Source organism: Halomonas sp. HP20-15, from assembly GCF_033446685.1.
GTDB lineage: Bacteria > Pseudomonadota > Gammaproteobacteria > Pseudomonadales > Halomonadaceae > Modicisalibacter.
This window is the reverse complement of record NZ_JAWQLY010000004.1, coordinates 230,536-285,126: the sequence shown is the minus strand read 5'-3', so window position 1 is coordinate 285,126 and position 54,591 is coordinate 230,536. Positions and strand designations below refer to the sequence as shown.

Genomic DNA, 54,591 nt, shown 5'->3' with positions numbered 1-54,591 from the left:
GCAGCAGATTGCGGATCGTCTTCATGCCGGCACCGCCTTGCCCAGCCCCAGGCGCTGGAGCTGACAAAGCGCAGCCTCGTCAAGGTGGCCCTGGCGGGTCCGCTCGGCACGCTGCTGCGCCAGCAAGGCCTCGGCCGGCGGCATGCCTGAGCCGCCGGTCGCCGACTTGGCGATCAACTCGGCCATCGCCAGGTGGTACCGCTCACGCAATTCCAGCGCCCTGCACGTTTTGCCGGCGTTCTCGGCCGCCTCGGTGTCCAGCGCCAGCCGCGTCGTCTTCTGTATCAGCTCGGCACGCGACATGGCGGCGTAGTTGGGATGTTGTGTCATCGTCGTGGCTCCCCTTCCCCTTCGTTACAGACGCATGCCCAGCCGACGGATCTCTGCCGCCGTCAAGGCCCCGGTCTTTTGCATACGTGCCAGTTGATCGCTGTAGCGGGTGCGCCCATTGAGTTCTGAGAGCGGGAGGTGCCCCTGCTTGATCATCTTGTGAACGTTCTGCGGGGTGCAGCCCAGGCCTTTGGCGACGATGCGGGTACCGCCACAGTCATTGATGAGCTCTTTCAACGTCACGGACTATCCACCATAGAGTCAACTGTAGGTTGATAGTCTGCGATATAGAGTAAAGTCTGTAAAGAATTGGTTGTTTTTGACCAATTGTTCCTTAGACGGCACCGCATATAATCAACCGATCGATTGATACAGCGGAGACTCAAGGGATGCCGAGACCAACGTCGGACGCGGAAGAACGGCGCATCATCTGGGAGCGCATCCTTGAATCAGCGCTGAAGCACCATGAGCGCGATAAGGTCTACGGAATGCAGAAGGTAATCGCCACCGATTCAGGCGCTGGCGAGGCAGCTGTGTCGAAGTGGGCAAAGCTAAAATCGAAGCCCGAGGAAGGCACAATCCGGAAGCTGGCGGAGTTGTATGGTGTTTCGTCCGCCTACCTTTCGGGGTTCGATGAAGCGGACAGCGAGGTGCGATCGCCCGCGGCCGCCGGCTACACTGTCGACCAGGTGCGTGACATTCGTCTGACCGCCATGGAGATCGTCGAGCGTGTGCTGCGGCGCCTGAACCCGCATGCTGAGCTGACTGAAGTTCTCCGGTACGCCGGTCGCGCCATGGAGTTGCTCGAGCAAGGCAAGGACCGCGACGCGGTTTATGGCGTGGTCTTCCAGGAGGCAGAGGAAGCCTTGGAGAATAGCCCTTCTTCTGGCCAGTAAACCTGTAAATACAGGATTGCACTTTCCTGTAAAGCTGTACCCACCCCCTCAAAGCCCGCCTTTTCCGGCGGGCTTTTTGCGTCCCAATGCCCTCAACAGGAGCGGTTACTAACCGCTTCTCGTCAGTCGAAACCGTGAGCCATCAGTTAAATTAGGATGACCCTCAGGGAGGGTGGCCAGCTCATATCTTTCATTATACTGTATGCACATACAGCGATGGTCTGTTGAGAGGGTCACATGAAACAACCGCCGAGTAAGAGCCAAGAAATGCCGCGCGAGATGCGCCGCCGCCTAGCCATCGCACATGATTGGCTCAGAAACGGCCGCCCGCAGCACAATTTTTCAACCAAGGAATCAACCACCAAAAAGCACTACGCTATTCCCTCCAAATAAAATCAACCTTATCGGTTGACTCTCTCTGCCTTGCCGCCTAATATCAACTTAACGGTTGATTGTTGAGGCAGAGAGAATGCAACTCACGAAGCGCCAAACGCAGATTGTCGAGCTACTTGCACAAGGCTTAACCGCCGAAGAAGCAGCTGCGAAGCTCAGCAGGGCGCTGCCCACCGTGAGGCGTCATCTCCAAATGGCCTACCAGCGTGTAGGCGCACGCAACACACCCCATCTGGTCGCAAAAGCCGTCGCCGGCGGCTGGATCAAGGTTGTCTGCCTCTCTCTCGCCATAACCATTGCCGCCAACTGCAGCGATCAAGCGCTACGCAGACCGACGGCTCGCGTCCGCATCATGCGGCCCACCTCAACACGCATGTACGCCTAAGGCAGGGAGACAGCTATGGCTATCCAGTCCATCGAGTAAGCGCTGGTCGACATGGGTCAGCAGATGCAAAAGCCGCACATCGCCAAGCTGGCGCGCCGGGCAATCGATGCCGGCGCAACGTTCGAGCTGGTGGTGATCGTCAAGCGGACGAAGAAAAGCGGGAGCGTGGTGCGGATGGAGAGTCGCGACGTCCTGCCCCCGCGCTCACACGGCAGCCTCATCCGCCTGAACGGAGACGACCACGAATGAGAATCCCCAGCTACCAGCGCTTCCAGATCGCCGCGATCGTCGATCAGTGCATCGACGTGACGAATGCCGGCACCTACAGCGCCAGCTTCCGCTACGGCGCCAGCAACCACATCGACGTGATCACGCGGCGCATGAACCCGACCGGCGACAGCGATGACGTGCAGCACCACTGGGCGCGGGTGGGTAGCCCAGACCTGAGCGCGAAGCTGACCGAGATCACCAAGCACCTTGACCGCCTGCTCGCGGCCAGCCAGGAGCGCCTGCAATGAACCAGCACGACGCCGACATCTTTACCTATGCGGTCCGCGAAGTCGCCGAGGCTTGGCGCGAACACGCCCAGCGCAGTGGCACCACCGACCCCGAGACCGAGCTGCTGGCGCGGGAGGCCGTCGCCGGATCGCCGCGCGCCGGTTACCGCCCGGCCTTCTACGTGCCGAGCACCGGCGAGCTGGTCGTGATCGTCGCCTGCGAGCCGCACCGCACCCAGGCCGAGGCCATCGACTTGCTGCGCTGGATGCTCGAGCAGCTCCACAACAACGGCAACATCAGCCTGTTCAGGGAGGACGCGGCATGAACTGGATGACCGAATCCGACCGCGGCGCCGCCGGCATCGTGATGGGCATGGCCGTCCTGCTACTCGCCATGCTCGCCCTGCTCGTCTGGGCCGTGATCGTCGGCCCGACCGATCACCAGGTGCGTCAGGCAGCGCAGACCGACTACTGCCAAGCCGTCGGCCAGTGGAACGACATGGCCGCCCGGGGCGTGCCGGCCGCCCAGCGCTTCGGCCACCCGGACTACGACGACCGCGCCAGCGATTGCACCGACTACACCAGCGCCAGCGGCGAGCAGCTCGCCAGCTGGTAACCAGACCGCCGGCGGCTTACGCCGGCCTGTAACCGCAAGCGCCCGCCTCGGACGCTCCCGGATGCAGCAGCTCTTTAACAATTCGGACCCCGATTTACAGGCGACACCGGCCCGCCTTTTGACGTGCGCCGGTATTCAGAACGGAGGTTCCCATGTGACCACGTAACGGCCATAGGCCGCCCACTCCTTCACCACACGTGCCCAACTCAGCCAGGGCATTAAGCCGGACTGCACTGGTGGTGTCGTAAGAGCCCGACGACGGCACGGCAATGCGATTGAGCCGAGCCAACAGGGAAGTCCGCAGCCCAAATGCGAAGACGACACCGGATCGACTGCAATCGCGAGCGGTTGAGAAGGCGCCGCGCCAGCAGGGCGACATCTGCTGGCCATCGGAAAGCGTCCGCGGACTTGGAGACAAGGGTTAGTCCCTCTCGCCAAGACGGTCAGGGCGCTTCCCGATGCGTGATGGCGCATCACTTCAGTAACCCTGCGTACCTCGCCCGGCTCCGGCCGGGCGCTTTTTACCCACCCCAGTGCAGCGGTGAGTCACCGGCAACCTGTAAGCAATTCTTACAAGTTGCGGTGGCTGACCGGTGCGCTGGCCGACAACGGAGACCCGATATGCAACGCGACGCACAGACCATCGAGGCCGACATCGACGCCCACCGGCGAATGGTCACCCAGGCCCAGCAGACCATCGGCCAGCTCGAGGACGAGCTGAGCCGGGCGAGGGCCATGAGCGCAGCCGATCAGCGCCAGCGTCAGCTCATCGCCCGCGTCCTGACCCGCATGGAGTTCGGCGAGAACATCGTCGCCACCCCGCGCCCCTGGTGGTGCCGAGGCGGCCAGTTGATCGAGCGCGCCAGCGCCGACGAGATGAACGCCCTGTTCGCTCTGCAGCGGCAGGGGCTGATCGAAGGGAGGCGCGCGTGACTACCTGGCACATCCACATGCCCATCTCCGCGCTACTGCGCAAGAGCGACAAGCGCTTGATGGAGACGCTCACCCACCCGGGCGGCGCAGCAGGTGCCCGGGCCGAGCTACGCCAGATGCTGGACGCCGGCAGGACAAACCTGGTCGCCGGCCCCTGCGACAACCAAAACCCGGACGGCTCATGCGCCGGCCACCCCGATCAGGAGCGATGAGCATGCAATGCAACTGCCGACAAGACCTCGAGGCCCGTCTGGCCGAGCGCATGAAAAAGGATCTACCCGAAGGCTTCCACGATTACAACGCCTCGCTCCAAGGCTACGCCCTCATCCTCAGCGATCCCGTCGAAGAACGCGTAGCGGTCACTTACGAAGGAGACGTGCAAGTGCCGAAGAAAGGCGGCAACGGAACGAAGCGCCAGAAGATCAAGGCCAATATCACTGCGAACTACTGCCCATTTTGCGGGAAGTCGGCGGAAGTAGATAAGGAGCAATAACCATGTGGTTCAAATCCCTCCACCTCTACCGCGTCCACGATGCGCCAGCCCTCGCCCTCGATGACCTGGCCACCGCCCTGGGCGAACAAGCCCTCCGCCCGCTTGGCGGCAGCGAGGCCCGGCGGATGGGCTGGTCAGCGCCAGCCGGACGCGGCAGCGAGCAGCTCGTCCACGAGATCAACGGCCACCGGCTGCTGTCCGCCCTCCACCAGGAACGCCTGCTCCCCGCTTCCGTGGTGCGCGAGGAAGTCGAGGCCCGCGCCAGCGATCAGGAAGGCCGCGAAGGCCGGCCCCTGCGTCGTCAGGAAAAGCAGGCCCTCAAGGAACAGGTCTACGAGGAGTTCCTGCCGCGCGCCTTCGTGCGCACCAAGCGCATCGACCTCTGGTGGGACACCCAGCACCAGCTGATCGGCGTCAACGCCTCGAGCCGGACCGCTGCCGAGAGCGTGCTCGACCTGCTGCGCCAGACGCTGGGCTCACTCAAGGTCACGCCGCTGGCCACCAAGACCACGCCGACCCGGGCCATGACCGAGTGGCTCGGCAACCCGGAGTCGCGCCCCGCCTGGCTGGAAGTCGGCGACCAGGTCGAGCTCAAGGCCACCAGCGGCGACGAGAGTGTCGTGCGCGGCCGCCAGGTGGATCTCGGTGGCGACGACATCGCCGGCTGCATGAGCGCCGGCCGGCAAGCCACCCGCCTGGCGATGACCATCGACGAGGCGGTAAGCCTGGTCCTGCACGACGACCTGGCGCTCAAGTCACTGCGCTTTGCCGATGGGGCGCTCGACGAGGCCGCACAGACCGAGGACGACGGCGATCCGGTGGTGCGCTTGGAAGCGGACTTCGCGCTGATGACACAGGTACTGGGCGAGGCAATCGATCAGCTGGTGTCTGGGTTGGGTGGTGAAGCGAATCCGGCCGCGCCGGCGCCATAACGAACAATGACGGAGGGGAACATGAAGGAACGTCCGATTCTGATGAACGGCGAGATGGTCCGCGCCCTACTCGACGGCAGGAAGACGCAGACGCGGCGGGTAGTGAAGCCGACCAAAGACCGCAACGGCTCAGGCTGCGAACTTGCACCCTGCGAGATAGCTGGCGAGATCAACAATGGCGACTACCACTTGTGTCCTTACGGCCAGCCCGGTGACCGGCTGTGGGTGCGAGAGGCATGGACAGCCGGCTATTACCACAATGCCGATGCGGACGATGGCCCGCAAGTATCCGTCATATATCGCGCCGACAGCGCAGACATGACACACGCTGCCCCCAGCTACGAGCTCGCCGAGGAATGGGAGCGCTCCTATTCAGAGGACGGCCCGGACGACCCTCGTTGGCGCCCCTCCATCCACATGCCCCGCTGGGCCAGCCGCATCATGCTGGAGATCGTCAGCGCGCGCGTCGAGCGGCTGCAGGAAATCAGCAAGGCGGATGCTCTCGCCGAGGGGATCACTCATCGCACCATGAATTGCCCGCGCCATGAATACTTCCAGCTCTGGAATGACATCAACGGTGATATGGCTCACGAGGCCAACCCCTGGGTGTGGGTCGTCGAGTTCAAGCGGGTCGAGTCTGGGAGTGCTGCCGCATGACCAACCTCAACCTGTTCGGCCACGAGCTGGTCGTCGACAACTTCGCCGGGGGTGGCGGCGCCAGCGAGGGCATCGAGCAGGCCCTCGGCCGCCCCGTCGATCTCGCCATCAACCACGACGCTGCGGCTATCGCCGTGCACACCGCCAACCACCCGGGCAGCGAGCACTCGGTTGCCGACGTGTGGGACATCGACCCCGAGCAGGCGACGCGGGGCATGCCGGTGGGGCTGGCGTGGTTCTCGCCGGACTGCCGGCATCACAGCAAGGCCAAGGGTGGCCGGCCGGTGAGCAAGAGCGTACGCGGGCTGGCCTGGGTCGCCGCGCGCTGGGCCGCCCGGGTCAAACCGCGGGTGATCATTCTGGAGAACGTCGAGGAATTCCAGGACTGGGGCCCGCTGGTGAAGAACGCCAAGGGCCAGCTGGTACCCGACCCAGCACGCAAGGGGCAGACCTTTCGCGGCTTCGTGCGAGCGCTGAACCGGCACGGCTACCAGGCGGACTGGCGATTGCTCCGCGCCTGCGACTACGGCGCGCCGACAATCCGCCGCCGGCTGTTCCTCATCGCCCGCCGCGACGGCCTGCCGATCGTCTGGCCCAAGCCGACCCATGCCGCGCCCGAGGCGCCAGCCGTGAAGCGCGGCAAGATGCAGGCCTGGCGCACCGCCGCCGAGTGCATCGACTGGTCAATCCCCTGCGCCAGCATCTTCGATCGCGACCGGCCGCTGGCCGAGAACACGCTCAAGCGAATCGCCAAAGGCGTCATGCGGTACGTGGTGGATGCGGCCGATCCGTTCCTGGTGACCTACTACGGCGACAAGAATGGAGAGTTCCGCGGCCAAGCATTGGGAAGGCCACTGGCCACGCAGACGTGTGAAAACCGACATGCGCTGGTCGTGCCGCATATCACCAAGTTCCGCAATGGTGCCATCGGCCATCGCGTAGACGAGCCGATGCACACCATCACGGCTAACGCCAACGTCACCCGGCCGGGCGTCAACCCGGGTGGCTGTGCGCCGCTCGGCATCGTGTCGGCAACCATGGTCCAGACCGGCAATGGCAAGCGGCCCGATCGCTGGCGATGCGTACCCTGCGGCTTCACTTATGATCGCGGCGACCTGCCGACCTGCGGATGTGTGAAGTGCGGCGCTGTAGAGGACCCGGTTCTGATTCCCGGCCAGGAGCCGCGAGCGCTTGACCTGCAACGCCCGCTCGGCACCGTGGTTGCCGGTGGCCAGAAGCATGCCCTGGTCTCCGCATTCCTCGCCAAGCACTTCACCGGCGTCGTCGGCGACGATCTGCGACGGCCGGTACCGACGATCACCGCCACGGATCACAACGCCCTGGTGGCGGCCAACCTGGTCAACCTCAAGGGCAGCGAGCGCGGGGGCCGGGATCTGCGCGAGCCGATGCCCACCGTCTGCGCTGGCGGCACGCACGCTGCAGCGGTGGCCGCCTTCCTGGCGCCCTACTACGGCACCGGGTCCGGCGAGACCGGGCGCGACCTCCGCGAGCCGTGCCCGACGATCACCACCAAGGATCGCTTCCAGCTGGTCACCGTGACCATCGAGGGCGAGCAGTACGTCATTACCGACATCGGCATGCGGATGCTCCAGCCCCACGAACTGGCCATGGCGCAAGGCTTCCCCGCCGACTATCGGCTCGACGAAGCCGACGGCAAGCGCGTGCCGAAGTACACCCAGGTCCGCCTGGTCGGCAATAGCGTCTGCCCGCCGCTGGCTCGCGCCATCGTCGATGCCAACTTCACCCACGAACGCAAGTTCATGCCTGCGCCAGCCGACACCGCCGCCGCTTAGGAGAAGCCCATGCCAGCAACCAGCCACTTGCGCGGCCACGCCATCGAATGGGATGCGCTGCGCCAGCACTGGGTCTACTGCGACACCCGAGAGCCCACCGACGAGACGTGGCGAGATCGGACGTGCGGTCACTGTGATCGCCACAGCACGCCCGAAGGGCACGATGCCTGCCTCGGCACCCTGCCCGGCGTTATGAACGCCTGCTGTGGTCATGGCCACGTGGCCGAGGCCTATGTGCAGTTCGAGCCAGGGCGCGAAGCCCGGGGGCACCAGGCGCTGGAAGAGATCGAGCGGCTGAGGAGCGAGGCCGCCCCGCTGATCAGCAGCCAGCGCCATCTCGATCGCAACAAGGTGCTGCACAAGGCCCGGACGTTCCGTGTCTTCACCGTGAAGATCCACGAATGCGAGCTGCGTGGGCGGCGGTACCGGATGGTGGTCGACGGCCACCACAACCTCGCGGCGGCGCAGATGGCCGGCGTGCCGCCCCGCTTCAAGCCGGTCAGCGAGAAGTTTCTGCGGAGTCTCAGCCGGCTGACACCTGCCCAGCGCGAGGCATTCCTGATCAACAACCTCAGCGACAGTGACCACTACTACGTCGAGACCGGCGAGGTGGTCGCTGAGCTGCTGCCAGTCGCTGAGGCATAGGAGCCCATCCACATGAACGCAGAACCCATCGTCGACCCGCGAACCGGGCGGCTCACCACCGTCTACGAGCTGGCCCGCGAGACCGGCGTCGGGTCGCACATCATCTGGTACCGGTACGACACCCAAGGCGTGCGCTCGATGCGCCTGCTCGCTCCGAAAGGAGCGCCGATCGACATCGAGGCAGAGCGCCGGTACGCCCACGAGCTGTTCATGCGCTCGACCGTCGGCATCGTATCAACCCACCGCCTCGGCGACGTTGCCCGGGCAAAGCGCCAGATGGCGGCATAGGAGAAAACCATGGCGCGATACGCCGAAAACACCTCGGTCTCGAGCGAGCGTAGCCGCGCCGAGATCGAGCAGACCCTGGCTCGCTACGGGGCCGATGGCTTCATGTACGGCTGGGACGCCGGTACCGCGGTGCTGGCCTTCCGCATGCGCGGCCGCCGCATCCGCTTCGACCTGGCCATGCCCGACCGCAACGACGAGGCCTTCACCCTCACCGACACCGGGCGGGAGCGAGCGCCAGCCCAAGCCGCCAAGGCATGGGAGCAAGCCTGCCGGCAACGCTGGCGGGCCCTCGCCCTGGTCATCAAGGACAAACTCGAGGCGGTCGAGTCCGGCATCACGATGTTCGAGGAAGAGTTCCTCGCCCACATCGTCCTGCCCGGCGGCGACACCGTCGGCCGCTGGATGCTCCCGCAGGTCGAACGCTCCTACCAATCCGGGCAAATGCCACCGCTGCTGCCCGGGCCAGACGATAAGAGGTGACCATGAGCGACAAGCCTATCGAGCCGCGCGACTACACGCTTGGGCTCAAGGTCGTGGATATAGGCGACATTCGTGTGGCCCGGGGCGAGACGCGCAGGCCTCGCACCACTTGCCGTCACCGGCACATGGTTTACGACCAAAAGGAGCGCCGGGTCTGGTGCGAGGACTGCGAGTCAGAGGTCGAGGCGTTTGATGCCCTCATGCTGATAGCAGAGCAGATGGACGGGCACATCAAGCGCTTGCAACGCCGGGAGCGCGAGGTGAGCGAGTCCGAGCAGTTTGCCGCCCGGATGAGAGCAACCAAGGAACTCGACCGAGTGTGGCGTACACGCAACATGACGCCGACCTGCCCGCATTGCGTCACTCCTTTACTTCCCGAGGACTTCGCGAACGGTTGCACGTCGACCAGCAGGGAGTTTGCCCGGGCAGCCAGACAGAAACGGAAGGAGAAGGGGCATTGAAACCCACCCACACCCACGCCCAGGGCGGCCGGTTCGCCCTGGTCTGCGAGACGCCGGGTACCGGGCCGCTCGAGGGGCAGACGCTGGTGGTCTACCACGACCTCGGCCGTGACGTGCAGAGCGCGACGACGCTCGACGATTGGCGGCAGCACTGGCGACCGATCGCCACCGACGACTGCCCGGTCTGCCTGGGCACCGGTACCGACCAGATCAAGGGCAATAAGAGCTATCCGTGCGGAGGCTGCTACGGACTGGGCAAGGTCTGCTCCGACGGCGAGACGCCGGACGATCGCTGGGAGTTGGCCGAGGTGGCTGCCGGCATCATCAAGCGCCAGCAGCAGGAGCTCGAGCAGCGGCGCCAGGCGATGGCCCTGCCCGAGGTGCGCGCTGCACTACAGGCGGCACGGGAACGGCAGGCGGCGGATGCAACGGCAGCGAACGAACAGCAATGGCGGGACGGCCGCGGGCATGGCCCCGGCGGCCGGCGATATACGGGAGATTGAGATGGCACAGCTACTAGCTATGAAGGATGTGGCCGAGCGAGTCGGCTACAGCGAGAGCAAGGTTTACCAGTTGATCAGGGGCCGGCAGTTTCCCGCCGGCCGCAAGATGCCGACTGGCGGGGTCCGATGGCTTGAAGAGGAAGTCGATAACTGGATCATGCAGACATACGCCCAGGCACAGGAGGCGCGGCTCGCTCCTGTATGAGCGCGTCTATGTAATCGCTCCACCATTGCAGCATCAGCCGGCGTTCATCGAGATAGTCGGCGTGGTTATAGGAGGCGCGCACCTTGTCGCCCGGGGTGTGCGCCAGCTGACGTTCGATCACGTCGCCGCGCCAGCCATGCTGGTTGAGCAACGTCGAGGCCGTCGCCCGAAAGCCATGCCCCGTGAATATCCCGACCCAGCCCATCCGGCGCAGCCGGTCGTTGATCGTCGTCTTGGCCATCGGCGTACGCGGGTCCCGCAAGCCGGGAAACATCACCTCGCCGCCGCCTGAGATCTTGTGCAGCTCCTGCAGCAGCGCCACCACCTGGGTGGTCAGCGGCACGACGTGCGGCCGGCGGCGCTTCATCTTATCCGCGGGCACGTGCCACTCGGCCCGCATCCAGTGGATCTCATCCCAGCGCCCTTGGCGCATCTCCCCGGTGCGCAACATGGTGCGCATCAGCACCTCCATGGCGATCTGCGTCAGGCGATAGCCGCCCTTCGTGGGGATGCTTTGCGCCAGCGTGCGCAGTTGGTCGGGTGTGAGTGCCTGAGCATGGCGAATAGGCGGGCGCTTCACCGCGCGCCGTAGCGGGGCCGAGGGGTCATGCTCGGCTCGCAGCGTGCTGGCCGCATATTGATAGATGGAGCCTACCCACTGGCGAATCAGGATGGCCACTGTCGGCGCGCCGCGCTCTTCGACACTCCGCATCAGCTTGAGCACGTCCGCCGCGGTCACGTTGTCGATGTGCTTGGCGCCGAACGCAGGGATCATCTCCTCCTCGACGCCCTTCCGGACCTGCCCCGCATAGTACGGCGTCCAGTGCAGCTCCTGCCGGGCGAGCCATTCGAGCGCGATCGTGGCGAACGAATCTTCCCTAGCCGAGCGCTCGGCCTCCTGCTGCAACCGGTAGGCCTCGACAGGATCCAGACCGCGAGCGGCCGTCGCCTTCACCCAGTCGCGCTCTGCACGGGCCTCCTTTAACCCGACCGTGGGATATTGCCCGGCGGTGAACGTTTTCTCCTTGCCCTGCAGGAAATAGCGCACGCGCCAGATCTTCTTGCCCGATGGGCGCACATCGAGATAGAGCCCCTCGCCATCGGGTATGCGGTATGGCTTTTCGCCTGCCTGCGCCTTGCGCGCCTTGGTATCTGAGATAGCCACCTGGGTAACGCTCCCCTTTGTCCCCGTCCAGAACAGCCGTTACCCAGGATCTTACCCAGGTCATGTCCCAATAGCGATGGGTAACAATGGACCGATATGCAGAAATCCCCGCATAGAGCGGGGCTTTCAATACTGGCTATTCATACATGCACAGCGCTATATAGTGCCGCCGTAGTTATCGATCATCAGCACGGACATGGCATTGGGCTCTTGAGTCATTTCGAAGCGTGTTCCGATTGCGTAGTTACCCGAGGGTCATTGATCGTGACCAGGTGCTCATGCCAGCCATGCAGGGTTCAGACACAACGATGCCGCCCTGACGGCGGCATCTGAGGTACCCAGACAAAGCGTGCCGCCTCGCGCTAGAGGCGCCACCACTGCTTGCTAGAGTCGATGTGATCGAGTGCATTCATGCGCCCAATACTGCGGTCGGGGGCCGAACCTGTCAAGACGCCGACTGCGCCCTGTCGTACGCGCGACCGGCAAGGCCAGGGTCGGCCGGCGCACTACAGATTGTCGAGACCGCGCTCGGCCATCGCCACGGCACGGAACAGCGCCCGGCCCTTGTTGAGGGTTTCCTGCCATTCGAGCTCGGGCACCGAGTCGGCGACGATGCCGGCGCCCGCCTGAACATGCAGTTCGCCATCCTTGATCACCGCGGTGCGGATGGCGATCGCGGTGTCCATGTTGCCGTGCCAGGACAGATAGCCCACGGCGCCCGAGTAGACGCCCCGCTTGACCGGCTCGAGCTCGTCGATGATCTCGAGCGCCCTGATCTTCGGCGCGCCGGACAGCGTGCCCGCCGGGAAGGTCGCGCGCAGCACGTCCATGGCGCTCATCCCCGGCTTCAGCCGCCCGGTGACCTGGGAAACGATGTGCATGACGTGGGAATAGCGCTCCACCGCCATGTTGTCGGTCACCGTCACCGAGCCGGTCTCGCTGATGCGGCCGATGTCGTTGCGCCCCAGATCGATCAGCATGACGTGCTCGGCGATCTCCTTGGGGTCGGCCAGCAGGTCGACTTCGAGCGCGCGGTCTTCCTCTTCGGTACGCCCACGCTTGCGCGTGCCGGCGATCGGCCGCACCGTGACTTCGCCCTCCTCCAGCCGGGTGAGAATCTCCGGCGACGAACCGACCACATGGTGATCGTCGAGGTTGAAGAAGAACATGTAGGGCGACGGATTCAGGCTGCGCAAGGCGCGATACAGATCCAGCGGCGGCGCCTGATAGGGAATCGACATGCGCTGCGAGGGCACGCACTGCATGACATCGCCGGCCAGCACGTACTCCTTGATCTTCTCCACCGCGGCCTTGAAGCCCTCTTCGGTGAAGCCCGAGGTGAAGTCGCCCTCCTCCACCGCCGGTCGCCCGCTTCCCGGACTGACGCTGTTCAGCGTCGCGCTGCGCAGTTGCACCTCCAGCGCCTCCAGTCGCTGCACGGCCCGCCGGTAGGCATCGCCCTCGCCCGGATCGGCATGCGTCCACAGCGTCAAACGCCCCGACAGGTTATCGAACACCACCAGTTCGTCGCAGACCATCAGCAGGATATCGGGCACGCCGATCGGGTCGGGCTTGGCCTCCACATGCGGGCCGCGCAGCCGCGGCTCGATATAGCGGATGGTATCGTAACCGAAATAGCCCACCAGGCCACCGTCGAAACGCGGCTGGTCGTCGAGCCGCGGCACCTTGAAGCGGGCCTGGAACTCCTCGATCCAGCTCAGCGGATCGTCCACCTCGCTGATGCCCCGTTGCTCGCCGTTGGCGATGTGCCGGACCTGATGGCCACGCACTTCGATGCGCTCGCGGCACGGCAGGCCGATGATCGAATAGCGACCCCACTTCTCGCCGCCCTGCACCGACTCGAGCAGGAAGGTCCAGGGCGCGTCGGCGAGCTTGAGGTAGGTGGAAAGCGGTGTATCGAGGTCGGCCAGCACCTCGCGGGTCACCGGAATGCGGTTATAACCGGCCTGAGCCAGTTCGTCGAAACGTGCGGCGGTCATCATACCCAGCATGTCCTTCAAGGCGTTGATCGGAATGGCGTTACGGTGTCGGCGGTGAGTCACCGCGGGGCGTCACCATCGCCAGCGGCGCTGGCCCTTGGCCGGTATGCGCCAACGCGCCTCGATCCGCTTGGAAACATGGTGGGTATTCAGCATGGTGAGGGTCCGTTGATTGCCGAATCTTATTGATTTGGCACCGCTTATAGCGAGCCGATTTCACCCTAAACGAGTTCGATAAGCGATTCAACCAGGCCGTCCGGCCCGGCGTCGGCTACCGCTTCACCATGATTGTAGCCGTAAGGGACCGCCAGGGTGCGAAACCCGGCGCGCCGTCCGGCTTCGATGTCGTGGCGCGAGTCGCCGACCATCAGCGACGCCTGCGGCGTCACGCCCAGGATCTCGGCCGCATGCAGCAGTGGCGCCGGATCGGGTTTCTTGACGGGCAGCGAGTCGCCGCCCAGCGTCACGTCGAACAGCCCCTCGAGGCCTAGCGCGCCGAGAATCGGGGCAATGAAGGCGTGGGGCTTGTTGGTGATCAACGCCAGTTGCATCCCGCGCGCCTTGAGCCGTTCGAGCGCCTCGCGCGCGCCGGGGTAGAGCGTGGTGTCGACGCACGGCGCCTGGGCGTAAGCCGCCAGAAAGTCGCGCTGGGCGCCGTCCAGCCGACGTGCCGCCTCGGCGGCGCCCAGCGCATCCGCCAGCGCGCGCTCGACCAGCTTGCGCGCGCCGTTGCCCACCCAGTCGCGCACCTTGGCCTCGCCGGCGGGCGGCAACTGCTGCGCGGCCAGCACGCAATCCACGGCCCGCGCCAGGTCGGGAACCGAATCGATCAACGTCCCGTCGAGATCGAATGCCACCAGGCGTATGCCTTCGAGATGCCCCGTCATGTCGGCTCCTTGGCGTGTCGTGGGTTCGGCAGGCGTCGTGTGACTCAGCGCCTGCGATGAATGCTCGAGCCAGGCGCGCTTTTTCGCCACCGGTTGCTTCTTCAGCCACGCCTCGAGCCTGAGCGCCTCGCTGCGAATGCCGACCGCCCGGCAATGGCGCAGCGTCAGTGGGCCCTTGCCGCGCAAGGCCCGCGCCCCGCGCTTGCCGTGGCAATGCTCGCGAAAGCGTCGCTCGACATCGGTGGTAATGCCGGTGTACAGCGCTCCGCCGGCGGTCTCGATGACGTAGAGATACCAGACTGGCGTATCGTCGCACCTCGCCTCGCTCACGCCCGGGTCAGTTCATCGCGTAGGGCCTGGATCACGCTGTCGTAGCGATGCGCATCGTCCTCGCGGCGGGCGCCGAATATCGCCGAGCCGGCGACGAACGTATCCGCGCCGGCGCGAGCGATCTCGGCGATGTTGTCGACCTTGACCCCACCGTCTATCTCCAGGCGGATCGGCCGGCCGCTGGCCGCGATGCGCGAACGCGCTTCGCGCAACTTGTCGAGGGTGCCGGGGATGAACGACTGCCCACCGAAACCGGGATTGACGCTCATCAGCAGGATCATGTCGAGTTTGTCCATCACGTAGTCGAGATAGGAGAGCGGCGTCGCCGGGTTGAACACCAGGCCGGCCTTGGCGCCGCCGTCGCGGATCAGTTGCAGCGAGCGGTCGATGTGCTCGGAGGCCTCGGGGTGGAAGGTGATGTAGCTCGCGCCGGCGTCGATGAAGTCGCCGATCAGCCGATCCACCGGCTTGACCATCAGGTGGGCGTCGATCGGCGCGGTCACGCCATGCTTGCGCAACGCCTCGCAAACCATCGGGCCGATGGTCAGGTTGGGCACGTAATGGTTGTCCATGACGTCGAAGTGGACGATATCGGCGCCGGCGGCCAGCACGTCGTCGACCTCCTGGCCGAGACAGGCGAAGTTGGCGGAGAGAATCGAGGGGGCGATCTTGAAGTCGGGTTTCACGTCGGGCATGGCTCGTCGATCCGGTTCACGAAATTCTGATTCACGAAATAGGGGAAGCAGCCTGGCGAAAGCAGCGCGCCGAAAGCCCGTCATTCTAGCGCATATCGGGCCCTAACAGGGGCGGCGGTTTGCGCCGCGAGCGATCACAGTCAATAGTAATTGAGCAATTACAAAAACCACTCGCAAGGAGATCCGACGATGGCGAGGATATTGCCAAGCCTGCAAGCCCGCAGACGCGCCCTTCAACGAGGTATCGTGTTGCTGGCCACCAGCGTCCTGTTCAGCCTGCCGCTGACGGCCAGCGCCCAGTCCGAGGCGATTCTCGAAGGTGAACGCTTCAATCCGGAAGTCGGCACACGCGGGATGGTCGCCACCAGTCACTTTTTGGCCTCGCAAGTCTCCCGGGACGTGCTCGCGCAAGGCGGCAACGCCGTCGACGCCGCGGTGACGGCGGGCTTCGCGCTGGCCGTTACCCAGCCGCGTTCGGGCAATATCGGCGGTGGCGGCTTCATGCTGATCTCCGACGAGAAGAGCGGCGAGGTAATCGCCATCGATTACCGCGAGAAGGCGCCCTCGGCGGCGTTTGAAACGATGTTCCAGAACGAGGCGGGCGAGGCGGTTTCCGAGCTGTCGCGCTATACCCATAACGCGTCCGGCGTGCCGGGCACCGTCGCCGGCCTGGCGTTGGCGCTCGACAAGTACGGCACGCTGAGCCTGGCCGAAGCACTGGCACCGGCGATCGAGCTCGCCGAGCAGGGCTTTCCGGTACCGCAACGCTTCGTCGATGGCGTGCGCGATGCCGGCGAGCGGCTGACCAAATGGGACGCCACTCGCGCCAAGTTCTTCAAGCAGGACGGCAGCGCCTACCAGGTCGGCGAGATCTTCCGTCAACCGGACCTGGCCGCCACGCTCAAGCGCATCGCCGAGCAGGGTCCACGCGAGTTCTACGAAGGCGAGACCGCCAAGCTGATCGCCGCCGAGATGCAGCGCCACGATGGCCTGATGACGCTCGAGGACCTGGCCAACTACCAGCCGACGATTCGTGAACCCAGCCACGGCAACTACCGCGGCTACGACGTCTATGCCATGAGCCCGCCCTCCTCCGGCGGCGTGCATATCGTGCAGATGCTCAACATCCTCGAGGGCTATGACATCGGCGCGATGGGCTTCAACTCGGCGCGCACCATCCATGTGATGGCCGAGGCGATGAAGCGCGCCTACGCCGACCGTTCCAAGTACCTGGGCGATACCGACTTCGTCGACGTGCCGCTCGAAGGCCTGACCTCCGAGGGCTACGCCAACGAACTGCGCGAGCAGATCTCGATGGATAGCGCCACGCCGAGCGACACCCTGGGGCCGGGTAACCCGCTGCCCTACGAATCCAACGAGACCACTCACTTCTCGATCGCCGACGGCGATGGGCTGGCGGTCTCGAACACCTACACCATCAACTTCAGCTACGGCTCGGGCATCGTCGTCGACGGCGCCGGTTTCCTACTCAACAACGAGATGGACGACTTCTCGGCCAAGCCTGGGGTGCCCAACGCCTACGGCCTGATCGGCGGCGAGGCCAACAAGGTCGAGCCCAACAAGCGGATGCTCTCGTCGATGACGCCGACCATCGTCAAGAAGGATGACAAGAACTTCCTGATTACCGGCAGCCCCGGCGGCTCGCGAATCATCACCACCACATTGCAGGTGCTGATGAACGTCATCGATCATCACATGAACATCCAGACCGCGGTCAGCGTGCCGCGCATTCACCATCAATGGCTGCCCGACGAAATCCGCATCGAGCAGGGCGTCAGCCCCGACACCATCGCCCTGCTCGAAGCGCTCGGCCATACCGTCAGTCAGCAGGACGCGATGGGTGCCGCTCAGTCGATCATGATCGACGACGGCGTGTTCTATGGCGGCGCCGATCCGCGGCGCTCGACCTCGTCGGCGATGGGCCTCTAGCAAAACAGGCGACGTTCCAACAGCGCCCCGGTCACTGCCGGGGCGTTTTCGTAACCGTGCGCCGCGCGACCTTGGTGCCATCGACGCGCTAGCCGCTAAATGCGCTAATGGCGATTCATGCCTGACGCCGCGTCCCCAATGCCTATCGTCGTCATCGCCATCGCCGAGCTGTTCGGCACCGCGCTCTGGTTTACCCCCAACGCCGTCATCGGCTACCTGCAACAGGCCTGGTCGCTGGCCGCGACCGACCTCGGCTGGCTGACCGGCGCGGTCCAGGTGGGCTTCCTGCTCGGCACCCTGGCGATCGGGCTGAGCGGCCTGGCCGATCGTCGCGATGCCAGCCGGCTGTTCGTCGCCGCCTGCCTGCTCGGCGCCGCAGCCAATGCCCTGCTGCCACTGGCCGGCGGGCTGTGGCCGGCGGTGGGGCTGCGCCTGCTGACCGGCATGGCCCTGGCCGGCATCTACCCCATCGGCATGAAGTTGATGGTCGGCTGGGCCCCCGGTCGCACCGGGCTGGGGCTGGCCTGGCTGGTCGGCATGCTGGTCATCGGCACCGCACTGCCGCACGCCCTGCATGGCCTGAGCCTGCTCGACGCCTTTCGCCTGCCCTGGACCAGCGGGGTCTGGGGCGCCTCAGGCCTGGCGCTGCTCGCCGCGTTGATGATCTGGCGCTTGGGCGAAGCGCCCGAGATGGGCGCCGCCAAGGCTGCCGCAAAGGCCACGGCGCCTGGCAAACGCCCGGTGCTGGATCTCAGCGTGTTCACGATCGCCGGTTACCGGCGCGCCGCCGGTGGTTATTTCGGCCACATGTGGGAGCTCTACACACTCTGGGCGCTGATCCCGCTGCTGCTCGCCGAGGCCTGGCCGGGGGCCTCCCGGGTCGGCCTGGCGCTGGGCAGCTTCGCGCTGATCGCCATCGGCGGTCCGGGCTGTTGGCTCGGCGGCTGGCTGAGCCAGACGCTGGGCAGCCGGCGAGTCGCCATGCTAGGGCTGGCCGGTTCGGGCGGCTGTTGCCTGCTTTACCCCTGGCTCACCGCCGCGCCGACCTTCGTGCTGGTGGCATTCCTGGGCCTATGGAGCGCGCTGGCGGTGGTCGACTCGGCGCACTTCTCGGCGCTGTCGGCGCGCGCCTGCCCGAGCCACCTGCTGGGCACCGGGCTGACGCTGCAGAACGCCATCGGCTTCGGCATCTCGGTAATATCGCTGATCGTGCTGGTGCCCTTGTGGCCGCTACTGGACGAGTGGCTGGCCTGGCTGTTGCTACCCGGCCCCGTCATCGGCCTGTGGCTGATCGGCCGCGACCTGCCCAATCCCGCCAAAAGCGCCTGAAATGCGCGGGCAGACGGTCACGTATCAGCGATATATATCGCCAAATAGAATAAACAACAGGATTGTCATTCCACAAAAGCTGGATTAGCCTTCAGCGATTCCCGCCATATTCTGGAGCCGTCATGACATTTCTGAGCGCATTGCGCCGCGTCGCCATCGCTTCGTCGGCGACCGCCGCCCTGGCCGGCAGTATCGTTTCCCCCGCCATGGCCGCCGATCGCGAGCTACTCAACTCCTCCTACGATATCGCCCGCGAGCTGTTCGCCACGCTCAACCCCGAATTCGTCGACTGGTGGCAGCAGAACCACGGCGAGAGCGTCGAGATCAAGCAGTCCCACGGCGGCTCTTCGAAGCAGGCTCGGGCGATCATGCAGGGCCTCAAGGCCGACGTGGTGACCTATAACCAGGTCACCGACGTCGACGTGCTGGCCGAGGCCGGGCTGGTGGCCGAGGATTGGCAGCAGCAGTACCCCAACAACGCCTCGCCCTACTATTCGACTACTGCGTTCCTGGTCCGCGAGGGCAACCCCAAGGGTATCGACAGCTGGGACGATCTGGTCGCCGATGATGTCGAGATCGTGTTCCCCAACCCCAAGACCTCGGGCAACGGCCGCTACACCTATCTGGCCGCCTGGGGCTATGCCGATCGCGCCTTCGACGGCGACGAGGACAAGATTCGCGACTTCATGAAGCAGTTCCTGGGCAACGTCAAGGTGTTCGATACCGGCGGCCGTGGCGCCACCACGACCTTCGTCGAGCGCGGCATCGGCGACGTACTGATCACGTTCGAGTCCGAGGTCAACAACATCCGCAACGAGTACGGCAAGGACGATTACGAGGTCGTGGTGCCGCCGGTGAGCATCCTCGCCGAGTTCCCCGTGGCGGTGGTCGAGGAGTACGCCGAGCGCAACGGCACCAGCGAGCTGGCCCACGGCTACCTGGACTACCTGTACACCGAAGAGGCCCAGCGCCTGCTGGCCGGTTTCAACTACCGCGTCAACGACGAGAACGTTCAGGCCGAATTCGCCGAGCAGTTCCCCGCGACCGAACTTCTACGCGTCGAGGACGTGTTCGGTGGCTGGGACGAGGTCATGGACACCCACTTCTCCAGCGGCGGCGTGCTGGACCAACTGCAGCGTCGATGAGCACGCTCGCGCTGCTCGGCCGGTCGGCACCCAAGCGGGTGCTGCCCGGCTTCGGCCTTTCGCTGGGAATTACCCTGCTGTTCGTCTCGCTGGTGCTGTTGCTGCCCTTGACCAGCCTGGTCGGGCAGCTCGCCAGCGTCAGCCTGTCCGAGTACTGGGCGATCATCAGCGAACCGCGGGTCGTCGCCAGCTACCTGGTAACCATCGGCGCTGCGGCCGGGGCTTCGCTGGTCAACGCGCTGTTCGGGCTGCTGATGGCCTGGGTGCTGGTGCGCTACGAATTCCCCGGCAAGCGCTTGCTGGACGCGCTGATGGACCTGCCCTTCGCGCTGCCTACCGCGGTTGCCGGCATCACCCTGGCGACGCTTTATTCGTCGAGCGGCTGGATGGGCCGGCTGCTCGATCCGCTGGGCGTCGAGGTGGCCTACACCTGGGTGGGCATCGCCCTGGCCATGGCCTTCACCAGCATTCCATTCGTGGTGCGCACCGTGCAGCCGGTCCTCGAGGACCTGCCGCGCGAGATCGACGAGGCCGCGCTGACGCTGGGCGCCAGCGATGCCACCGCGTTTCGCCGGGTGATCCTGCCCAATTTATGGCCGGCGCTGGTGACCGGCACCGGACTGGCCTTCGTGCGCTCGCTGGGTGAGTTCGGTGCAGTGATCTTCATCGCCGGCAACATGCCCTACGAAACCGAGATCACCTCGCTGATGATCTTCGTCAAGCTTCAGGAATACGACTATGTGGGCGCCTCGGCGATCGCCTCGGTGGTGCTGGCGGTGTCGCTCGCGTTGCTGCTGGCGCTCAATCTGTGGCAGGGCCGCTTCATTCGTCGACTGCACGGGGGCAAGGGCTGATGCAACGTATCGGTGACGCGCCGCGTATCCGCCGGCTGCTGATCGGCCTGGCGCTGGCCCTGGCGGCGCTGTTCTTACTGCTGCCGCTGGTGGCGATCTTCGCCCAGGCCTTCGCCGAAGGCCTGGCCATGTTCTGGGCCAACCTCAGCGATGAATACACCCTGGCGGCCATCGGCCTGACGCTGTTCGTAACGCTGCTGACGATCCCCGTCAACCTGGTGTTCGGAGTGTTCCTGGCCTGGCTGGTGACGCGTTTCAGCTTCCCCGGCCGGCGCCTGCTGCAGACGCTGATCGACATTCCCTTCGCCGTCTCGCCGGTGGTCGCCGGCCTGGTCTACCTGCTGCTGTACGGGCGCAACGGCTGGATCGGCGGCTGGCTCGACGGCCACGACATCCAATTGATGTTCGCCTGGCCGGGCATCGTGCTGGTGACCATCTTCGTCACCTGCCCGTTCGTCGCCCGCGAGCTGATTCCGCTGATGCAGGCGCAGGGCTCGCGCGAGGAGGAGGCCGCGGTGACGCTGGGCGCCTCGGGCTGGACGCTGTTTCGCCGCGTGACGCTGCCCAACATCAAGTGGGCACTGCTCTACGGGGTGATCCTGACCAACGCCCGGGCGGTGGGTGAATTCGGCGCCGTGTCGGTGGTGTCAGGCTCGATCCGCGGCGAAACCAATACCCTGCCGCTGCACGTCGAGCTGCTCTATCAGGACTACAACACCGTCGGCGCCTTCACCGCCGCCGCGCTGCTGGCCCTGATCGCCCTGTTGACCCTGGTCGCCAAGGCCGGGCTGGAATGGCGCGCCGCGCGCCGGGAGACTGCCGCATGAGCATCCGCCTGAAGAACATCGCCAAGACCTTCGGTCGCAACACCGCCCTGGCGCCGCTCGACCTGGCCATCGGCGACGGCGAACTGGTCGGCCTGCTGGGCCCCTCGGGGTCGGGCAAGACCACTCTGCTGCGGATCATCGCCGGGCTCGAGCAGCCCAACCGCAAGCCCGCTGGGTCGATCCACTTCGGCGATCGCGACGTCACCCATGTCCACGTTCGCGACCGCCGCATCGGTTTCGTCTTCCAGCACTACGCGCTGTTCCGCCACATGAGCGTGTTCGACAACATCGCCTTCGGGCTGACCGCCATGCCGCGCCGCACGCGCCCCTCGAGCGGCGAGATCCGCGCCCGCGTTCATCGCCTGCTGGAGATGGTCCAGCTCGAGGAGTTCGCCCAGCGCTACCCGGCGCAACTCTCCGGCGGCCAGCAGCAGCGCGTCTCGCTGGCCCGCGCCCTGGCCCTGCAACCCGACGTGCTGCTGCTCGACGAGCCGTTCGGTGCGCTCGACGCCAAGGTGCGCCAGGATCTGCGCCGCTGGCTGCGCCATCTGCACGACGAGCTGAATTTCACCAGTGTGTTCGTCACCCACGATCAGGAAGAGGCCCTGGAGCTCTCGGATCGCGTGGTGGTGATGAGCAACGGCCGCATCGAGCAGATCGACGAACCCGACAGGCTCTATCGCAACCCGGCCAATCGCTTCGTGTTCGAGTTTCTCGGCGACGTCAATCGCCTCGAGGGCGAGGTACGTGACGGCGAACTGACCTGCGGCACCGCGCGCCTCGCCGTCGACCTCGACGAGGGCCGCGAGGAACTGCTGATGCGCCCCCATGAGCTCCGGCTGATCGAAGCGCCTACCGAACATGCCCACCTGCCGGTCTGCGTCACCGCGGTCTCCCCGGTGGGCGCCGAAGTGCGCGTCGAACTCGAGGCCGACTGGCTCGCCGAGCCCTGGCTGGCGACCGTACGCCACGCCGATTTCGAGCGGCTGGCGATCCGGCGCGGGCAACGGCTGTTCGTGGAGCCGCGCCGCTGGCGCCGCTTCGCCGACGATCGCGTCCGTCAACCAACTGGCCGGACCGTCGCCTCCTCCTGATCCGGCATGCCTCGGTCGGCCACTCTTGCCGCCCCTCTCGTCGTCGCGCAGCGAAGGTTATACTGCCGCACGATGCGTGTAATGATGCGCGCAACGTAGCCACGCGAGCGCCGGCTATCCGGATAGGTCGATAACAGGAGGTGAACCGAGATGCGTATTGCCAAGATCCTCAAGCAAGCCAGCGGACTCGCCGCGCTAGGGGCGGCGCTGCTGCTGGCCGGCTGCGCGCAGAGTCCGCAATATCTGAACGTCAGCCCGACGGTGTCCGGCAACCTGCCGCAGGTGGGCAGCGGCCAGGCGGTAACGCTGATCACCGCCGACGGTCGCGAGTCCGACGTGCTGGGCACGCGAAGTGGCAAGCGGATGTCCACCGACACCATCAGCGTGCCTGCGCACACCTTGATGCCCAGGCTTCAACAGCAGGCCGAGGCGGCGCTGCGCCAGATGGGCTTCGAGCCCACCTCGCAGGCGACCGCAGGCCGACCCAGCCTGACCCTGACGCTGACCCAACTGAGCTATCAGAAAGGCGAGGCCCAGGCGATGCTCGACAAGGCGGTGCTGGTCGCCAAGCTCCAGGCCGTGGTCGAGAACCAAGGCAGCGTCTATACGGGGATCTATACCGCCAAGCGTGAGCAGAGCTACGCCCTGACCCCGGATTACGAGAAGAACAACCAGATGGTCACCGAGCTGCTCAGCAACGCCCTGGATCGCACCTTCGGTGATCCGCAGATCGGCCAGTTGCTGGCCAACTAGTCGGCACAGGCTAGCCAATCGTACGCCCCGGCCTTCACCGGGGCCTGCTTGCGGGACGGCTCCGCTCGGGGCGTCAGCGACCCGGACCACGACGGACCAGCGACCAGACCTGCTCGCGCCAGCCGCGCTCGTCCGCTGGCGTCGCCGTCAGTCGTTCGAGTTCGAAGTTGGCCGCGAACAGTCGCTCGACCTCGCCGGCCTCCACCGAATAGGGCGGCCCCTGGTCGGCACCGCCGCCGTGGCTAAGGCTCACCAGCAGCCCACGCGCCCCGGGCGGTAACAGTTGTGCGAGATGGAAGGCATAGCGCTGACGCATCGCCGGCGGCAGGGCGATCAACGCCGCCCTGTCGTAGAAGGCCTGCACTTCCAGCGCCTGGTCGATGTGAAAGTGGAAGAAGTCGCCACACCACACTTCGACGCTGCCCTGGCGGTAGACTTCGAACACGTCCTGGCGAAAGCGCGATATCGCACCGCGCCCCTCGGCGACGAATTGCTCGATGGCTTCACGAGCCAACTCGATACCCAGCACCGGATGGCCACGCTCGGCCAGCCAGCGCATGTCGAGACTCTTGCCGCACAGCGGCACCAGCACCTTGCCCGCTTCGGCGACGCCGAGTTTCGGCCAGTAGTACTCTAGCGCCGGATGTACGGTGTCTCGATGAAAGCCGATGCGCCCCTCTTTCCAGCGATCCAGCCATTCATTGCTCATCGCCCGCTCCCGTCATCGACTCACTTCCGCCGGGGTTTCGCAGCGGATCAGCGTAAAGTCCGACAGCCTGCTTAGAACCAGCGATCACGCTTGCTCCGCCGCCGCGGCAGGTGAGGTACCAGCAGGCCGACGATCAGCCCCGCGCCGGCCACGCCACCGCCATACATGAAGTAGCGCATCAGCAGGTCCTCTTCCTGGGTATCCAGGCGCGCCTTGGATTTGCGCAGGCTCGCCTGGGCCTGGCTCAACTGGCGATCGAGCTCGGCATTGCGGCTTTCCAGATCGGCGATACGCTGCTGGCGCGCCTCGAGCGTTTCGGTCATCGTCGTCACGCGCCCTTCCCACTCGCCGTTGGCCGACTCGAGCTGTGAACTGAGCGACTCGACACGCGAGCGCAGCTCGGGGACGCGTTCCTTCAGGCTGCGCTCATCCTGCAGTTGATCACTCTGAATCCATACCTCGTCGCCATCGGCGGCCCGCACGCGGCTATAGTCACCGCTGGTTTCGAGCACCGTGACCTGCGCGCCGGACTCAAGGGCCCCGACGATGCGGTACTCGTTGGAGGGGCCGCTACGCACGAATGTCGTCAGGTCGTCGGCCACCCACTGGGTCGCTTGCGAGGCCTGGGCCCGGGCAGCTTCGCCAGCCCCCAACAGACCCAGCCCCAATGTCAGTCCTGCCATCAACTTGTTGATCTTGGACATTTTCTACTGTCTTCCTGGTTGTCGGAAGGCTCTTGATCATCGGCTCCACGCGATTGCCCCCGGTGGCCGCCACGTCCTGTTTCGGCAACCTGGCCGGGGCCTTACAGCCATCCACACTTTCTGTGGATAAGTCTTGGGAAAACCCGTTGCGGCTATCAATCGACCCGGCGACTGATCGGGCCATGCCACACTTCGATCAAAATTTGATCGTTCAGCGATCGTCTCGCGGCGGTAGATTCATCGGCCGCGGGAACTCGGCCACCTTGCTGTCCGCCTTGACCGCCTTAGGCGTACCCTCGCGTTCGACCTCATCGATACGCACAATGGCGTTCAGCGGAATATAACTGCGGGTCACGCCATCGAAGGTACGACGCAGCTTCTCGCTCGACGGATCGACCACCACTTTCGAGACGTCCTCGAAGACGAACGCCTCGAGCTCGATGAAGCCCCAAAGATCGCTCTGGAAAATCTCCCGGGCATAAAGTTCCCAGATTTCCCCCTGGTTGTGAAAGACCACCCGATAGATTGATTTCGACGCCATACCACTCCCGTCACGCAGATGAAAAATCGCCAGGCGCGAGGCGCCATTCAAGCTGCCAAGAATATCACAGACGCCACGGCTTCGAAGGCCGGCCGGACAAGGCTGGTCAAGCCGGGGCCCGGGTACGTATAATTTCGCTCATCTGTCGTAGGCGGCCCTTGCGGTCATGCCTTCACTCCCTCGACTCACGGACAAAGCGGGCGCCAGGCGCCGACGCATTCTATGGCGAAGAAACTCTTCATCAAGACCCACGGCTGCCAGATGAACGAGTACGACTCCGCGCGCATGGCGGATCTGCTCGGCGAATCGCATCAGATGGAGCTGACCGACGACGAACGGGATGCCGACGTCATCCTGCTCAACACCTGCTCGATCCGCGAGAAGGCGCAGGAAAAGGTCTTCCACCAGCTCGGCCGCTGGAAGAAGCTCAAGGAGCGCAATCCCGAACTGGTGATCGGCGTCGGCGGCTGCGTGGCCAGCCAGGAAGGCGAAAACCTGCGCAAGCGAGCGCCCCACGTCGACATGGTGTTCGGCCCCCAGACGCTGCATCGCATCCCCTCGATGCTCGAATCGCGCAGCAAGAGTGCCAAGCCGATCTCGGTGGTCGACGTCACCTTCCCCGAGATCGAGAAGTTCGACCACCTGCCCAAGCCTAGCGCCGACGGCGCGACCGCCTTCGTGTCGGTGATGGAAGGTTGTTCCAAATACTGCACCTTCTGCGTGGTGCCCTATACCCGTGGCGAGGAGGTCTCGCGGCCGTTCGCCGCGGTGATGGAGGAAGTCGTCCACCTCGCCGAACAGGGCGTGCGCGAAATCAACCTGCTGGGCCAGAACGTCAACGCCTACCGCGGTGAAGACGAGACCGGCGAGGAGGTCGACCTTGCCGAGCTGATCGCCTGCGTCGCCGCCGTCGAGGGCATCGACCGCATCCGCTTCACCACCTCGCATCCGGTGGAGTTCTCCGACAGCCTGATCGAAGCCTACGGCGAGATTCCCGAACTGGTCAGTCATCTGCACCTGCCGGTTCAGGCGGGTTCCGACAAGATCCTGGCGGCGATGAAGCGCGGTCACGGCGTCGAGGAATACGTCGCCAAGCTCGAGCGCATCCGCGCGCTGCGCCCCGACATCAGCTTCTCCTCGGACTTCATCATCGGCTTCCCGAGCGAGACCGAGGCCGATTTCGAAGCCACCATGGACCTGATCCACCGGATCGGCTTCGACGTGTCGTTCAGCTTCGTCTACTCCGCGCGTCCCGGCACGCCGGCCGCAGCGCTCGAGGACGACACGCCCGAGGCGGTCAAGAAACAGCGCCTGGCGATCCTCCAGGAGCGCATCAACCAGAACGCCATGCAGATCAGTCGCCGCATGGTCGGCTCGACCCAGCGCATCCTGGTCACCGGCTTCTCACCGCGCGACCCCGGCAAGCTCTCGGGGCGCACCGAGAACAACCGCGTGGTCAACTTCAGCGCCGAGGATCCCACCGCGATGATCGGCACCTTCGTCGACGTCGAGATCACCGAAGCGCTCCCCAATTCGCTGCGCGCCACCCTCGTCTCGCCGGTCTGCCACTGACCGCGCCCCGCTTGCCAGACAATCGGCTGCATTTGTTTGCCCCGGGCTCACCCGGGGCACTAAGCTGACTTCATGTACCCCGACACCATATGGAAGCCTGTTCTTGAGCCAACAAAGTTCTCCGGCCAATCGCATCCTCACCCTGACCCTCGAGCCCAACGACCCCATGCGGCTGGCCAAGCTCTGCGGGCAGCAGGATGAACATCTCAAACTGATCGAATCGCGCCTCGGCGTGACCCTGCGCAACCGCGGCAACACCTTCCAGCTGGCCGGCCCCGGGCCGCACGTCAAGGCCGCGGCCAATGTCGTCGAGCATCTCTATCGCGAGACCGAATCCGGCGAGCTTGACCCCGATACCGTGCACCTGTTCCTGCAGGAATCGGGCATCGAGGCGCTCGAGGAGGAGCAAGGCACGAGCGGCGACGGCGAGGTGATCATCCGAGCTCCGCGTGCCGTCATCAAGCCGCGCGGCTTGAACCAGCAGAACTACGTCGCCAGCATCCGCAAGCACGACATCAACTTCGGCATCGGCCCGGCTGGCACCGGCAAGACCTACCTGGCCGTCGCCGCCGCCGTCGAGGCGCTCAACCAGCAGCAGGTGCGGCGCATCCTGCTGGTGCGCCCGGCGGTCGAGGCCGGCGAGAAACTCGGCTTCCTGCCCGGCGACCTGGCCCAGAAGATCGATCCCTACCTGCGCCCGCTCTACGACGCGCTCTACGAGATGATCGGCTTCGAACAGGTGGCCAAGCTGATCGAGCGCCAGGTGATCGAGATCGCTCCGCTCGCCTACATGCGCGGGCGCACGCTGAACAATGCCTTCATCATTCTCGACGAGAGCCAGAACACCACCCGCGAACAGATGAAGATGTTCCTGACCCGCATCGGCTTCGGCTCCACCGCGGTGATCACCGGTGACATCACCCAGGTCGACCTGCCGCGCGGCCAGCAGTCGGGGCTGATCCAGGTTCTCGATGTGCTCAAGGACACGCCGGGGATCGGCGTCACCCACTTCGCCGCCAAGGACGTGGTCCGTCACCCGCTGGTGCAGCGGATCATCGAGGCCTACGACTACTTCGAGGCCGAGCAGGAAGCCGACGACCGCGCCCGCCGCGAGGCCCGCGAAACGGCCCGTCGCGAGCGGCAGGCGGCCGAAGTCGGCGCGTCCGAATCGCGCGGCGACGCCTCCCCGGGCGAGAGCGTCTCATGAACGACGACCCTGGGCCGCTGATCGACCTGCAACTGGCCACCGAGCGCAACGCTGAGCTGCCCGGCGTCGAGGCGCTGAGCCGTTGGGTCGCGGCGACCCTCGCCGAGCATGCGCGTGTCTCGGGACAGCCCACCATCGCTGCGCCAGCGGCGCCGGAGCTGACCATCCGGCTGGTCGATGACGACGAAAGCCAAGCGCTCAATCGCGACTACCGCGGCAAGGATCGACCTACCAATGTACTTTCATTCCCCTTCGAGGCGCCGCCCGGCATCGACCTGCCGCTGCTCGGCGACCTGGTGATCAGTCATCCGACCATGCGTCGCGAAGCCCGCCAGCAGCACAAGCCGCTGGCCGATCACTACGCCCATTTGGTGATCCACGGCACCTTGCATTTATTGGGTTACGACCATATAGATGAGGCTGAAGCCGAGATCATGGAGGCCCTCGAGCGCGCCGTTCTCGATGGCTTCGGCATCCCCGATCCCTATGCGCTTGCCGATGACGAGCGTGACAGCGAGGACACGAGACCCGACGCATGAGCGAAGACCGATCGAGCAGCCAGGGCGGCAAGTCCTGGCTCGAGAAGTTGTTCAATGCCTTTTCCAGCGATTCCGACGAACCCAATTCGCGCGACGAATTGCTGGTTTTCCTGCGCGAGGCCGCCGCCAAGCTGCGCCTGGATCCGGACGCCCTGACGATCATCGAGGGCGCCTTCCAGATCAGCGATCAGCAGACCCGCGAAGTGATGATCCCGCGTTCGCAGGTCACCGCCATCGGCATCGACCAGGCCCCGGAGGACTACCTGCCGGTCATCTTCGAAACCGGCCACTCGCGCTACCCGGTGATCGGCGAGAATCTTGACGAGGTGCTCGGCATACTGCTGGTCAAGGATCTGCTGCAGCTGCTGCAGGTCAACGACGGCGAGCGTGACCGCATCGCCTTGCGCGAAGTGATCCGGCCGGCGATGTTCATCCCCGAGTCCAAGCGCCTCAACAGCCTGCTCAAGGAGTTCCGCGACACCCACAACCATATGGCTGTGGTCGTCGACGAATATGGCGGCACGGCGGGCATCGTGACCATCGAGGACATCCTCGAGCAGATCGTCGGTGACATCGAGGACGAGCACGACACCGACGAGGAAGACGATATCCGCGACATGGGTGACGGCAGCTTCGCGATTCGTGCCTTGACCCCCATCGACGACTTCAACGAACGCTTCGACACCGAGTTCTCCGACGATGAGTTCGACACCGTCGGCGGACTGGTGATGCAACGCTTCGGTTACCTGCCGCGGCGCGGCGAGCAGGCCCACCTCGGCGAATGGCGCTTCACCGTGCTGGGCGCCGATAACCGGCGCATCCGCCTGCTGCAGGTCGAACAGGTCGCCGAAGGGGTGACCGACGACGAACGCGACGACTAGGAGTCTGTCGGGTTCGACCGGTGGCCAACCGGTGGCGGGTGGTTTCGCTTAGCACAACGGCTCTGGTATAAGAGGCACGTCCCGCTACGGAGTGCCTTGAATGCCCACTGTTTACCGGCCCTGGATGGGCTATCTGGCCGCCCTTATCGCCGGCTGTCTGACCACGCTGACCTTCTCGCCATTCCAGCTCTGGTGGCTGGGTCCGGTGGCCGTCGCCCTGGTGTTCGTCGGATTTCACGCCCAGACCCCGGGGCAGGCGGCACTGCGCGGCTGGAGCTATGGCGTGGGCCTGTTCGGCTCGGGCACCTCGTGGATCTACGTATCGATTCACGATTACGGCTACACCGGCGTGCCGCTGGCGGTATTCCTGACCGCGTTGTTCGCGGTAGCCCTGGCGCTGTTCTATGCCGTGCCATTCTGGTTCTACCGGCGTTTCACCGGAGCACGCCTGGCCTGGCTCAGCTTCGCCGGAATGTGGGTGCTCGCCGAGGTGCTGCGCACCTACCTGTTCACCGGCTTCCCCTGGCTGCTGCTGGGTAGCGCACACGTCGACTCGCCACTGGCACCGCTGGCGCCGCTCGGCGGCGTCTATCTACTTAGCCTGGTCACCGCGCTCAGCGGCACGCTACTGGTCGAACTGCTGCGGCGACGCTGGTGGACGTTCGTGCCGTTGGCTGCGATGTGGCTGGCGCCGCTGACGTTCCCCGGGCAATGGACGACGCCCGGCGAAACGACCCGCGTGGCGCTATTGCAGGGCAATCTGCCGCAATTGATGAAATGGACCGCCGAGGGCCAGCGCAACGCCGCCAATACCTACACCCGTCTGACCCGCAGCCTCGAAGACGATATCCAGTTGATCGTCTGGCCGGAAACCGCGCTGCCGATGTTCGAGCGACAGGCCCAGCCGCTGCTCGAACGCATCCAGGCGACGCTGCCCACCGATGCGGCACTGCTGACGGGCATCGTCGAACGCGACGAACAGGGCGACTACTACAATGCGGTGATCGCTTTCGGCGATAGCCAGGGGCGCTATCGCAAGGAGCATCTGGTGCCGTTCGGCGAATTCATGCCGCTGGAGTGGCTGTTGCGCGGCATCATCGCGTTCTTCGACCTGCCGATGTCGAGTTTCTCGGCCGGCGCGCATGACCAGCAACCGATCAACGCGGCCGGCCTGAGCATCGGCACGGCGATCTGCTACGAGATCATCTACCCCGATCTGGTGGCGAGTCGGGCGCGCCAGGCCGGGGTACTGCTGACGGTCTCCAACGATACCTGGTTCGGGGGCTCCATCGGGCCGCTGCAACACTTGCAGATGGCCCGTCTCAGAGCGCTCGAGAACGGCCGTTACGTAATGCGCGCCACCAGCAATGGGGTCACCGCGATAATCGATCCCCAGGGGCAAGTCACCCATCGCGCACCGCAGTTCGAAACCGCGCAGGTGGTCGGCGAGGTTCGCACCATGCAGGGCGAAACGCCCTTCACGCGCACCGGCAGCTGGCCGACCTGGCTGCTCGCCGCCTTGATGCTCGCCCCCGGGCTACGCTTGCGCCGAGCCCGGCGGCGCTGATTCACAGCCAGTCACTCGGCCGCGCCGCTAGCCGGTGCGCGCTCGAAATAGCGATGCCCACAGGCGTGACAGGGCTCGAGCCGGGTGACCCGCTCCAGTGCCAGTGTCTCCCCGCAATGCACGCAAGCCATGCGTCCCGGCGCGGCCAGTTCGCCCTCGACGTAATCGGCGCGTGCGGCTTCCAGGTCATCCTCGAAGCGTTCGCGCTCGATCACGCTGCGATCGGCGATCGACAACAGCGCCTCGCTGACCTTGCGGGACAGCACGCTCAGGTCGATGCCCAGCCAGCTGGCCACACCACTGCCACCGGCGGCCAGATAGCGACGCAGGTCCTTCAAGTCGCGCTCGACCCAGGCTCGCAGCAACGACATCTCATCCTTGGTGAACTCCTCCACCTCGACTTCGAAGGCCACCGCTTCATCGAGCTCATGTTGCAGCCGCTCCCAGGAGAGCTCGTCGGCACCGTCGCGCATGCGGTGCAGCACGCGCTCGTAGGCGTCGTGCAGTCGCCGATCCTGTTGATTGTCGTCACTCATGGCGCCTCTCCTATCGATTCTCGGGTGCTGGCCTTACAGTGGCCGGCCTTGCCGGCGGCCCTACCTGCCCATGCACGTCTTGGGGTATCCTTGGGCCTGCATTCACGATATTCCATGCCTGCCACCATTAATTTTCTAACACATTGTGTGGCAGGGTGTTATCTCCAGCGGTTTCGTCGCGCTCCCCGCTCGTCGGGTCGAGCCGACGCCACCGATCAGGTCGGCACCGGCGCCCGGTGCTGCGAATCACGAGCCCAAGGAATCCTCGATTCCCCAACGCAAGGTGCCCCGCGCAAACGATGGACACTCAGTACCAGCCCCACGCGATCGAATCGGCCGCCCAGACCTACTGGGACAAGAACCAATGCTTCAAGGCCGTCGAGGACGCCAATCGCGAGAAATTCTACTGCCTGTCGATGTTCCCCTACCCCAGCGGCAAGCTGCACATGGGGCATGTGCGTAATTACACCATCGGCGACGTGGTCTCGCGCTATCAGCGCATGCAGGGCAAGAACGTCATGCAGCCGATGGGCTGGGACGCCTTCGGCATGCCGGCGGAGAACGCCGCGATCAAGAACCGCGTGCCGCCCGGGGACTGGACCTACCAGAACATCGACTACATGCGCCGCCAGCTCAAGGCGTTGGGCTTCGCCTACGACTGGAGCCGCGAATTCGCCACCTGCGACGTCGACTACTATCGCTGGGAGCAGTGGTTCTTCGCCCGCCTGGTCGACAAGGGGCTGGTCTACAAGAAGATGGCCGCGGTCAACTGGGACCCGGTGGACAACACCGTGCTCGCCAACGAACAGGTGATCGACGGGCGTGGCTGGCGCTCCGGCGCGCTGGTCGAGCGCAAGGAGATCCCGCTGTGGTTCCTCAAGATCACCGATTATGCCGAGGAACTGCTCGCCGATCTCGACCATGTCGACTGGCCCGAGCAGGTCAAGACCATGCAGCGCAACTGGATCGGCAAGTCGCGCGGGGTCGAGCTGAGCTTCGACGTCAGCGGCCGTGACGAGACGCTGGATGTCTACACCACCCGCCCCGACACGCTGATGGGGGTGACCTACGTCGCCGTCGCTGCCAGCCATCCGCTGGCCAGGGCCGCTGCCGAGCGAGACCCTTCGCTGGCAGGCTTCCTCGAGGAATGCGCTCGCGGCGGCACCTCGGAAGCCGACCTGGCGACCATGGAGAAGCGCGGCCGCGACACCGGTTTCACCGCGCGCCACCCGCTGACCGGTAACGAAGTGCCGATCTATGTCGCCAACTTCGTACTAATGGAATACGGCACCGGCGCGGTGATGGCCGTTCCCGGGCACGACCAGCGCGACTGGGAATTCGCCACCAAGTACGACCTGCCGATCGTCGCGGTGATCGCCGACGAACGTGGCGACGCTCCGGATCTCAGCCAAGGTGCTTATGTCGACCATGGCGCGCTGATCAATTCCGGCGAGTTCGACGGCCTCGACTTCGATGCCGCCTTCCAGGCAATCGCCGCCCGGCTCGAGTCCGACGGCCGCGGCACGGTCAAGACCAACTTCCGGCTGCGTGACTGGGGCGTCGCCCGCCAGCGCTACTGGGGCGCGCCGATCCCGGTCAAGTACGGGCCCGAGGGCCAGACCGTGGCGCTGACCAACGAGGAACTGCCGGTCGCCCTGCCGATGGAGGTCGAGGTCGACGCCAGCGGCTCGCCGCTCAAGAAGATGCCGGAATTCTACGACCTGGGCGATGGCTGGACCCGCGAGACCGACACCTTCGATACCTTCATGGAATCGTCCTGGTACTACGCGCGCTTCGCCTGCGCCGACAACCTCGAGGCGATGCTCGACGAGCGCGCCGATTATTGGCTGCCGGTGGATCTGTACATCGGTGGCATCGAACACGCCATCCTGCATCTGCTCTACGCGCGCTTCTTCCACAAGCTGATGCGCGACTTCGGGCTGATCCAAAGCGACGAGCCGTTCCAGCGCCTGCTGACCCAGGGCATGGTGATCGCCGAGACGTTCTCTCGCGAGGCCGACAACGGCGGCAAGGACTGGTTCAATCCCGCCGACGTCGAGGTCAAGCGCGACGACAAGGGCCGCCCGGTCAGCGCGGTGTTGAAGAGCGACGGCCAGCCGGTACAGATGGGCGGCATCGAGAAGATGGCCAAGTCGAAGAACAACGGTGTCGATCCGCAGGCGATGATCGATCGCTTCGGCGCCGACACCGTGCGCCTGTTCATGATGTTCGCCGCCCCGCCGGAGCAATCGCTGGAGTGGTCCGACGCCGGCGTCGAGGGTGCGCATCGCTTCATGAAGCGCCTGTGGAAGCTGGTCGCCGACCATCTGGCCGCCGAGGAAAGCGCCGGAGCCGTACCGGCGCTCGCCCCTCAGGCGCTCGATGACACGCAGAAGGGGCTGCGCCGCAAGACCCACGAAACCATCAAGAAGGCCAGCGACGACATCGGTCGGCGCACTACCTTCAACACCGCCATCGCCGCGGTGATGGAACTGACCAATGCACTCGGCCGTTTCCATAGCGAGAGCGGCTACGCTAGCCCGCAGAGCCTGGCCGTGGCCCGCGAGGCGGTCGAGGCCTGCGTGCTGCTGCTCGCCCCGATCACGCCGCATGCCTGCCATGCGCTGTGGCAGGCACTCGGCCATCGCGAACCGGCCATCGATGCCCGCTGGCCCGAGCTCGACGAGCGTGCGCTGGTCAAGGATAGCCTCGAGCTCGCCGTGCAGGTCAACGGCAAGCTGCGCGCGCGCATCGAGATCGCCCCCGACACAGCCAAGGACGCCGTCGAGGCCGCAGCGCTGGCCAACGAGAACGTCCAGCGGCACATCGAGGGCAAGACACTGCGCAAGGTGATCGTGGTGCCGGGCAAGCTGGTCAACATCGTCGCCAATTGATCGTGGCCACCCAGAGCGCGTGCCGATAACCACAATGCAAGGAGCTAGCCGTGAAGCGCCGCACCTTTCTCGCCCGTACCCTGAGCGTCGCCCTGGTCGGCGCCAGCATTGCCGCCCTGCCCGGCTGCGGCTTTCATCTGCGCGGCACCGGGGCCACGCAAAACCTCGGCATCGAGCGCCTGGCGCTGGCAGCGACACCCTCGGCGCTCAGCGACAGCGTGAGCCGTGCGCTGCGCGACGCCGGTATCGAACTGAGCGATGCAGCGCCGCTGCGCCTCAATCTCGGCGAAGAGCGCATTCAGGAGATCGATCTGAGCGGCGGCAATAGCGGCACCCACGAGATCGAGCTGCAACTCGAGGCGCCTTTCTCGGTCCAGCGCACCGCCGACAATGCCTACCTGCTCGACCAGCAGCAAGTACAGGTAGCCACCACCTTCAGGGCCAACGACGATGAGCTGCTGACCCGGGACGACGATCGCGAGCAGGCGCTCGAAGCGCTGCGCCGCGACGCCGCCCAGCGCCTGATCGACCGGCTGAGCAACCTGGACGCCGCGCGGTGAAGGTCTTCCCCGACAAGCTGCCCGAGACACTGGCCAAGAAACTGCCGCCGGTGGTCATCGTCGCCGGCGATGAGCCGCTGATTCAGCGCGACGCCTGCGACGAGGTCAGGAAGGTGGCCCGCGAACGCGGCATCGAGGAGCGCGAGGTGCTGCATGTCGAGCCCGGTTTTCAGTGGGGGCGGCTTACCGAGTCCGCCGCCAGCATGTCGCTGTTCGCCACCAGCAAGCTCATCGAGTTGCGACTCGGCGACCAGGCCCCCGGCCAGGAAGGCGGCAAGGCGCTGGAAGCGTTTGCCGCCCAGGCCCCCGGCAGCGAGGATGTGCTGCTGATCTCGGCGGGCCGGCTCGATCGCAAGCAACAGCAGAGCAAGTGGTTCAAGGCGCTCGACAAGCTCGGCGTGTTCGTTCCGGTGTGGCCGGTCGATCATTCGCGGCTGGGCTTCTGGATGCGCGATCGGGCCACTCGCTACGGACTCCAGCTCGACATGGACGCCGCCCGGTTGCTCGGCGAGCGCACCGAGGGCAACCTGCTCGCCGCCGACCAGGAATTGCAGAAGCTTTCCCTGCTGCAGCCTCCCGGCGCACGACTCAACGCCGAGGCGATCGCCACGGGCGTCGAGGACAGCGCCCGCTACGATGTCTTCACGTTGACCGAGGCCTGCCTGCGCGGCGAACGCGAACGCGCCGTGCGTATCGTACGTGGCCTGCGCAGCGAAGGCATCGAGGCACCGGTGGTGCTGTGGGCGCTGAGTCGCGAGATGCGTACGCTGCTCTCGCTGCAACAGCACCTCGAACAGGGCCAGAGCCTCGAGCACGCCTGCAAGCAGCAGCGCCCGATGATTCCCGAAAAGCGCCGCCCCAATTACCAGCAGGCGCTGCAGCGCCTGCCCCATCGTCGCCTGCATAAATTGCTGCTGTTCGCTCAGCGCATCGACCAGGCCGTCAAGGGCGGCCTGGCGTTACCGGTATGGGATGCGCTCAACGACCTCGCACTGACCATGGCCGGCGGGCGCGGCCTGCTCGCCGAGCTGCCGCAGACCTACCGTAGCGGTTAGGCAGTCTTCACGACTCGCCCTCTCTGAGCGCATAAGAAACCGGGCGTCATCGACGCCCGGTTTCTTGTACGAATTGGCAGCTGTGCATCATAGCTCGACCCCCAGCAGCCGAGCTCCGTAGCCCCAGAGCAGCACGGTGATGCCCAGTAGCGCCTCGAGGACCAGCACGCCAATCCCCAGTGTCGACCCGGTGACGATAAAACCCTCCTCATTGCTAATGCCCAGAAAGGCCGGGATGCCGACATAGAGCAGGTAGGCGCTGTAACAGAGACCGACAATAATCGCCAGCGAGCACAGCCAGAGCAGCGGGTAAAGTGCGACCAGCCCACACACGAACATTGGCGTCGCCACGTAGCCGGCGAAGATGATGCAACTGCGCCGACTGGGCGGTTTGGAATAGCGCCGTGCCAGCCAATGGATGACCACGCCCATCAAGCCCACGGCGGCCAGGATGGTGACGTAGAAGGCGACCCCAGCGAAAAAGGCGTCCAGATATGAAAGGCGTATCGTTTCCCCACCCCCGTAATCCCAGCCGACCTGGGTCGTACCGATGAAGGCGCACACCACCGGGATCGCCGCCAGCGCCAGTACGTGGTGAGCATAGAGGTGGGTCAGCGTCTCCCGTTCGCTCTGGATCTGTCTCCATTCCCGGTTCGGGTGCGCCAGCAGTCCCCAGACGTGCGTGAGCATGTAAACACCTCCTTTATCACCGATTGCGCAAACAGGCTGCGTATCCATAGCGTAGCCGAAACCATCATCCTGCTATGTAGTATAGGCAACGCTTGGAAGTCACTCAGGAGCGAGCTGCGCGATGCCGGTCTCGGCACCGCGCGCCATATAGATTCGCAGCCAGGGCGTGAACGCATGCGGTGACTCGGCGATTTCACGGCGCAGCGCCGCACTATCCAGCCAGCGGTAATCGCTGACCTCATTAGGGTCGGGACGGAGCGTCATGCGCTTCGCATCGCACTCGGCGAAGAACAGGTGCACGTGCTCATTCTCCACCAGACCGCCCCCGACATCGGCCCGGTAACCCATGATTCCGGCGCTGCGCAGCTCCAGAAGCAACCCCATCTCCTCCTCGAGCCGGCGATGGGCGCAATCGATCACCGCCTCGCCCCAATCCGGATGCGAGCAGCAGGCATTGGCCCATTGCCCCGCCGAGTGGTACTTGCCCCTGGCACGCCGCTGCAGCAATACGCTAGCGCCCGAGAACACGAAGACAGAAATGGCTACGTGCCGCATCCCGGAGCGGTGTGCCTCGAGCTTGTCGATGGGGAACAGCTGGCCATCCGCGTCGATGCCGGTGATCTGGCGTTGGTCCATGGCATCTCCTCGCACGGTGTGGCCTCGAGTGTAACCGATCGGTAGGCAACGCCGGCTCACTTGGTGCTTCATCGGATTGCGCTTATGCTGCGATTTCCATGAAGAGAGCGATTGGAGAACCCCGTGAGCATTCCCCTCTGGTGCCTGCTGGTCGTAGCGTTGCTGCCCTATCCGCTGGCTTTCCTCGGCGGTTATTGCCGCCGCCGCCAATTGGGCCGTTTCGACAACCATCATCCGCGTGCGCAATACGCCGAGATGACCGGCCTCGGCGCGCGTGTCTGGGCGGCCCAGCAGAACGCCTGGGAGGCGCTTATCTTCTTTACCGCCGCGGTCGTTGCCGCCGAAATCGCCGGCGTGCAGGGGAGTATGGCGGCAGTCGCCGCCGTGGTGTTCGTGATTGCCCGGGTACTGCATGCGCTGTGCTATATCGCCGATTGGGCTACGCCACGCTCATTGATTTTCGTGATGGGCTTTGTGGCCGGCCTGACGCTGTTTGGGCTCGCCGCGCTCTAGCCTCCACTACTAGAAAGCCGCCCGTAGGCGGCTTGGAATTGGTGCTTGCTGCAGCTCTTAATAATAGAACCTATTGGTAATAGTGTTAACAATAAACTCCTAACAATGAAAGCCCGCCAAGTGCATACCGGTAACTAAGCGCCACCGGCTTGAGGCTTGGTGGTTTTACAGGGCGCCCCTACTTGAGGCGCTCGAAGACCGTCGCCACACCCTGGCCCATGCCGATGCACATCGTCGCCAGCCCCAGCGTGGTGTCCTGCTGACGCATCACGTTGAGCAGCGTGGTCGAGATTCGCGCCCCCGAGCAACCCAACGGATGGCCCAGCGCAATGGCGCCGCCATTGAGATTGACCGCCTCGTCCATGCGCTCACGCAGGCCGAGATCCTTGAGTACCGGCAGCGCCTGGGCGGCGAAGGCCTCGTTGAGCTCGACGGTCTGGATGTCGTCGATCTTGAGCCCCGCCGCGGCGAGCGCCTTCTTGCTCGCCGGCACCGGGCCGTAGCCCATGATCGAGGCATCGCAGCCGGCCACGCCGGTGGACAGCACCCGGGCGATCGGCTCGAGGCCCAGCGCCTTGGCACGCTCGTAACTCATCACCGCGAGCCCCGAGGCACCCACCGACAAGGCCGAGGACGTGCCGGCCGAGACGGTGCCACCTTTCGGATCGAAGATCGGCTTGAGCTTGGCCATGTCCTCGAGATTAGCGTCGATACGCACTACCTCGTCGCGGGTCACGAGCTGCCGGAAGCCTTCGCTATCGTGGCCCTCGACACCGATGATCTCGTTGTCGAAGTAACCCTTCTCGTTGGCGGCCAGCGCGCGCTGATGCGAGCGCACCCCGAAGCGATCCTGCTCTTCGCGGGTGACGCCGTGCATCTTGCCCAGCAGCTCGGCGGTCAGGCCCATCATCATCGCCGCCTTGGCGGCGTACTTGCTGGCCGCCGGGTTGACGTCGACCCCATGGTCCATCGGCACGTGCTCCATGTGCTCGACGCCGCCGATGACGTAGAAGTCGCCCATGCCGGCCTTGATGTTGGCGGCGGCGATGTGCAGCGCGCTCATCGACGAACCGCACAGGCGGTTGACGGTCTGCGCCGGTACCGAGCGCGGAATGCCGGTCATGATCGCCGCGTTGCGGGCGATGTTCATCGCCTGTTCGAGGGTCTGGTTGACGCAGCCCCAGATCACGTCGTCGACCTCGGCGGGATCGAGCTTGGGGTTGCGATCGAACAGCGCCTGCATCACCGCGGCGGACAGGTTTTCGGCACGCACGTTGCGAAACGCCCCGTGCTTGGCCTTGGCCATGGCGGTGCGCACGGCATCGACCACCACGATGTCCCTGGAATTCAAACTCATCTCGTCTCTCCTGAAATACGTGGCGGGTCAGGCCGGATTCTGGCTGGAAGCCGCATCGGCGGCGTAGAAGCGCTCGCCGTTGGCGGCCATTTCGCGAAGCCGCTGGGTCGGCGCGTAGAGCGGCCCGAGCTCTTCAGCCAAACGCTCGGCGAGGGCCACGAACTCGGCCACGCCCATGGCGTCGATATAGCGCAGCGCTCCCCCGCGGAACGGCGGGAAGCCGATGCCGTAGATCAGCGCCATGTCGGCCTCGGCCGGCGTGCCGACGATGCCGTCCTCCAGGCAACGCACGGTTTCCATGCACAGCGGCACCATCATTCGCGCGACGATCTCGTCGTCCTTGAAATCGCGTTTGGCGACCGCCACTTCGCCGACCAACGTCTTGGCCTGCTCGTCGGAGACCTTCCTGGGCTTGCCCTTCTTGTCTTCCTCGTAGCGGTAGAAGCCCTTGCCGTTCTTCTGTCCCAGGCGCTCGTTTTCGTACATCACCTGGATGGCCGTTTTCCCGTCGCGTGCCATGCGCTCGGGGAAGCCCTCGGCCATCACCTCGTTGGCATGCACGGCGGTATCCATGCCCACCACGTCGAGCAGGTAGGCCGGGCCCATCGGCCAGCCGAACTTCTCCATGACCCTATCGACACGCTCGAAGTCGGCCCCCTGCTCGACCAGGAAACTGAAGCCGCCGAAGTAGGGGAACAGCACACGATTGACCAGGAATCCCGGGCAATCGTTGACCACGATCGGCGTCTTGCCCATCTTGCGGGCGTAGGCGACGGCCGCCGCCACGGCGGCATCGCCGGTCTTCTCGCCGCGAATGACCTCGACCAGCGGCATGCGGTGCACCGGATTGAAGAAGTGCATGCCGCAGAAGTTCTCGGGGCGCTTCAGGTTCTGCGCCAGCCGGTTGATCGAGATCGTCGAGGTATTGGAGGTAAGGATGGTGTTTTCGCCGACCTGCCCTTCGACCTCGGTGAGCACCGCGTCCTTGATCTTGGGATTCTCGACCACCGCCTCGACGATGAGATCGACCTCGCCGAAATCGCCGTAGGAGAGCGTGGGGCGAATATTGGTCAGCGCCTCGGCCATCTTCTCGGTGGTCAGCTTGCCGCGCTCGACCTGCTTGGAAAGCAGCTTGCGCGCCTCCTTCAGCCCCAGTTGGACGGCTTCTTCCTTGATGTCCTTCATCAGGATCGGCGTGCCCTTGTAGGCGCTCTGGTAGGCGATTCCGCCGCCCATGATGCCCGCGCCGAGTACCGCCGTCAGGTTGACCGGCGCGGACTGCTTCTCGTACTGGCTGCCCTTCTTCTTGACCAACTGATCGTTGAGGAATAGCCCCACCAGGTTGAAACAGACATCGGTCATCGCCAGCTTGGCGAAGGCCTTGGCCTCGATCGCCTGGGCCCGTTCGCGCCCTTCGCCGGCGCCCTTCTGGATGACTTTGATGGCTTCGATCGGTGCCGGGTAGTGCGGCCCGGCCTTGCCGGCGACATAGCCCTTGGCGGTCTCGAAGACCATCATCTGCTCAATGGCGTTGAGCTTGAGCGGGCCGGTCTTTTCGGCGCGACGCGCCCGGTAATCCAGCTCACCGTCGTTGGCGCGCGCCAGGATGTCCAGCGCCGCGGCTTCGAGCCGCTCGGCCGGCACCACCGCATCGACTGCGGCGATCTTCAGCGCCTGGTCGGCCTTGTTCTGCGAGCCGGCGGCGATCCACTCGATGGCGTTGTCGGCGCCGGTGAGTCGCGGCAGGCGCACGCAGCCACCCCAGCCGGGAAGAATCCCCAGCTTGGTTTCCGGCAGGCCGACCTGGGCCGAATCCGCCATCACCCGGAAATCGGTGGTCAGGGTGAGCTCGAAGCCGCCACCCAACGCCAGGCCATTGATGGCGGTGACGGTGGGAAACGGCAGGTCCTCGATACGATTGAACAGCGCATGAACCTGTTGGTTCATGTCGACCAGATAGTCCTCGCCCCTGGCGAACAGACCGTGGAACTCAGTGATGTCGGCCCCGACGATGAATACGTCCTTGGCGCTCGCAATCACCAGTCCCTTGATGCCCTGCTCGGCGTCGAGCGCGTCGATCGCGTCGATCGCCTCTCTCAATTGTGCGATGACGGTGCTGGAGAGCTTGTTGATCGACTCGTCCTGCAAGTCGAAGGTCAGCATGGCGATGCCATCGCTGCGTTTCACAACCGACAGGGCGCTGCCTTGGTAGATCATGGACCCATCTCCACGGGTTGAGAAGAATATTCATACAAGCGTTTGAATACGGTTAGCTTGAGTCAAGCCCGGTGGCTTCGTCAAGCACTGAATGGCGCCTCCGCAGCGCTGTCGCGACGAGGCGACTCCCTCAAGCACGGCGACAGCTGCTAGGATGCGCCACTTCGCAACGATCACGAGCCCTGACCGAGTTAGCCCCATGAGCGTCGCCGCACAGCCTCGTCTGATTCGCCTGCATCACTTCACCGAACGCTGGGTGAAGCGTTTGCGGCCCTATGCCTGGCTGTGGCCGCCCATGGCGTTTCTGATCGGCGCGCTGAGTTTCTTCCTGGTCGACCGTCAGCAGGCACTCGGCGTCATGCTGGCGCTGGGCCTGTTGTTCGCCTGGGTACTGCTGCTTTCCGAAAGCATGATAGGCCGTATCCTGGCACGTCGGGGCTATCCCACCCTGCCCTCCGGGGTAACCACCTTCATCGCCCAGATGATCCACCAGGAAACGCTGTTCTTTACCCTGCCTTTTCTGCTGGCGACCACCGTCTGGGCCAGTGGTCAGGCGTTCTTCACCCTGGCGATGATCGGCTGCGCTTTGCTCTCGATTCTCGACCCGCTCTATTTCAAGCTCGCCGAGCGCCACCGCTGGCTATACTTTGCCTTCCACGCGCAATGCGTATTCCTGGTGGTGCTGGTCACCCTACCCCTGATGCTTCAACTGACTACCGGCGAGAGCCTGTTGCTCGCGGTGATGGCGATCATGATCTTTGGCCTGCCGAGCCTGATTCATCTGTTGCAGCCCAAGGGACTGCTACGCTGGCTGGCGATGATCGGCCTGGCATTGTTGCTGGGTGCAACCGCCTGGGCCGGCCGCGCCTGGGTGCCGCCGGCAACGCTGTGGTTGACCGGCACCGCATTGTCGCCGAGCTTCGAGACGGGCCGCCGCCAGCCCAGCGGTAGCCTCGCACTGACCAATAGCGCCCTGAGCGATCATGGCCTCTATGCCTATACGGCGATCCGCGCGCCCCGCGGGCTGCGCGAGAAGATTTATCATGTGTGGCGCCACGAGGGGCAGTTGATCGATCGCATTCCCTTGATCATTCACGGTGGACGCGAGCAGGGCTACCGTGCCTGGACGCACAAGCAGCACTTCCCCAAAGACAGCGCAGGCCGTTGGCGCATCGAAGTGATGACCGCCACCGGCCAGCTTATCGGCGTAATGCACTTCACGGTCGCCGAGTCGGCCGAACGGGCCGACTCGGCCGATGGCATAATCCGTTCTCCGGCCGGCATTCCCGGTCTGGACGTGCGGCAATTGTTGCCTGGCGGTGATGAGACAACACCATAGGAGGGTTGCATTGCGCCGTGGTTTACGGAAAATTGACTGAATATTAGCCTGCGAAATGACAATGCCAATGCCTGAGACCATCGGATTCAAACTATCACGCCTGCCGCGTCTGTGGCGCGCCATCCTCGATGAGCGCCTGGCGCCGCTGGATCTGACCCAGACCCGCTGGGTCACTCTCTATCACCTGTGGCAGATGGGCGACGGCCAACCGCAGTGCGACCTGGCCCGAGCCATCGGCGTCGAGGCGCCCTCGCTGGTGCGCACGCTCGACCAGCTGAGCGACCAGGGCCTGATCGAGCGCCGCCCCTGCCCCAACGACCGGCGTACCAAGCGGGTCTATCTGACCGAAAGCGCGATGCCTTTGCTGGAGCAGATCGTGGCGATCGCCGATCAGGCGCGCACCGAGATTCTCGAGGGCGTCTCGCAACAGGAGGTCGCCACCCTCGAGGATCTGCTGAACCGCATCGAGCGCAACGCCCTGCGCCTACAGACGCGCAGTCCCGAGGGCGATTGCTAGACCCGCAAACCGGCCTCACCGCCCGATGGCAGGCCGCACACTTCGCTTCGCTACCCGAGCGGCGCGTTGAGCGCGCCGCGCCTTAGCTCATCGCCCTCCAGGCCATCACGCAGCCACGCCGGCGAAACAATCGCCAACAGGGGCAGTGCGAAACCGAGCAAAACGTCATGTCTTATCCTGAAACGTTGATAAGGGTCGTTGTGAGGCAGACACTCTGGATTTAGAGTGAACGCATTCAATCGTTGAATGAGGGAGGGCCCTTCCCATGAGTAACGAATACCGTCATGTACTGGTCGCCGTGGATCTGACCAAGGATTCGTACAAGGTGCTGGAGCGTGCCATTCCCATTGCCCGGCGCAACCACGCCAAGCTGTCGATCATCCATACGCTGGAACCGTTGGGTTTCGCCTATGGCGGCGATATCCCCATGGATTTGACCAGTATCCAGGATCAGTTGGACGATCATGCCAAGCATCGCCTGGCCGAGATCGCCGATCCCCACGATATCCCTCGAGAGGATCAATACGTGGTGGTGGGCATGCCGGATACCGAGATCCACCGCTTCTCGAAAGAGCATGGCGTCGATCTGATCGTGGTCGGCTCACATGGCCGTCATGGTTTCGCCCTGCTGCTGGGCTCGACATCGACGGGCGTGCTGCATGGCGCCGAATGCGACGTCCTGGCGGTACGCGTCGGCAAGGACGGCGAAACCGACGAGTGACCGTCGAGAGTTGACGCGCTAGAGCGCGGCCGCAGGCCGGCAGCTCGCCTGCCGGCCTGCGGCCGCGTCTATTCGCCGTTCGCCATGGCCTCCAGCTCCATCCAGCGCTCCATGGCCGCATCGAGTTCTGCCTGCTTGGCGGACAGCGCCTCGAGCGTCTCGGTCACCGTCTCGGCATCCTGACGATAGAATCCCGGATCGGCGACCTTCGCCTCGAAGTCGGCGATCTGCGCCTCGAGCGACTCGATGGCCGCCGGCAGGTTATCCAGCTCGCGCTGCAGCTTGTAGGAGAGCTTGACTGCCTTCTTGGCGGACTTCGGCGCGGCCGGGCTGGGCGTGGACTCCGGTTTCTCGCTGCCCTCGCTCCTGGCACTCTTGTCGACGCCCGCGGCGTCGAAGGCCCAGGGCGCCGGCGGTAGTTTGCCGCCCTGGCGCACCCAGTCGCTGTAGCCGCCGACGTATTCGTTGACGCGACCGTCACCCTCGAAGGCCAGCACCTCGGTGACCACGTTGTCCATGAACACCCGGTCGTGCGAGACCAGCAGCAGCGTTCCCGAAAAGTCGAGCAGCAATTCCTCGAGCAGTTCCAGCGTCTCGACGTCGAGATCGTTGGTCGGTTCGTCGAGCACTAGCACGTTGGCCGGCTGGGTGAACAGCTTGGCCAGCAACAGCCGGTTCGATTCACCGCCCGACAGCGCCTTGACCGGCTGCCGGGCACGCTCGGGAGTGAACAGGAAATCCTGCAGGTAGCTGATGACGTGCTTGTCCTTGCCGCCCACGCTGACCCGATCGCTGCCCTGGGCGACATTGTCGTAGACGCTCTTTTCCGGTTCCAGCCCGGCGCGCAGCTGATCGAAGTAGGCCACGCTGATGTTGGTGCCCATGCGCACCTGGCCCTCGCTGGGCTCGAGTTCGCCGAGCAGGATCTTGAGCAGCGTGGTCTTGCCGGCCCCGTTGCGTCCGATCAGCCCCACCCGATCGCCGCGCTGGATCTCGAGATCGAGATCGCGAATCACCCAGTCGTCGCCGTAACGCTGACTGACGCCGCTGAGCTCGACCACGCGCTTGCCGCTGCGCTCGCCACCGTCGACGCGGATCGTCGCCCGGCCCTGGCGTTCGCGCCGTTCGGCACGCTCGCCACGCATCTTCTGCAGCGCGCGTACCCGTCCCTCGTTGCGGGTTCGCCGGGCCTTGATGCCCTGGCGAATCCACGCCTCTTCCTGGGCGAGCTTCTTGTCGAACTCGGCGTGCTCGCGAGCCTCGACCTCGAGCTCGTGGTTCTTCTGGGCCTGATAGCGCGCGTAATCGCCGGGGTAGCGTCCCAGCCGGCCACGGTCGAGTTCGAGGATGGCGGTGGCCAGGCGCGACAGAAAGGCCCGGTCGTGGGTGATGAACAGCACCGCACCGCCGAATGCCGCCAGTTGTTCCTCGAGCCAGGTGATGGTGTCCAGGTCGAGATGGTTGGTCGGCTCGTCGAGCAGCAGCAGATCGGGGTCGGAAACCAGCGCCCGGGCCAGCGCCACACGCCGCCGCCAGCCGCCGGACAGCGCACTCATCAGGCTGTCGGCAGGCAGTCCGAGCCGGGTCAGCACGGTATCGATGCGCTGATGGAACGACCAGCCGTCGATCGCCTCGAGCCGCGTTTGCAACTGCGCCAGGCGGTTCATGTCGGGATCGTCCGACTGGATCAGATGATGATATTCGGCGAGCAGTTCACCGGCCTGGGGCAGCCCCTGGGCGACGACGTCGAAGATCGTCTCGCCGCTGGCCACCGGCAAGTCCTGGGCCAGCACGCCGATGCGCAGGCCCGGGGCGCGCCAGATGGTGCCGCCGTCGGGAAGATTGTCGCCGGCCACCAGTCCCAGCAGGGTCGACTTGCCGGTGCCGTTGCGCCCCACCAGTGCCAGGCGCTCACCCCGTTCCAGGGTCAGGTCGGCACCGTCGAGCAGGACCTGGGGGCCATAGGCCAATTGCAGCTGTTCGAGCCGTAGCAGCGTCACGCCTACCTCGTCGTGGCAAGTTTCATGGATGAGCATTGTAACGCATGGCCGAGGCCGCGTGGCCTTGGGTACAATGATCGATCCCGCGACCCAGGAGACCGACGTGAGCGACACCTCGCCAGGCACCGCCGACAGCGCCAATCCGCTGCCCGAGGCGCTGCGCTTCAAGGCCGGCGCGCCGCTGGTCGATATCGGCGCCAACCTGACCCACGACAGCTTTCGCCGCGACGTCCCGGCGGTGATCGAACGCGCCCGCGACGCCGGTGTCGAGACGCTGATCGTCACCGGCACCGATCTGCAGCATGCGCATCAGGCACTCGAACTGGCCGCTCGCCATGCGGGGCTTCATGCCACCGCCGGCGTGCACCCGCACGAGGCCAGCCAGTGGTCGGCCACGCTGGCCAGGGAGTTCGCCACGCTGTACCGCGAGCCGGGGATCGTCGCCGTCGGCGAGTGCGGGCTCGATTTCAATCGCAACTTCTCGTCGCCGGCCGATCAGGAGCGCGCCTTCGAAGCGCAACTGGGGCTTGCCGTCGAGGCCGGCCTGCCGTTGTTCATCCACGAGCGCGACGCCGGTCCACGCATGCTCGAGATGCTCAGGAGCTGGCGCGACGACATTGTCGACGCCGTCATCCACTGTTTCACCGGCGAACGCAAGACGTTGCACGGCTATCTCGACCTCGACCTGCACATCGGCCTGACCGGCTGGCTGTGCGACGAACGTCGCGGCCACCATCTGCGCGAGTTGCTCGCCGACATCCCGCTCGAACGCCTGATGGTCGAGACCGACTGCCCCTACCTGCTGCCGCGCAACCTGCCGGCGAAGGCGCCCGGGCGACGCCACGAGCCCGCCTTGCTGCCGTGGATCGTGCGCGAGATCGCCCACTGGCGCGGCGGCGACGAAGCCGACATTTGCCGGGCAACCACGGCAACGGCACAACGCTTCTTCCGCTTGGAGGATCACTGATGGCGGATTTCCCCGGCTTCATCACCGTCGAGACCGGTGAAGACGACGCACTCCCGCTGGCCATCGCCTGGGCGCTGCCCGACGGCCAGATCAAGCACACCCTGATCCAGCCCGACGACGAATGGCTGAACGACGAACTGCTCAAGCTTGGCGACTACAGTCTGGAAGAGCTGCGCACCTTCGGCGTCAGTCCGCTGGACGTCATCCGCGAACTCGAAGGCGACCATTACAGCGCCACACTATTCACCGCCGGCGTGTTCGATGATGAAGCCGGCCTGTCGCGATTGTTCGACGACTATGGCGTCGACCCGTTCGTCGAGTTGGCCCCCGCCGAGAGCCTTTACCCCGACCTCGCGGCCGGCGAATGGGCGCGCGCACGCAACGAGCTGTTCGGCGAGCTGGGGCTCGAACCGTTGCGCCCCGATCATGAAGTGCAGGTCATGCTCTACCTTCATCAGCGACTGATCGAGGACGCCGCCAGCTAACCCGGCGTATCCGTCACGCTACGCAGCCCTCCGCCGCGCCGCGGGCCAGACGCTCGCGGCCCATGGCGACCGCCTCATCGAGCGATGCCCCTTCCCGATAGAAGGCCTCCAGCGCGATGCAAAAAGCCTCGCCACGCCGCGGCAGCCCTTCGCGCCGGTAACGCTCGGCACGGGCCTCGACGCGCGCTCTGAAGGCTTCGCGGTCGACCGGGACGTCGCCGAGGTTGTCGACGCTGACGTGGAAGCGCCGTCGGCAGGCGTGCGAAAACAGCAGCTCCAGGGCCTGCGGCGCCACCTCGGCGGCCTCGAACGCCTGCTGTGCACCGGCATCGCGCCCATCGGGGCAATACCAGTAGCCGTAGTCCTCGAGTTGCCGGCGACGCTCGCCAGCGATGCACCAGTGGCTGATCTCGTGCAGCGCGCTGGCGAAATAGTCGCGCGTGAAGATCACTTGGTGATAGCCGTCGCCATCCCCGGCCGGCCGATAAAGCGGCTCTTCGCCGCCGGCCACCAACTGGGTGCGGTGAGCCGTGCTAAACAGGCCATCGAACAGGGTGATGACGTCGTCGATGCGATGGAAATCGGTAGCGTCGTTCATGGCCGGCATTATACGAGTCGTTCACCCAGCTGGCACCCGCTCGCCGTATCCTGCGACATCGGTCGCGTAGGCAGGCCCTCGCGAGTCGCCTAGAATGGCGGTTTTCTCTACCTCCGTCGGCCGATAGGGAGCGTCGCCGTGGCGACAACCGGAAACCGCTGGCAGCGCTGGCGGCGAGAAAACGCCGCGCTGATACGCTTGGCGCTGCCCATCTGCGGCGCGCAACTCGCCCAGTCGGGGATGAGCGTGACCGACGTGATCATGGCCGGGCGCGCCAGCGCGACCGATCTCGCGGCGATCTCGGTCGGCTCCAGCCTGTGGCTGCCATTGATGCTGTTCGCCACCGGCACGTTGATGGGCCTGACGCCGATCGTCGCCCAGCTACTGGGCGGCAAGCGCGTCGCGCAGATCCGCCCCTTCGTGCATCAGGCCCTGTGGCTGGCGCTGGCCCTAGGCGTGATCGCCGCCCTGCTGCTGGCGTTCGCGGTGATGCCGGTGTTTCGCCTGATGGCGGTCCCCGAGCACGTCGCTTCGCTCTCCGCCAGCTACTTGGCGATGGTCGCCTTCGGCATGCCGGGCGTGGCCGCCTTCCAGGCATTGCGCGCCTTCGCCGATGGCATGAACCATACGCGCCCGGCGCTATGGATCAGCCTGCTGGGGCTGGGCGTGAACATTCCCTGCAACTATCTGTTGATCTACGGCGGCCCCGGCCTCGAGGCGCTGTTCGGCGATGCCCTGCCCGCGGCGCTAGGTCGGCTGCCGGCGCTGGGCGCGGTAGGCTGCGGCATCGCCACCGCGCTGGCGATGTGGGTGATGTGTCTCGCGCTGCTGGCCTATACGCACCGCAGCGCGATATTCGCGCCACTGCATCTCTGGTCGAGGCTGGCCCGCCCGCAGCGCGCCATGCTCGGTGAATTGCTGCATGTCGGCGCACCGATCGGGGTGGCGATCTTCGTCGAAGTGACGCTGTTCACGCTGATCGCGCTGTTCATAGCCAGTCTCGGCGAGATCGCCGTCGCCGCGCACCAGGTTGCGCTCAATTACACCTCGATCCTGTTCATGCTGCCGCTTTCGCTGGGCATGGCGCTGACGGTGCGCGTAGGCCATACGCTGGGCAGCGGGCAGCGACGCGGCGCCGCCTTCGTGGCCTGGAACGGCATCGTCGCCTGCCTGCTGGTGGCGCTGCTCAACGATTTGATCCTGTGGCTCACCGCGGGGCCGGTGGTGGCGCTTTACACTCCTAACGAAGACGTTCAGTCGCTGGCCAGGTCGCTGATCTGGCTGGCCATGATCTATCAGTTTTCCGATGCCCTGCAGGTCAATCTGGCGGGGGCGCTGCGCGGCTACAAGGATACGCGCATCATCATGGCGATCACCCTGGTGTCCTACTGGGCGGTGGGCCTCGGCGGCGGCTACCTGCTGGGCAGCGTCGGCATCGCCGACTGGCAGCCACTCGGCGTCTACGGTTACTGGCTCGGTCTGGTCGCGGGTTTGAGCGTCGCCGCGCTGCTTTTGGGGTGGCGCCTTTGGCGGGTCTGCCAGGCGGGCACTGATATCGCCGCCGCACACGCATCCGCCGACAGGGGTTAACTTCAACCAGCGAGCTGTGCTAATAGTGAATCGAGGCCTAGGCCGAAATCTTGCCGATGAGGAGGGTAACCATGGGTATCCCAATGTCCCCCCGCTCCGCCCAGGTCATCGACCTGGAGACCATGCGCAACCGGCTGAGGGCCAAGCGCCATCTGGTTCGCCTCGCCCCCGAGCTGGATGGCCTCGAGATGGTTTATCATCTGGCCTCCGACCCCGACACGCTCTACGGGATGCCATTGCTCGCCTGGGGGCTGCGTGACGACGGGGAGGTCGTCGGTCTGGTGCCGTGGATGGAAGCGCTGACGCCCTGTCACGATCTCGACGATCCAGAGCATGGTCACTTCGTCGGCTACCGCGATCCCGAGACCGAAGAAATCTTCTACACCGCGCCCGAGCACAAGGTCTATGAACTCGAGCACGCCGCCGCGTATTTCGATTACGAGGAAAGCGGCGAAACGACCCTCCTGCAACAGCTGCCCGAGACGCTGGGCACGCACGCCCTGTGCCTCGATGAGGACGCGGCGACCTGGCAACTCAAGCTGGTCTTCGGCTGGCGGCTCTACAGCAATGGCGAGGTCGAGGCGCTGCTGGTCGACGAGAGCCGGATCGAGTCGACCCCGGTGGTCGCCGGTGACGATTGCCTCTATCCCGGCCATAGCCGCCATCAGGTGGTCTATTTCTTTCAGCGGGCCATCGCCAATCGCATCCGCCAGGAAGACCCGGCCACCCTCGAGGCGCTGGCCTGCATGGTCGGCCACGACGACTGACCGATGAAGCCGCTGTAACGCCTCAGTCCAGACGAAGCGCGTTAGCCCAGGCGAATCAAGTAGAGATAGTCGTCGCCGTGCTGCTCCTGAGCGAGCAATTCATGGCCCAGGAAGTTGCAGAACTTGGGCACGTCGCGGGTGGTCGCGGGATCGCTGGCGATGACCTTGAGCACCTCGCCGGGGCGCATGTCGCGCACCCGGTTGTGCATCAGCATGATCGGTTCGGGGCAGTAGAGCCCGGTGGTATCCAGTTCGGCATCGAAAGCGGAATCGCTGGGGGTACCCATCGCTGGCCTCGTCTGATGGAGCGGTTGCAGGTATAGGATCATCATCGAGCGGCGCATCGCCCGGAGCCGTCGCGAGCGAAGACTTCATGGCAGCCGCACGTGAACGGTGACTTCCTCGCGATCGTGGTAGAGCTGCTTGCAGGCGATTCGCGCCTCGATCCCGGCATCCGCCAGACGCGTCTCAAGCTGCTCGATACAGCGCGCGACTTCCGCCCAGCGCTGCTTCATCGGTAGTTTCAGGTTGAATATCGCCTCGCGACACCAGCGCTTGAGCAGCCAGCGCCCGACCATGTCGATGACCCGCATCGGCTTGTCGACGATATCACACACCAACCAGTCGAGGCGCTGCGGCGGTTGCCAGGTGAAGCCGTCCTCGCGCAAGTGCTCGACCTGGCCTGTCGCCATCAACTCGCGTCCCATGGGCCCGTTGTCGATGGCGTAGACGTGCATCCCCTGGCGCACCAGCTGATAGGTCCAGCCACCCGGTGCCGCGCCCAGATCCGCCGCCTGCATGCCGGCATGCAGGCGCTCTTCCCACTCGTCGCGGGGTATGAATACGTGCCAGGCTTCCTCCAGCTTGAGCGTCGAGCGGCTCGGCGCGTCGTGGGGAGCGCGCAGCCGGCGGATACCGCCCAGCGCCTCGCTGCGGTTGCCGGGAAAGCTCATGCCCAACTGCACGCCATCGCCGGCCGTCCAGTAAAGGTGCAGGCGCCGCCCGCCGGCCTTGCGACGCAATGCGCCGCGCTTGCGTAGCGTCGACTCCAGTGGCTTTTGCAGCGCCTTCATCAAGCCGGCTAGTGCCTTGGCTTCGTTGGAATCCGGTGTTTCCTGCCACAGCGACTCGAAACTCCAGCCGCTGGCGACGACCTGCGCGATGATCGGGGTCAGTCGATCGTCGCGAGAAAGCCCGACGAGCGGCGGCAAGGCAACCAGCGACTGGCGGGCGAAGACCAGCGCTTCGAGCGGTAGTTCGCGGTGCAGCGCATTGGCGGTTTGAGCGTCGCCCATCACCCAGCGCACATGGCCGATGCCCGGCTCGGCGACCCCTGGAGCCGTGGCGTCCTGCGAGTCCAGCGCGCCGATCTTGCTCTGCAGTTCGGCGCTCAGGTCGTTCTCGAACCCTGGCCGGCAATACAGTAGCAGCTCATTGGGCACCAGCGTCGAGACCGGCTTGGCCTGCGGCTTGTTGCGGGATGAATTCGGCGACATGGCGACTCCTGGGAAGAGCCGCAGTCTAGCCGCGGCGCTGTTGTTGGACAACCCCGTCCCCCGCAGTGCGGGATTTTATACCGGTCCGTCGATAAGCCTGGGAGGAGGCGCTGTGAATACATCCATGTACGCTACCGACGCCATCCATGGCGTCGGACCTCCCCTTCAGCTTGTCTACGGCCCTCTTGTCAACCAACTGCGACAATCCTGCGACGCACTCGTGCAGGGCGGAGCCGTCGCGTAAACTGACTCGATTTCCTTCACAAGCGTTCAACATGCTCGACAATATCCACATCGTTCTCGTCCAGACCTTTCATCCCGGCAACATCGGCGCCAGCGCGCGCGCCATGAAGACCATGGGGCTCACCCGGCTGACGCTGGTCAACCCGCGCTGCTTCCCCGATGCCGAAGCGACGCGGCTGGCCGCCGGGGCCACCGATGTGATCGAGGACGCGCGGGTCGTCACTAGCCTCGAGGAGGCGGTCAGCGACTGCGTGCAGGTCGTCGGCGCCAGCGCGCGCCTGCGCAGCCTGCCGTTGCCACACTTCGACGAACCCGACGAGATGGCCCGCACGCTGGTCGCCAACGCCACACAAGCCCCGGTGGCGCTGGTCTTCGGGCGTGAGCGTTACGGCCTGACCAACGACGAGATCCGCCACTGCACCCACCAGGTCAGCATCCCAGCCAATCCCGATTATGGCGTTCTCAATCTGTCCCAGGCGGTCCAGGTGCTGGCACACGAAGTCTATGGCGCCTGGCGTCGTCAGGCCGGCAAGCCGTCCGCGGCGACACCGACACATGGCCCGCTACCGTCCCAGCAGCAGCTCGCCTACTTCCACGAACATCTGCAACGCGTCATGGAGGGCTCGGGATTTATCAACCAGCCCCATGCGCGGACCTCGGATCACCTGCACGCCCTGTTCGCCCGCGCCCAGCCCAACCGCAAGGAGCTGTCGCTGCTGCGCGGCCTGCTCAGCGCGTTGGAAGCGCATCTCGAGCCGCCATCCAGCTAAGTCGGGCGCGGCTACGCCCTTTCCCAGCCACCGAGCGGGCACAAAAAAGCCGCGACCCTCGGGTCGCGGCTTTAGCTTGCTATCTTGCGTCTAGCGGACGATCAGTCCTGACCCATCTGCTGCTTGATCAGATCACCGATGGTGGTCGGGCTGGACTCGCTTTCCTGCTCGCGCAGGCGACCCATGTTGCGGCGCGTGTCCGCCTGGTCCTTGGCCTTGATCGACAGGGCGATTCCACGATTCTTGCGATCGACGCCGACGATGCGGGCTTCGACGCTGTCGCCCTCGCTGAGCACGTTACGCGCGTCTTCGACACGGTCGGCGCTGATCTCGGAGGCCTTGAGGATACCGATGACATCGGTCGCCAGCTCGACATGGGCTTCCTTGGCATCGACTTCGACGACACGGCCGGTAACCATCGAGCCCTTGTCATTGACGGCCAGGAACTCGGAAACCGGATCGGTCTCGAGTTGCTTGATGCCCAGCGAGATGCGCTCGCGCTCGGGATCGATCGACAGGATGACGGCTTCGGCTTCGTCGCCCTTCTTGAACTGGCGCACCGCCTCTTCGCCGGTCTCGGACCAGGAGATGTCGGACAGGTGAACCAGGCCGTCGATGCCGCCTTCCAGACCAATGAAGATACCGAAATCGGTGATCGACTTGATGGTCCCGGCAACCCGGTCGCCCTTGTTGTAACGGGCGTTGAAGTCTTCCCACGGGTTGGTGGTGCACTGCTTGATGCCCAGCGAGATACGACGACGCTCTTCGTCGATATCCAGCACCATGACCTGCACGTCGTCGCCGACCTGCACGACCTTGGACGGGTGGATGTTCTTGTTGGTCCAGTCCATTTCGGAGACGTGGACCAGACCCTCGACACCCTCTTCCAGCTCGGCGAAGCAGCCGTAGTCGGTGAGGTTGGTGACGCGAGCGTCGACCTTGGTGCCTTCCGGGTAACGCGCCTTGATGTTGACCCAGGGATCTTCACCCAGCTGCTTGAGACCCAGCGAAACGCGGTTGCGCTCACGGTCGAACTTCAGCACCTTGACGTTGATCTCGTCGCCGACACCGACGATCTCGGACGGATGCTTGATGCGCTTCCAGGCCATGTCGGTGATGTGCAGCAGGCCATCGACGCCGCCCAGATCGACGAACGCACCGTAATCGGTGAGGTTCTTGACGATACCCTGGATCTGCTGACCTTCCTGCAGAGTCGCCAGCAGCGCTTCACGCTCGGCGCTGTTCTCGGCTTCGAGAACGGCACGGCGAGAGACGACCACGTTGTTGCGCTTGGGATCGAGCTTGATGACCTTGAAGTCGAGCTCTTTGTTCTCGAGGTGCGTGGTGTCGCGCACCGGGCGCA

General features: G+C 65.0%; 62 protein-coding genes (1 of these 62 only partly in view). 43 read left to right on the top strand and 19 right to left on the bottom strand.

The window, feature by feature from the left end; translation table 11 throughout:
* Positions 1-21 precede the first annotated feature (21 nt).
* Positions 22-330 carry a hypothetical protein gene (locus R6258_RS07750; protein ID WP_318449091.1) on the bottom strand — a complete coding sequence of 103 codons (309 nt, stop codon included), beginning with the start codon at positions 328-330 and terminating at the stop codon, positions 22-24.
* 24 nt (positions 331-354) lie between these two features.
* Positions 355-573, bottom strand: coding sequence for a hypothetical protein (locus R6258_RS07745; RefSeq protein ID WP_318449090.1), 219 nt, complete (start codon positions 571-573; stop codon positions 355-357).
* Positions 574-719: 146 nt separating this feature from the next.
* Here R6258_RS07745 and R6258_RS07740 point away from each other — a divergent pair, with 146 nt between their 5' ends.
* The 19 genes from R6258_RS07740 to R6258_RS18860 all read left to right on the top strand — a co-directional run bounded on the left by R6258_RS07740 (position 720) and on the right by R6258_RS18860 (position 10,528).
* Positions 720-1,226, top strand: a complete 507-nt coding sequence (locus tag R6258_RS07740; RefSeq protein ID WP_318449089.1) for a hypothetical protein — start codon at positions 720-722, stop codon at positions 1,224-1,226.
* Between the two features lie 237 nt (positions 1,227-1,463).
* Positions 1,464-1,619 carry a hypothetical protein gene (locus R6258_RS07735; protein ID WP_318449088.1) on the top strand — a complete coding sequence of 52 codons (156 nt, stop codon included), beginning with the start codon at positions 1,464-1,466 and terminating at the stop codon, positions 1,617-1,619.
* A gap of 76 nt (positions 1,620-1,695) precedes the next feature.
* Positions 1,696-2,004: a helix-turn-helix transcriptional regulator gene (locus tag R6258_RS07730; protein WP_318449087.1), complete on the top strand. Its 309-nt coding sequence runs from the start codon at positions 1,696-1,698 to the stop codon at positions 2,002-2,004.
* Positions 2,005-2,055: 51 nt separating this feature from the next.
* The gene (locus R6258_RS07725) at positions 2,056-2,253 is read left to right on the top strand and encodes a hypothetical protein (RefSeq protein WP_318449086.1); all 198 of its coding nucleotides are present in this window, start codon (positions 2,056-2,058) and stop codon (positions 2,251-2,253) included.
* On the top strand, positions 2,250-2,522 hold the full coding sequence (locus R6258_RS07720) for a hypothetical protein (RefSeq protein ID WP_318449085.1): 273 nt from the start codon (positions 2,250-2,252) through the stop codon (positions 2,520-2,522). The genes R6258_RS07725 and R6258_RS07720 overlap by 4 nt, the downstream gene beginning before the upstream one ends.
* Positions 2,519-2,827, top strand: coding sequence for a hypothetical protein (locus R6258_RS07715; protein ID WP_318449084.1), 309 nt, complete (start codon positions 2,519-2,521; stop codon positions 2,825-2,827). The genes R6258_RS07720 and R6258_RS07715 overlap by 4 nt, the downstream gene beginning before the upstream one ends.
* Positions 2,824-3,117, top strand: coding sequence for a hypothetical protein (locus R6258_RS07710; RefSeq protein WP_318449083.1), 294 nt, complete (start codon positions 2,824-2,826; stop codon positions 3,115-3,117). Before R6258_RS07715 ends, R6258_RS07710 begins: the two co-directional genes overlap by 4 nt.
* A 621-nt stretch (positions 3,118-3,738) precedes the next feature.
* The gene (locus R6258_RS07705; protein WP_318449082.1) at positions 3,739-4,050 is read left to right on the top strand and encodes a hypothetical protein; all 312 of its coding nucleotides are present in this window, start codon (positions 3,739-3,741) and stop codon (positions 4,048-4,050) included.
* The gene (locus R6258_RS07700) at positions 4,047-4,262 is read left to right on the top strand and encodes a hypothetical protein (RefSeq protein ID WP_318449081.1); all 216 of its coding nucleotides are present in this window, start codon (positions 4,047-4,049) and stop codon (positions 4,260-4,262) included. The genes R6258_RS07705 and R6258_RS07700 overlap by 4 nt, the downstream gene beginning before the upstream one ends.
* 2 nt (positions 4,263-4,264) lie before the next feature.
* Positions 4,265-4,543 (top strand): hypothetical protein, encoded by a 279-nt coding sequence (locus R6258_RS07695; protein WP_318449080.1) that lies wholly within the window; start codon positions 4,265-4,267, stop codon positions 4,541-4,543.
* Between the two features lie 2 nt (positions 4,544-4,545).
* A complete protein-coding gene (locus R6258_RS07690; protein ID WP_318449079.1) occupies positions 4,546-5,475 on the top strand; it encodes a recombination-associated protein RdgC in 930 nt (309 codons plus the stop codon).
* Between the two features lie 21 nt (positions 5,476-5,496).
* Positions 5,497-6,132 (top strand): hypothetical protein, encoded by a 636-nt coding sequence (locus tag R6258_RS07685; RefSeq protein ID WP_318449078.1) that lies wholly within the window; start codon positions 5,497-5,499, stop codon positions 6,130-6,132.
* Positions 6,129-7,946 (top strand): DNA cytosine methyltransferase, encoded by a 1,818-nt coding sequence (locus tag R6258_RS07680; RefSeq protein WP_318449077.1) that lies wholly within the window; start codon positions 6,129-6,131, stop codon positions 7,944-7,946. Before R6258_RS07685 ends, R6258_RS07680 begins: the two co-directional genes overlap by 4 nt.
* A gap of 9 nt (positions 7,947-7,955) precedes the next feature.
* Positions 7,956-8,591, top strand: a complete 636-nt coding sequence (locus R6258_RS07675) for a hypothetical protein (RefSeq protein WP_318449076.1) — start codon at positions 7,956-7,958, stop codon at positions 8,589-8,591.
* A 12-nt stretch (positions 8,592-8,603) separates the two neighbouring features.
* Positions 8,604-8,879 carry a hypothetical protein gene (locus R6258_RS07670; RefSeq protein WP_318449075.1) on the top strand — a complete coding sequence of 92 codons (276 nt, stop codon included), beginning with the start codon at positions 8,604-8,606 and terminating at the stop codon, positions 8,877-8,879.
* Between the two features lie 9 nt (positions 8,880-8,888).
* Positions 8,889-9,359: a hypothetical protein gene (locus R6258_RS07665; RefSeq protein ID WP_318449074.1), complete on the top strand. Its 471-nt coding sequence runs from the start codon at positions 8,889-8,891 to the stop codon at positions 9,357-9,359.
* 2 nt (positions 9,360-9,361) lie between these two features.
* A complete protein-coding gene (locus R6258_RS07660; protein ID WP_318449073.1) occupies positions 9,362-9,820 on the top strand; it encodes a hypothetical protein in 459 nt (152 codons plus the stop codon).
* Entirely contained in the window at positions 9,817-10,323 is a 507-nt protein-coding gene (locus R6258_RS07655) for a hypothetical protein (protein WP_318449072.1), read from the top strand. Before R6258_RS07660 ends, R6258_RS07655 begins: the two co-directional genes overlap by 4 nt.
* Positions 10,244-10,528, top strand: a complete 285-nt coding sequence (locus tag R6258_RS18860) for a helix-turn-helix transcriptional regulator (RefSeq protein ID WP_412176362.1) — start codon at positions 10,244-10,246, stop codon at positions 10,526-10,528. Before R6258_RS07655 ends, R6258_RS18860 begins: the two co-directional genes overlap by 80 nt.
* Here the strand turns inward: R6258_RS18860 and R6258_RS07650 are convergent.
* From R6258_RS07650 to rpe, 4 genes are all read right to left on the bottom strand, one after another.
* Entirely contained in the window at positions 10,479-11,693 is a 1,215-nt protein-coding gene (locus R6258_RS07650) for a tyrosine-type recombinase/integrase (protein WP_318449071.1), read from the bottom strand. The two genes, R6258_RS18860 and R6258_RS07650, sit on opposite strands and share 50 nt — an antisense overlap.
* Positions 11,694-12,199: 506 nt before the next feature.
* Entirely contained in the window at positions 12,200-13,693 is a 1,494-nt protein-coding gene (gene trpE, locus R6258_RS07645; RefSeq protein ID WP_412176365.1) for an anthranilate synthase component I, read from the bottom strand.
* A gap of 221 nt (positions 13,694-13,914) precedes the next feature.
* Complete coding sequence (locus R6258_RS07640) at positions 13,915-14,910, bottom strand: phosphoglycolate phosphatase (RefSeq protein ID WP_318449070.1); 996 nt, start codon at positions 14,908-14,910, stop codon at positions 13,915-13,917.
* Positions 14,907-15,605 (bottom strand): ribulose-phosphate 3-epimerase, encoded by a 699-nt coding sequence (rpe, locus tag R6258_RS07635; RefSeq protein ID WP_318449069.1) that lies wholly within the window; start codon positions 15,603-15,605, stop codon positions 14,907-14,909. The genes R6258_RS07640 and rpe overlap by 4 nt, the downstream gene beginning before the upstream one ends.
* Before the next feature lie 189 nt (positions 15,606-15,794).
* On the opposite strand from rpe, the gene ggt reads away from it, so the two are divergent.
* The 7 genes from ggt to R6258_RS07600 all read left to right on the top strand — a co-directional run bounded on the left by ggt (position 15,795) and on the right by R6258_RS07600 (position 23,557).
* Positions 15,795-17,555, top strand: coding sequence for a gamma-glutamyltransferase (ggt, locus tag R6258_RS07630; protein ID WP_318449068.1), 1,761 nt, complete (start codon positions 15,795-15,797; stop codon positions 17,553-17,555).
* A gap of 138 nt (positions 17,556-17,693) precedes the next feature.
* Entirely contained in the window at positions 17,694-18,884 is a 1,191-nt protein-coding gene (locus R6258_RS07625; RefSeq protein ID WP_318449067.1) for an MFS transporter, read from the top strand.
* 122 nt (positions 18,885-19,006) lie between these two features.
* Entirely contained in the window at positions 19,007-20,029 is a 1,023-nt protein-coding gene (cysP, locus tag R6258_RS07620) for a thiosulfate ABC transporter substrate-binding protein CysP (RefSeq protein ID WP_318449066.1), read from the top strand.
* Positions 20,026-20,883: a sulfate ABC transporter permease subunit CysT gene (cysT, locus tag R6258_RS07615; protein WP_318449065.1), complete on the top strand. Its 858-nt coding sequence runs from the start codon at positions 20,026-20,028 to the stop codon at positions 20,881-20,883. The genes cysP and cysT overlap by 4 nt, the downstream gene beginning before the upstream one ends.
* Positions 20,883-21,710: a sulfate/thiosulfate ABC transporter permease CysW gene (gene cysW / locus R6258_RS07610; protein ID WP_318449064.1), complete on the top strand. Its 828-nt coding sequence runs from the start codon at positions 20,883-20,885 to the stop codon at positions 21,708-21,710. Before cysT ends, cysW begins: the two co-directional genes overlap by 1 nt.
* On the top strand, positions 21,707-22,804 hold the full coding sequence (locus R6258_RS07605; protein ID WP_318449063.1) for a sulfate/molybdate ABC transporter ATP-binding protein: 1,098 nt from the start codon (positions 21,707-21,709) through the stop codon (positions 22,802-22,804). Before cysW ends, R6258_RS07605 begins: the two co-directional genes overlap by 4 nt.
* Positions 22,805-22,954: 150 nt before the next feature.
* Entirely contained in the window at positions 22,955-23,557 is a 603-nt protein-coding gene (locus R6258_RS07600) for a YajG family lipoprotein (protein WP_318449062.1), read from the top strand.
* A gap of 73 nt (positions 23,558-23,630) precedes the next feature.
* Here R6258_RS07600 and tmpT read toward each other — a convergent pair whose 3' ends face one another.
* The 3 genes from tmpT to R6258_RS07585 all read right to left on the bottom strand — a co-directional run bounded on the left by tmpT (position 23,631) and on the right by R6258_RS07585 (position 25,511).
* Positions 23,631-24,266 (bottom strand): thiopurine S-methyltransferase, encoded by a 636-nt coding sequence (gene tmpT, locus R6258_RS07595; protein WP_318449061.1) that lies wholly within the window; start codon positions 24,264-24,266, stop codon positions 23,631-23,633.
* A 71-nt stretch (positions 24,267-24,337) separates the two neighbouring features.
* Positions 24,338-24,970 (bottom strand): TIGR04211 family SH3 domain-containing protein, encoded by a 633-nt coding sequence (locus tag R6258_RS07590; protein ID WP_318449060.1) that lies wholly within the window; start codon positions 24,968-24,970, stop codon positions 24,338-24,340.
* 211 nt (positions 24,971-25,181) lie between these two features.
* The gene (locus R6258_RS07585; protein WP_318449059.1) at positions 25,182-25,511 is read right to left on the bottom strand and encodes a DUF1820 family protein; all 330 of its coding nucleotides are present in this window, start codon (positions 25,509-25,511) and stop codon (positions 25,182-25,184) included.
* Positions 25,512-25,733: 222 nt separating this feature from the next.
* Between R6258_RS07585 and miaB the strand changes: the two genes are divergently transcribed.
* The 5 genes from miaB to lnt all read left to right on the top strand — a co-directional run bounded on the left by miaB (position 25,734) and on the right by lnt (position 31,277).
* Positions 25,734-27,083, top strand: coding sequence for a tRNA (N6-isopentenyl adenosine(37)-C2)-methylthiotransferase MiaB (gene miaB / locus R6258_RS07580; RefSeq protein WP_318449058.1), 1,350 nt, complete (start codon positions 25,734-25,736; stop codon positions 27,081-27,083).
* Positions 27,084-27,186: 103 nt separating this feature from the next.
* Positions 27,187-28,290, top strand: coding sequence for a PhoH family protein (locus R6258_RS07575; RefSeq protein WP_318449057.1), 1,104 nt, complete (start codon positions 27,187-27,189; stop codon positions 28,288-28,290).
* Positions 28,287-28,829 carry an rRNA maturation RNase YbeY gene (gene ybeY / locus R6258_RS07570; protein WP_318449056.1) on the top strand — a complete coding sequence of 181 codons (543 nt, stop codon included), beginning with the start codon at positions 28,287-28,289 and terminating at the stop codon, positions 28,827-28,829. The genes R6258_RS07575 and ybeY overlap by 4 nt, the downstream gene beginning before the upstream one ends.
* Complete coding sequence (locus tag R6258_RS07565) at positions 28,826-29,710, top strand: HlyC/CorC family transporter (RefSeq protein ID WP_318449055.1); 885 nt, start codon at positions 28,826-28,828, stop codon at positions 29,708-29,710. Before ybeY ends, R6258_RS07565 begins: the two co-directional genes overlap by 4 nt.
* A 100-nt stretch (positions 29,711-29,810) precedes the next feature.
* Positions 29,811-31,277: an apolipoprotein N-acyltransferase gene (lnt, locus tag R6258_RS07560; protein ID WP_318449054.1), complete on the top strand. Its 1,467-nt coding sequence runs from the start codon at positions 29,811-29,813 to the stop codon at positions 31,275-31,277.
* Between the two features lie 11 nt (positions 31,278-31,288).
* On the opposite strand, the gene R6258_RS07555 is transcribed toward lnt, so the two are convergent.
* Positions 31,289-31,813 (bottom strand): zinc ribbon-containing protein, encoded by a 525-nt coding sequence (locus tag R6258_RS07555; protein ID WP_318449053.1) that lies wholly within the window; start codon positions 31,811-31,813, stop codon positions 31,289-31,291.
* Positions 31,814-32,112: 299 nt separating this feature from the next.
* On the opposite strand from R6258_RS07555, the gene leuS reads away from it, so the two are divergent.
* Genes leuS through holA form a run of 3 tightly spaced genes read left to right on the top strand, consistent with a single transcriptional unit; the run spans position 32,113 to position 36,322 of the window.
* On the top strand, positions 32,113-34,707 hold the full coding sequence (leuS, locus tag R6258_RS07550; protein WP_318449052.1) for a leucine--tRNA ligase: 2,595 nt from the start codon (positions 32,113-32,115) through the stop codon (positions 34,705-34,707).
* Between the two features lie 50 nt (positions 34,708-34,757).
* Positions 34,758-35,267 (top strand): LPS assembly lipoprotein LptE, encoded by a 510-nt coding sequence (gene lptE, locus R6258_RS07545; RefSeq protein ID WP_318449051.1) that lies wholly within the window; start codon positions 34,758-34,760, stop codon positions 35,265-35,267.
* The gene (gene holA, locus R6258_RS07540) at positions 35,264-36,322 is read left to right on the top strand and encodes a DNA polymerase III subunit delta (protein WP_318449050.1); all 1,059 of its coding nucleotides are present in this window, start codon (positions 35,264-35,266) and stop codon (positions 36,320-36,322) included. The genes lptE and holA overlap by 4 nt, the downstream gene beginning before the upstream one ends.
* 87 nt (positions 36,323-36,409) lie before the next feature.
* Here the strand turns inward: holA and R6258_RS07535 are convergent, their stop codons facing one another.
* Positions 36,410-37,012 carry a Yip1 family protein gene (locus R6258_RS07535; protein ID WP_318449049.1) on the bottom strand — a complete coding sequence of 201 codons (603 nt, stop codon included), beginning with the start codon at positions 37,010-37,012 and terminating at the stop codon, positions 36,410-36,412.
* A gap of 99 nt (positions 37,013-37,111) precedes the next feature.
* Positions 37,112-37,648 carry an isopentenyl-diphosphate Delta-isomerase gene (idi, locus tag R6258_RS07530; protein WP_318449048.1) on the bottom strand — a complete coding sequence of 179 codons (537 nt, stop codon included), beginning with the start codon at positions 37,646-37,648 and terminating at the stop codon, positions 37,112-37,114.
* Positions 37,649-37,771: 123 nt separating this feature from the next.
* Between idi and R6258_RS07525 the strand changes: the two genes are divergently transcribed.
* Positions 37,772-38,161, top strand: a complete 390-nt coding sequence (locus R6258_RS07525) for an MAPEG family protein (RefSeq protein ID WP_318449047.1) — start codon at positions 37,772-37,774, stop codon at positions 38,159-38,161.
* A 178-nt stretch (positions 38,162-38,339) separates the two neighbouring features.
* Here R6258_RS07525 and fadA read toward each other — a convergent pair whose 3' ends face one another.
* Entirely contained in the window at positions 38,340-39,518 is a 1,179-nt protein-coding gene (gene fadA / locus R6258_RS07520) for an acetyl-CoA C-acyltransferase FadA (protein WP_318449046.1), read from the bottom strand.
* Positions 39,519-39,545: 27 nt separating this feature from the next.
* Positions 39,546-41,735, bottom strand: coding sequence for a fatty acid oxidation complex subunit alpha FadB (gene fadB, locus R6258_RS07515; protein WP_318449045.1), 2,190 nt, complete (start codon positions 41,733-41,735; stop codon positions 39,546-39,548).
* A gap of 199 nt (positions 41,736-41,934) precedes the next feature.
* Here fadB and R6258_RS07510 point away from each other — a divergent pair, with 199 nt between their 5' ends.
* From R6258_RS07510 to R6258_RS07500, 3 genes are all read left to right on the top strand, one after another.
* A complete protein-coding gene (locus R6258_RS07510; RefSeq protein ID WP_318449044.1) occupies positions 41,935-43,074 on the top strand; it encodes a DUF5924 family protein in 1,140 nt (379 codons plus the stop codon).
* A 67-nt stretch (positions 43,075-43,141) separates the two neighbouring features.
* Complete coding sequence (gene slyA / locus R6258_RS07505; RefSeq protein WP_318449043.1) at positions 43,142-43,591, top strand: transcriptional regulator SlyA; 450 nt, start codon at positions 43,142-43,144, stop codon at positions 43,589-43,591.
* Positions 43,592-43,856: 265 nt separating this feature from the next.
* Positions 43,857-44,312, top strand: a complete 456-nt coding sequence (locus tag R6258_RS07500) for a universal stress protein (RefSeq protein WP_318449042.1) — start codon at positions 43,857-43,859, stop codon at positions 44,310-44,312.
* A gap of 68 nt (positions 44,313-44,380) precedes the next feature.
* On the opposite strand, the gene R6258_RS07495 is transcribed toward R6258_RS07500, so the two are convergent.
* Entirely contained in the window at positions 44,381-46,312 is a 1,932-nt protein-coding gene (locus tag R6258_RS07495) for an ATP-binding cassette domain-containing protein (RefSeq protein WP_318449041.1), read from the bottom strand.
* A 73-nt stretch (positions 46,313-46,385) separates the two neighbouring features.
* Here R6258_RS07495 and R6258_RS07490 point away from each other — a divergent pair, with 73 nt between their 5' ends.
* Together R6258_RS07490 and R6258_RS07485 are read left to right on the top strand one after the other, a co-directional pair.
* Positions 46,386-47,279 (top strand): TatD family hydrolase, encoded by an 894-nt coding sequence (locus R6258_RS07490; protein ID WP_318449173.1) that lies wholly within the window; start codon positions 46,386-46,388, stop codon positions 47,277-47,279.
* Positions 47,279-47,764, top strand: coding sequence for a hypothetical protein (locus R6258_RS07485; RefSeq protein ID WP_318449040.1), 486 nt, complete (start codon positions 47,279-47,281; stop codon positions 47,762-47,764). The genes R6258_RS07490 and R6258_RS07485 overlap by 1 nt, the downstream gene beginning before the upstream one ends.
* 13 nt (positions 47,765-47,777) lie before the next feature.
* On the opposite strand, the gene R6258_RS07480 is transcribed toward R6258_RS07485, so the two are convergent.
* Positions 47,778-48,362, bottom strand: a complete 585-nt coding sequence (locus R6258_RS07480; RefSeq protein ID WP_318449172.1) for an elongation factor P hydroxylase — start codon at positions 48,360-48,362, stop codon at positions 47,778-47,780.
* Between the two features lie 138 nt (positions 48,363-48,500).
* Here R6258_RS07480 and R6258_RS07475 point away from each other — a divergent pair, with 138 nt between their 5' ends.
* Together R6258_RS07475 and R6258_RS07470 are read left to right on the top strand one after the other, a co-directional pair.
* Complete coding sequence (locus R6258_RS07475) at positions 48,501-49,952, top strand: MATE family efflux transporter (RefSeq protein WP_318449039.1); 1,452 nt, start codon at positions 48,501-48,503, stop codon at positions 49,950-49,952.
* Positions 49,953-50,023: 71 nt separating this feature from the next.
* On the top strand, positions 50,024-50,719 hold the full coding sequence (locus R6258_RS07470; RefSeq protein WP_318449038.1) for a hypothetical protein: 696 nt from the start codon (positions 50,024-50,026) through the stop codon (positions 50,717-50,719).
* A 41-nt stretch (positions 50,720-50,760) separates the two neighbouring features.
* On the opposite strand, the gene tusA is transcribed toward R6258_RS07470, so the two are convergent.
* The gene (gene tusA, locus R6258_RS07465; RefSeq protein WP_318449037.1) at positions 50,761-51,006 is read right to left on the bottom strand and encodes a sulfurtransferase TusA; all 246 of its coding nucleotides are present in this window, start codon (positions 51,004-51,006) and stop codon (positions 50,761-50,763) included.
* Positions 51,007-51,090: 84 nt separating this feature from the next.
* Positions 51,091-52,215: a 23S rRNA (cytidine(2498)-2'-O)-methyltransferase RlmM gene (gene rlmM / locus R6258_RS07460; protein WP_318449036.1), complete on the bottom strand. Its 1,125-nt coding sequence runs from the start codon at positions 52,213-52,215 to the stop codon at positions 51,091-51,093.
* A 275-nt stretch (positions 52,216-52,490) separates the two neighbouring features.
* On the opposite strand from rlmM, the gene R6258_RS07455 reads away from it, so the two are divergent.
* Positions 52,491-53,228, top strand: coding sequence for an RNA methyltransferase (locus tag R6258_RS07455; RefSeq protein ID WP_318449035.1), 738 nt, complete (start codon positions 52,491-52,493; stop codon positions 53,226-53,228).
* Positions 53,229-53,329: 101 nt separating this feature from the next.
* On the opposite strand, the gene rpsA is transcribed toward R6258_RS07455, so the two are convergent.
* Positions 53,330-54,591: the 3' portion of a 30S ribosomal protein S1 gene (gene rpsA, locus R6258_RS07450; protein ID WP_318449034.1), read on the bottom strand. Its footprint extends 412 nt past the window's final position; only the last 1,262 of its 1,674 coding nucleotides appear in the window; its start codon lies off the right edge, out of view — the gene reads right to left on this strand; it ends in the stop codon at positions 53,330-53,332.

What these genes read in the sequence shown, in the direction of transcription:
- R6258_RS07485 (WP_318449040.1), top strand. Translation starts at nt 47,279, where the DNA reads ATGGCGGATTTCCCCGGCTTCATCACCGTCGAGACCGGTGAAGACGAC.
- R6258_RS07750 (WP_318449091.1), bottom strand. Translation starts at nt 330, where the DNA reads ATGACACAACATCCCAACTACGCCGCCATGTCGCGTGCCGAGCTGATA.
- ybeY (WP_318449056.1), top strand. Translation starts at nt 28,287, where the DNA reads ATGAACGACGACCCTGGGCCGCTGATCGACCTGCAACTGGCCACCGAG.
- R6258_RS07725 (WP_318449086.1), top strand. Translation starts at nt 2,056, where the DNA reads ATGGGTCAGCAGATGCAAAAGCCGCACATCGCCAAGCTGGCGCGCCGG.
- R6258_RS07705 (WP_318449082.1), top strand. Translation starts at nt 3,739, where the DNA reads ATGCAACGCGACGCACAGACCATCGAGGCCGACATCGACGCCCACCGG.
- R6258_RS07735 (WP_318449088.1), top strand. Translation starts at nt 1,464, where the DNA reads ATGAAACAACCGCCGAGTAAGAGCCAAGAAATGCCGCGCGAGATGCGC.
- lnt (WP_318449054.1), top strand. Translation starts at nt 29,811, where the DNA reads ATGCCCACTGTTTACCGGCCCTGGATGGGCTATCTGGCCGCCCTTATC.
- R6258_RS07555 (WP_318449053.1), bottom strand. Translation starts at nt 31,813, where the DNA reads ATGAGTGACGACAATCAACAGGATCGGCGACTGCACGACGCCTACGAG.
- fadA (WP_318449046.1), bottom strand. Translation starts at nt 39,518, where the DNA reads ATGAGTTTGAATTCCAGGGACATCGTGGTGGTCGATGCCGTGCGCACC.
- R6258_RS07605 (WP_318449063.1), top strand. Translation starts at nt 21,707, where the DNA reads ATGAGCATCCGCCTGAAGAACATCGCCAAGACCTTCGGTCGCAACACC.
- rpe (WP_318449069.1), bottom strand. Translation starts at nt 15,605, where the DNA reads ATGCCCGACGTGAAACCCGACTTCAAGATCGCCCCCTCGATTCTCTCC.
- slyA (WP_318449043.1), top strand. Translation starts at nt 43,142, where the DNA reads ATGCCTGAGACCATCGGATTCAAACTATCACGCCTGCCGCGTCTGTGG.
- R6258_RS07600 (WP_318449062.1), top strand. Translation starts at nt 22,955, where the DNA reads ATGCGTATTGCCAAGATCCTCAAGCAAGCCAGCGGACTCGCCGCGCTA.
- R6258_RS07510 (WP_318449044.1), top strand. Translation starts at nt 41,935, where the DNA reads ATGAGCGTCGCCGCACAGCCTCGTCTGATTCGCCTGCATCACTTCACC.
- R6258_RS07565 (WP_318449055.1), top strand. Translation starts at nt 28,826, where the DNA reads ATGAGCGAAGACCGATCGAGCAGCCAGGGCGGCAAGTCCTGGCTCGAG.
- R6258_RS07675 (WP_318449076.1), top strand. Translation starts at nt 7,956, where the DNA reads ATGCCAGCAACCAGCCACTTGCGCGGCCACGCCATCGAATGGGATGCG.
- idi (WP_318449048.1), bottom strand. Translation starts at nt 37,648, where the DNA reads ATGGACCAACGCCAGATCACCGGCATCGACGCGGATGGCCAGCTGTTC.
- R6258_RS07695 (WP_318449080.1), top strand. Translation starts at nt 4,265, where the DNA reads ATGCAATGCAACTGCCGACAAGACCTCGAGGCCCGTCTGGCCGAGCGC.
- tusA (WP_318449037.1), bottom strand. Translation starts at nt 51,006, where the DNA reads ATGGGTACCCCCAGCGATTCCGCTTTCGATGCCGAACTGGATACCACC.
- tmpT (WP_318449061.1), bottom strand. Translation starts at nt 24,266, where the DNA reads ATGAGCAATGAATGGCTGGATCGCTGGAAAGAGGGGCGCATCGGCTTT.
- R6258_RS07455 (WP_318449035.1), top strand. Translation starts at nt 52,491, where the DNA reads ATGCTCGACAATATCCACATCGTTCTCGTCCAGACCTTTCATCCCGGC.
- cysW (WP_318449064.1), top strand. Translation starts at nt 20,883, where the DNA reads ATGCAACGTATCGGTGACGCGCCGCGTATCCGCCGGCTGCTGATCGGC.
- R6258_RS07625 (WP_318449067.1), top strand. Translation starts at nt 17,694, where the DNA reads ATGCCTATCGTCGTCATCGCCATCGCCGAGCTGTTCGGCACCGCGCTC.
- R6258_RS07670 (WP_318449075.1), top strand. Translation starts at nt 8,604, where the DNA reads ATGAACGCAGAACCCATCGTCGACCCGCGAACCGGGCGGCTCACCACC.
- R6258_RS07690 (WP_318449079.1), top strand. Translation starts at nt 4,546, where the DNA reads ATGTGGTTCAAATCCCTCCACCTCTACCGCGTCCACGATGCGCCAGCC.
- rlmM (WP_318449036.1), bottom strand. Translation starts at nt 52,215, where the DNA reads ATGTCGCCGAATTCATCCCGCAACAAGCCGCAGGCCAAGCCGGTCTCG.
- fadB (WP_318449045.1), bottom strand. Translation starts at nt 41,735, where the DNA reads ATGATCTACCAAGGCAGCGCCCTGTCGGTTGTGAAACGCAGCGATGGC.
- ggt (WP_318449068.1), top strand. Translation starts at nt 15,795, where the DNA reads ATGGCGAGGATATTGCCAAGCCTGCAAGCCCGCAGACGCGCCCTTCAA.
- R6258_RS07590 (WP_318449060.1), bottom strand. Translation starts at nt 24,970, where the DNA reads ATGTCCAAGATCAACAAGTTGATGGCAGGACTGACATTGGGGCTGGGT.
- R6258_RS07470 (WP_318449038.1), top strand. Translation starts at nt 50,024, where the DNA reads ATGGGTATCCCAATGTCCCCCCGCTCCGCCCAGGTCATCGACCTGGAG.
- cysT (WP_318449065.1), top strand. Translation starts at nt 20,026, where the DNA reads ATGAGCACGCTCGCGCTGCTCGGCCGGTCGGCACCCAAGCGGGTGCTG.
- R6258_RS07710 (WP_318449083.1), top strand. Translation starts at nt 2,824, where the DNA reads ATGAACTGGATGACCGAATCCGACCGCGGCGCCGCCGGCATCGTGATG.
- R6258_RS07685 (WP_318449078.1), top strand. Translation starts at nt 5,497, where the DNA reads ATGAAGGAACGTCCGATTCTGATGAACGGCGAGATGGTCCGCGCCCTA.
- R6258_RS07730 (WP_318449087.1), top strand. Translation starts at nt 1,696, where the DNA reads ATGCAACTCACGAAGCGCCAAACGCAGATTGTCGAGCTACTTGCACAA.
- R6258_RS07720 (WP_318449085.1), top strand. Translation starts at nt 2,250, where the DNA reads ATGAGAATCCCCAGCTACCAGCGCTTCCAGATCGCCGCGATCGTCGAT.
- miaB (WP_318449058.1), top strand. Translation starts at nt 25,734, where the DNA reads ATGGCGAAGAAACTCTTCATCAAGACCCACGGCTGCCAGATGAACGAG.
- R6258_RS07490 (WP_318449173.1), top strand. Translation starts at nt 46,386, where the DNA reads ATGATCGATCCCGCGACCCAGGAGACCGACGTGAGCGACACCTCGCCA.
- R6258_RS07665 (WP_318449074.1), top strand. Translation starts at nt 8,889, where the DNA reads ATGGCGCGATACGCCGAAAACACCTCGGTCTCGAGCGAGCGTAGCCGC.
- R6258_RS07660 (WP_318449073.1), top strand. Translation starts at nt 9,362, where the DNA reads ATGAGCGACAAGCCTATCGAGCCGCGCGACTACACGCTTGGGCTCAAG.
- R6258_RS07585 (WP_318449059.1), bottom strand. Translation starts at nt 25,511, where the DNA reads ATGGCGTCGAAATCAATCTATCGGGTGGTCTTTCACAACCAGGGGGAA.
- leuS (WP_318449052.1), top strand. Translation starts at nt 32,113, where the DNA reads ATGGACACTCAGTACCAGCCCCACGCGATCGAATCGGCCGCCCAGACC.
- R6258_RS07680 (WP_318449077.1), top strand. Translation starts at nt 6,129, where the DNA reads ATGACCAACCTCAACCTGTTCGGCCACGAGCTGGTCGTCGACAACTTC.
- R6258_RS07740 (WP_318449089.1), top strand. Translation starts at nt 720, where the DNA reads ATGCCGAGACCAACGTCGGACGCGGAAGAACGGCGCATCATCTGGGAG.
- R6258_RS07500 (WP_318449042.1), top strand. Translation starts at nt 43,857, where the DNA reads ATGAGTAACGAATACCGTCATGTACTGGTCGCCGTGGATCTGACCAAG.
- cysP (WP_318449066.1), top strand. Translation starts at nt 19,007, where the DNA reads ATGACATTTCTGAGCGCATTGCGCCGCGTCGCCATCGCTTCGTCGGCG.
- R6258_RS07535 (WP_318449049.1), bottom strand. Translation starts at nt 37,012, where the DNA reads ATGCTCACGCACGTCTGGGGACTGCTGGCGCACCCGAACCGGGAATGG.
- R6258_RS07480 (WP_318449172.1), bottom strand. Translation starts at nt 48,362, where the DNA reads ATGAACGACGCTACCGATTTCCATCGCATCGACGACGTCATCACCCTG.
- trpE (WP_412176365.1), bottom strand. Translation starts at nt 13,693, where the DNA reads ATGACCGCCGCACGTTTCGACGAACTGGCTCAGGCCGGTTATAACCGC.
- R6258_RS07715 (WP_318449084.1), top strand. Translation starts at nt 2,519, where the DNA reads ATGAACCAGCACGACGCCGACATCTTTACCTATGCGGTCCGCGAAGTC.
- R6258_RS18860 (WP_412176362.1), top strand. Translation starts at nt 10,244, where the DNA reads ATGCAACGGCAGCGAACGAACAGCAATGGCGGGACGGCCGCGGGCATG.